General features: G+C 73.6%; 43 protein-coding genes (1 of these 43 running past the window's edge). 33 read left to right on the top strand and 10 right to left on the bottom strand.

Annotation, left to right across the window (positions count from 1 at the left end):
• The first annotated feature begins 189 nt into the window (after nt 1–189).
• The 6 genes from ACZ7RU_RS33670 (at nt 190) to rny (ending at nt 6,134) form a co-directional block, all read left to right on the top strand.
• Entirely contained in the window at nt 190–774 is a 585-nt protein-coding gene (locus tag ACZ7RU_RS33670) for a GNAT family N-acetyltransferase (RefSeq protein WP_470344782.1), read from the top strand.
• On the top strand, nt 771–965 hold the full coding sequence (locus ACZ7RU_RS33665) for a DUF3046 domain-containing protein (protein ID WP_470344781.1): 195 nt from the start codon (nt 771–773) through the stop codon (nt 963–965). The genes ACZ7RU_RS33670 and ACZ7RU_RS33665 overlap by 4 nt, the downstream gene beginning before the upstream one ends.
• A 36-nt stretch (nt 966–1,001) precedes the next feature.
• A complete protein-coding gene (locus ACZ7RU_RS33660) occupies nt 1,002–2,231 on the top strand; it encodes an AI-2E family transporter (RefSeq protein WP_470344780.1) in 1,230 nt (409 codons plus the stop codon).
• Between the two features lie 195 nt (nt 2,232–2,426).
• Entirely contained in the window at nt 2,427–3,551 is a 1,125-nt protein-coding gene (recA, locus tag ACZ7RU_RS33655) for a recombinase RecA (RefSeq protein ID WP_470344779.1), read from the top strand.
• A gap of 4 nt (nt 3,552–3,555) precedes the next feature.
• Nucleotides 3,556–4,566, top strand: a complete 1,011-nt coding sequence (recX, locus tag ACZ7RU_RS33650; protein WP_470344778.1) for a recombination regulator RecX — start codon at nt 3,556–3,558, stop codon at nt 4,564–4,566.
• A 131-nt stretch (nt 4,567–4,697) separates the two neighbouring features.
• Nucleotides 4,698–6,134 (top strand): ribonuclease Y, encoded by a 1,437-nt coding sequence (gene rny / locus ACZ7RU_RS33645; protein WP_470344777.1) that lies wholly within the window; start codon nt 4,698–4,700, stop codon nt 6,132–6,134.
• A gap of 26 nt (nt 6,135–6,160) precedes the next feature.
• On the opposite strand, the gene ACZ7RU_RS33640 is transcribed toward rny, so the two are convergent.
• From ACZ7RU_RS33640 to ACZ7RU_RS33620, 5 genes are all read right to left on the bottom strand, one after another.
• Nucleotides 6,161–7,888, bottom strand: a complete 1,728-nt coding sequence (locus ACZ7RU_RS33640) for an FAD-dependent monooxygenase (protein WP_470344776.1) — start codon at nt 7,886–7,888, stop codon at nt 6,161–6,163.
• A 122-nt stretch (nt 7,889–8,010) separates the two neighbouring features.
• Nucleotides 8,011–8,859 carry an amino acid ABC transporter permease gene (locus ACZ7RU_RS33635; protein WP_470344775.1) on the bottom strand — a complete coding sequence of 283 codons (849 nt, stop codon included), beginning with the start codon at nt 8,857–8,859 and terminating at the stop codon, nt 8,011–8,013.
• Complete coding sequence (locus tag ACZ7RU_RS33630; RefSeq protein WP_470344774.1) at nt 8,856–9,506, bottom strand: amino acid ABC transporter permease; 651 nt, start codon at nt 9,504–9,506, stop codon at nt 8,856–8,858. Before ACZ7RU_RS33630 ends, ACZ7RU_RS33635 begins: the two co-directional genes overlap by 4 nt.
• Nucleotides 9,507–9,559: 53 nt before the next feature.
• Nucleotides 9,560–10,465 (bottom strand): glutamate ABC transporter substrate-binding protein, encoded by a 906-nt coding sequence (locus ACZ7RU_RS33625; RefSeq protein WP_470344773.1) that lies wholly within the window; start codon nt 10,463–10,465, stop codon nt 9,560–9,562.
• A 115-nt stretch (nt 10,466–10,580) separates the two neighbouring features.
• Nucleotides 10,581–11,354: an amino acid ABC transporter ATP-binding protein gene (locus ACZ7RU_RS33620; protein ID WP_470344772.1), complete on the bottom strand. Its 774-nt coding sequence runs from the start codon at nt 11,352–11,354 to the stop codon at nt 10,581–10,583.
• A gap of 391 nt (nt 11,355–11,745) precedes the next feature.
• On the opposite strand from ACZ7RU_RS33620, the gene ACZ7RU_RS33615 reads away from it, so the two are divergent.
• Both ACZ7RU_RS33615 and ACZ7RU_RS33610 read left to right on the top strand, forming a co-directional pair.
• Nucleotides 11,746–12,549, top strand: a complete 804-nt coding sequence (locus ACZ7RU_RS33615) for a response regulator transcription factor (protein ID WP_470344771.1) — start codon at nt 11,746–11,748, stop codon at nt 12,547–12,549.
• Nucleotides 12,550–12,555: 6 nt separating this feature from the next.
• The gene (locus tag ACZ7RU_RS33610) at nt 12,556–13,980 is read left to right on the top strand and encodes a sensor histidine kinase (RefSeq protein WP_470344770.1); all 1,425 of its coding nucleotides are present in this window, start codon (nt 12,556–12,558) and stop codon (nt 13,978–13,980) included.
• A gap of 57 nt (nt 13,981–14,037) precedes the next feature.
• Here ACZ7RU_RS33610 and ACZ7RU_RS33605 read toward each other — a convergent pair whose 3' ends face one another.
• Nucleotides 14,038–15,057 carry a TAXI family TRAP transporter solute-binding subunit gene (locus tag ACZ7RU_RS33605; RefSeq protein WP_470344769.1) on the bottom strand — a complete coding sequence of 340 codons (1,020 nt, stop codon included), beginning with the start codon at nt 15,055–15,057 and terminating at the stop codon, nt 14,038–14,040.
• Nucleotides 15,058–15,152: 95 nt separating this feature from the next.
• On the opposite strand from ACZ7RU_RS33605, the gene miaB reads away from it, so the two are divergent.
• Nucleotides 15,153–16,655 carry a tRNA (N6-isopentenyl adenosine(37)-C2)-methylthiotransferase MiaB gene (gene miaB / locus ACZ7RU_RS33600; RefSeq protein ID WP_470344768.1) on the top strand — a complete coding sequence of 501 codons (1,503 nt, stop codon included), beginning with the start codon at nt 15,153–15,155 and terminating at the stop codon, nt 16,653–16,655.
• 77 nt (nt 16,656–16,732) lie between these two features.
• On the top strand, nt 16,733–17,431 hold the full coding sequence (locus ACZ7RU_RS33595; RefSeq protein ID WP_470344767.1) for a class III extradiol dioxygenase subunit B-like domain-containing protein: 699 nt from the start codon (nt 16,733–16,735) through the stop codon (nt 17,429–17,431).
• A gap of 206 nt (nt 17,432–17,637) precedes the next feature.
• On the opposite strand, the gene ACZ7RU_RS33590 is transcribed toward ACZ7RU_RS33595, so the two are convergent.
• Nucleotides 17,638–17,886, bottom strand: coding sequence for an antitoxin (locus tag ACZ7RU_RS33590; protein ID WP_470344766.1), 249 nt, complete (start codon nt 17,884–17,886; stop codon nt 17,638–17,640).
• Between the two features lie 179 nt (nt 17,887–18,065).
• Between ACZ7RU_RS33590 and miaA the strand changes: the two genes are divergently transcribed.
• The 5 genes from miaA to hflX all read left to right on the top strand — a co-directional run bounded on the left by miaA (nt 18,066) and on the right by hflX (nt 24,893).
• Complete coding sequence (gene miaA, locus ACZ7RU_RS33585; protein WP_470344765.1) at nt 18,066–19,010, top strand: tRNA (adenosine(37)-N6)-dimethylallyltransferase MiaA; 945 nt, start codon at nt 18,066–18,068, stop codon at nt 19,008–19,010.
• 227 nt (nt 19,011–19,237) lie between these two features.
• Entirely contained in the window at nt 19,238–19,750 is a 513-nt protein-coding gene (locus ACZ7RU_RS33580) for a hypothetical protein (protein ID WP_470344764.1), read from the top strand.
• Nucleotides 19,751–19,834: 84 nt separating this feature from the next.
• On the top strand, nt 19,835–20,740 hold the full coding sequence (gene dapF / locus ACZ7RU_RS33575; RefSeq protein WP_470344763.1) for a diaminopimelate epimerase: 906 nt from the start codon (nt 19,835–19,837) through the stop codon (nt 20,738–20,740).
• Nucleotides 20,741–20,951: 211 nt separating this feature from the next.
• Nucleotides 20,952–23,183, top strand: a complete 2,232-nt coding sequence (locus ACZ7RU_RS33570) for a RelA/SpoT family protein (RefSeq protein WP_470344762.1) — start codon at nt 20,952–20,954, stop codon at nt 23,181–23,183.
• A gap of 207 nt (nt 23,184–23,390) precedes the next feature.
• Nucleotides 23,391–24,893 carry a GTPase HflX gene (gene hflX, locus ACZ7RU_RS33565; protein WP_470344761.1) on the top strand — a complete coding sequence of 501 codons (1,503 nt, stop codon included), beginning with the start codon at nt 23,391–23,393 and terminating at the stop codon, nt 24,891–24,893.
• Nucleotides 24,894–24,966: 73 nt separating this feature from the next.
• Here the strand turns inward: hflX and ACZ7RU_RS33560 are convergent, their stop codons facing one another.
• Together ACZ7RU_RS33560 and ACZ7RU_RS33555 are read right to left on the bottom strand one after the other, a co-directional pair.
• The gene (locus ACZ7RU_RS33560; RefSeq protein ID WP_470344760.1) at nt 24,967–26,085 is read right to left on the bottom strand and encodes a trypsin-like serine peptidase; all 1,119 of its coding nucleotides are present in this window, start codon (nt 26,083–26,085) and stop codon (nt 24,967–24,969) included.
• A gap of 93 nt (nt 26,086–26,178) precedes the next feature.
• A complete protein-coding gene (locus ACZ7RU_RS33555) occupies nt 26,179–27,372 on the bottom strand; it encodes a trypsin-like serine peptidase (protein ID WP_470344759.1) in 1,194 nt (397 codons plus the stop codon).
• Between the two features lie 371 nt (nt 27,373–27,743).
• On the opposite strand from ACZ7RU_RS33555, the gene ACZ7RU_RS33550 reads away from it, so the two are divergent.
• The 5 genes from ACZ7RU_RS33550 to ACZ7RU_RS33530 are packed head-to-tail and all read left to right on the top strand — an operon-like array spanning nt 27,744 to nt 35,678.
• The gene (locus ACZ7RU_RS33550; protein WP_470344758.1) at nt 27,744–29,657 is read left to right on the top strand and encodes an IucA/IucC family protein; all 1,914 of its coding nucleotides are present in this window, start codon (nt 27,744–27,746) and stop codon (nt 29,655–29,657) included.
• Nucleotides 29,658–29,695: 38 nt separating this feature from the next.
• Entirely contained in the window at nt 29,696–30,280 is a 585-nt protein-coding gene (locus ACZ7RU_RS33545; RefSeq protein ID WP_470344787.1) for a GNAT family N-acetyltransferase, read from the top strand.
• 9 nt (nt 30,281–30,289) lie between these two features.
• A complete protein-coding gene (locus tag ACZ7RU_RS33540; RefSeq protein WP_470344757.1) occupies nt 30,290–31,741 on the top strand; it encodes a lysine N(6)-hydroxylase/L-ornithine N(5)-oxygenase family protein in 1,452 nt (483 codons plus the stop codon).
• A complete protein-coding gene (locus ACZ7RU_RS33535; protein WP_470344756.1) occupies nt 31,719–33,542 on the top strand; it encodes an IucA/IucC family protein in 1,824 nt (607 codons plus the stop codon). The genes ACZ7RU_RS33540 and ACZ7RU_RS33535 overlap by 23 nt, the downstream gene beginning before the upstream one ends.
• A gap of 12 nt (nt 33,543–33,554) precedes the next feature.
• On the top strand, nt 33,555–35,678 hold the full coding sequence (locus ACZ7RU_RS33530; protein ID WP_470344755.1) for an ATP-dependent DNA helicase: 2,124 nt from the start codon (nt 33,555–33,557) through the stop codon (nt 35,676–35,678).
• 87 nt (nt 35,679–35,765) lie between these two features.
• Here the strand turns inward: ACZ7RU_RS33530 and lexA are convergent, their stop codons facing one another.
• Nucleotides 35,766–36,428 (bottom strand): transcriptional repressor LexA, encoded by a 663-nt coding sequence (gene lexA, locus ACZ7RU_RS33525; protein WP_464336859.1) that lies wholly within the window; start codon nt 36,426–36,428, stop codon nt 35,766–35,768.
• A 562-nt stretch (nt 36,429–36,990) separates the two neighbouring features.
• Between lexA and nrdR the strand changes: the two genes are divergently transcribed.
• From nrdR to ACZ7RU_RS33460, 13 genes are all read left to right on the top strand, one after another.
• Nucleotides 36,991–37,491 (top strand): transcriptional regulator NrdR, encoded by a 501-nt coding sequence (nrdR, locus tag ACZ7RU_RS33520; protein ID WP_470344754.1) that lies wholly within the window; start codon nt 36,991–36,993, stop codon nt 37,489–37,491.
• A gap of 207 nt (nt 37,492–37,698) precedes the next feature.
• Nucleotides 37,699–40,587, top strand: a complete 2,889-nt coding sequence (locus ACZ7RU_RS33515; protein WP_470344753.1) for a vitamin B12-dependent ribonucleotide reductase — start codon at nt 37,699–37,701, stop codon at nt 40,585–40,587.
• 194 nt (nt 40,588–40,781) lie between these two features.
• The gene (locus ACZ7RU_RS33510; RefSeq protein WP_470344752.1) at nt 40,782–41,543 is read left to right on the top strand and encodes an SDR family oxidoreductase; all 762 of its coding nucleotides are present in this window, start codon (nt 40,782–40,784) and stop codon (nt 41,541–41,543) included.
• 58 nt (nt 41,544–41,601) lie between these two features.
• The gene (locus ACZ7RU_RS33505) at nt 41,602–41,838 is read left to right on the top strand and encodes an RNA polymerase subunit sigma-70 (protein ID WP_387759491.1); all 237 of its coding nucleotides are present in this window, start codon (nt 41,602–41,604) and stop codon (nt 41,836–41,838) included.
• 2 nt (nt 41,839–41,840) lie between these two features.
• On the top strand, nt 41,841–42,407 hold the full coding sequence (locus ACZ7RU_RS33500; RefSeq protein ID WP_470344751.1) for a Clp protease N-terminal domain-containing protein: 567 nt from the start codon (nt 41,841–41,843) through the stop codon (nt 42,405–42,407).
• 274 nt (nt 42,408–42,681) lie between these two features.
• Entirely contained in the window at nt 42,682–44,523 is a 1,842-nt protein-coding gene (locus tag ACZ7RU_RS33495) for a sensor histidine kinase (protein ID WP_470344750.1), read from the top strand.
• Nucleotides 44,523–44,957 carry a roadblock/LC7 domain-containing protein gene (locus tag ACZ7RU_RS33490; protein WP_470344749.1) on the top strand — a complete coding sequence of 145 codons (435 nt, stop codon included), beginning with the start codon at nt 44,523–44,525 and terminating at the stop codon, nt 44,955–44,957. Before ACZ7RU_RS33495 ends, ACZ7RU_RS33490 begins: the two co-directional genes overlap by 1 nt.
• Nucleotides 44,954–45,322 (top strand): DUF742 domain-containing protein, encoded by a 369-nt coding sequence (locus tag ACZ7RU_RS33485; protein WP_470344748.1) that lies wholly within the window; start codon nt 44,954–44,956, stop codon nt 45,320–45,322. The genes ACZ7RU_RS33490 and ACZ7RU_RS33485 overlap by 4 nt, the downstream gene beginning before the upstream one ends.
• A complete protein-coding gene (locus ACZ7RU_RS33480) occupies nt 45,303–46,058 on the top strand; it encodes a GTP-binding protein (protein ID WP_470344747.1) in 756 nt (251 codons plus the stop codon). The genes ACZ7RU_RS33485 and ACZ7RU_RS33480 overlap by 20 nt, the downstream gene beginning before the upstream one ends.
• Nucleotides 46,055–47,299 carry a cytochrome P450 gene (locus ACZ7RU_RS33475; RefSeq protein WP_470344746.1) on the top strand — a complete coding sequence of 415 codons (1,245 nt, stop codon included), beginning with the start codon at nt 46,055–46,057 and terminating at the stop codon, nt 47,297–47,299. Before ACZ7RU_RS33480 ends, ACZ7RU_RS33475 begins: the two co-directional genes overlap by 4 nt.
• A gap of 94 nt (nt 47,300–47,393) precedes the next feature.
• Nucleotides 47,394–48,608 (top strand): cytochrome P450 family protein, encoded by a 1,215-nt coding sequence (locus tag ACZ7RU_RS33470; RefSeq protein ID WP_470344745.1) that lies wholly within the window; start codon nt 47,394–47,396, stop codon nt 48,606–48,608.
• A gap of 283 nt (nt 48,609–48,891) precedes the next feature.
• Nucleotides 48,892–50,280: an ABC transporter substrate-binding protein gene (locus ACZ7RU_RS33465; RefSeq protein ID WP_470344744.1), complete on the top strand. Its 1,389-nt coding sequence runs from the start codon at nt 48,892–48,894 to the stop codon at nt 50,278–50,280.
• 155 nt (nt 50,281–50,435) lie between these two features.
• On the top strand, nt 50,436–51,220 hold the 5' portion of the coding sequence (locus ACZ7RU_RS33460) for a carbohydrate ABC transporter permease (protein WP_470344743.1). 298 nt of this gene lie beyond the right edge of the window; the window shows 785 of its 1,083 coding nt (coding positions 1–785); its start codon is at nt 50,436–50,438; its stop codon lies off the right edge, out of view.

Raw genomic sequence — 51,220 nt, 5'->3', positions numbered from 1 at the left:
AGCCGTACGCGGCGGCCGCGCCCCGGCAGTTCGGCTGCCGGGACGGGACGGGGCGGGGCGGGCGGTCGAGGAACCGGACCTGAGCGGGTGTGAGCGCCCGCGGGGTGGTGGTGGGGGGCCCGCCGGGTGGTGGTGGGGGGTGGGGAAATGGGGGTGACGGGGTGGTGGGGTGGGGGTGAGGATCGTGGGATGAGCGATGGGGGCGTGTTCCTGGCGACCGGGCGGTTGGTGCTGCGGCGTTTCACGGTGGGGGACGTGGAGCGGCTCGTGGAGTTGGACGGGGATCCGGAGGTGATGCGGTACCTGACCGGGGGGAAGCCGAGTGCGCGGGAGTGGGTCGAGGGGGAGTTGGTGCCGCTGTACCTGGAGCACTACCGGCGGTACGGGGATCTGGGCTGGTGGGCGGCGGAGGAGCGGGTGGGCGGGGCGTTCCTGGGGTGGTTCGAGTTCCGGCCTACGCGGGAGGGGGAGAGGGGGGAGGTGGAGCTCGGGTACCGGTTGCGGCGGGCCGCGTGGGGGCGTGGGTATGCGACGGAGGGGGCGCGGGCGCTGGTGCGGCGTGGGTTCGTGGAGGCGGGGGTGGAGCGGGTGGTGGCGTACACGATGGCGGTGAACGCGGGCTCGCGGCGGGTGATGGAGAAGAGCGGGTTGTCGTACGTCCGGACGTTCCACGAGGACTACCCGGAGATGATCGCGGGCAGTGAGCACGGCGAGGTCGAGTACGCGGTGACGGCCGGGGAGTGGCGGGCCCGGTCCGGGATACTTGGGGCATGAGGCTGACGGAGTTCTGGCGACGGATGTACGCGCACTTCGGGGAGTCGTACGCGGAGTCGTTCGCGACCGATCACGTGATGAGCGAGTTGGGCGGGCGGACGGTGCGGCAGGCGCTGGAGTCGGGCTGGGAGGCCAAGGACGTCTGGCGCGTGGTCTGTGAGACCCAGGGGGTCTCCGGGGTGCTGCGCTGAGTGCCGCCTTCCGGGGGCATGGGACAGACTGTTCGGGTGACAAGTAGCGCGGAACAGAAGAATTCGGACGAGCGGGATGCCGACGGCGCGCCGGCGGGCGGGGGGCTGTGGGGCGGCGGGATGCCGCGCTGGCTGCCGCGGGCGATGGTGCTGTTCCTGGTGCTGGTGGGGGCCTTCCAGCTCGCCGACTGGGCGTTCCGGCAGCTGATCGACCTGTTCGTGATGCTGCTGGTGTCGTTCTTCCTGTCGTTGGCGCTGGAGCCGGCCGTGGACCGGATGGCGGCCCGGGGGGTGCGCCGGGGGGTCGGGACCTTCCTGGTGTTCGTGGGGGTCCTGGTCGCGGTGGTGGGCTTCCTCGCCGCGCTGGGCACGCTGCTGGTCGACCAGGTGGCGAAGATCGCCGGTGACCTGCCCCACCTGGTCGACAATCTGATCGGCTGGATCAACCGGACCTTCCACCAGGACCTCTCGCTGGGCGAGTTGCAGAATCGGTTGCTCAAGGATTCCGGCACCATCGAGAACTACGTCCAGACGGCCGCCGACAATGCCTGGGGCGTCTCATCGACCCTGATCGGCGGGCTCTTCAAGGCCTTCACGGTCGGGCTGTTCACCTTCTACTTCACCGCCGAGGGTCCGCGGGTGCGCCGGACGGTCTGTTCGATGCTGCCGCCCGCCAAGCAGGGCGAGGTGCTGCGGGCCTGGGAGATCGCGCTCGCCAAGACCGGCGGGTACCTCTACTCCCGGGCGCTGCTCGCGGTGGTGTCGTCCGTCGGGCACTGGGTGATGTTCGAGCTGCTGGGCCTGCCGTACGCGGCGGCGCTGGCGGTCTGGGTGGGCGTCATGTCGCAGTTCGTGCCGACCCTCGGGACCTACCTGGCCGGGGCGCTGCCGGTGCTGGTGGCGCTGACGGTGCAGCCGGTGGACGCGCTCTGGGTGCTGGGCTTCGTGGTGGTGTACCAGCAGATCGAGAACTACCTGCTGCAACCGCGGATCACCGCGCGGACGGTGGACGTGCACCCGGCGCTGGCCTTCGGCTCGGTGATCGCGGGCGCGGCGCTGCTCGGTGCGGTGGGCGCGGTGATCGCGATCCCGGCGGCGGCGACGCTCCAGGGCTTCGTGGGGACGTACGTGCGGCGGTACGAGGTGGCCACCGACCCGCGGATCGACCGGGGCGAGCAGCGGCGGGCCCGCCGGGAGCTGCGCCGGGAGGCGGCCCGGCGGCTGCGCCGGATGGTCGGCGGGGACGGGGGAGGGCGCGGGAAGTGACCCGGGGTGCCGCTCCCGGGTGTTTCCCGGGGGCCGCACCGTGCGGACGTGCGACGCTTGAATCGAACAGATGTTCTTTGTACTCTCCGGCCAAGAGTTTTCCACAGGCTGAGCCCGGTCGGGCTCGTTTGTCAGTGGGACGCGCTAGCGTCGAGGACGATGAAGCGCACAGCACAGAACCCGAGGGAAAAAGCCATGGCAGGTACGGACCGCGAGAAGGCACTAGAGACCGCTCTCGCCCAGATCGAGCGGCAGTTCGGCAAGGGCTCGGTGATGCGCCTCGGCGAGAAGGCCAACGAGCCGGTCGAGGTGATCTCCACCGGGTCCACCGCCCTGGACGTCGCCCTCGGAGTCGGTGGCATCCCGCGCGGCCGGGTGGTCGAGATCTACGGCCCCGAGTCCTCCGGTAAGACCACCCTGACCCTGCACCTGGCCGCCAACGCCCAGAAGGCCGGCGGCACGGTCGCGTTCGTCGACGCCGAGCACGCGCTCGACCCGGAGTACGCCAAGAAGCTCGGCGTGGACACCGACGCCCTGCTGGTCAGCCAGCCGGACACCGGCGAGCAGGCGCTGGAGATCACCGACATGCTGATCCGCTCCGGCGCGATCGACCTGGTGATCATCGACTCGGTCGCGGCGCTCGTCCCGCGCGCCGAGATCGAGGGCGAGATGGGCGACTCGCACGTCGGTCTGCAGGCCCGACTGATGAGCCAGGCGCTGCGCAAGATCGCCGGTGCGCTGAACCAGTCGAACACCACCGCGATCTTCATCAACCAGCTGCGAGAGAAGATCGGCGTGATGTTCGGTTCGCCGGAGACCACGACCGGTGGCCGGGCGCTGAAGTTCTACGCCTCGGTCCGGCTCGACATCCGTCGGATCGAGACCCTGAAGGACGGCACCGAGGCGGTCGGCAACCGCACCCGCGTCAAGGTGGTCAAGAACAAGGTCGCCGCGCCGTTCAAGCAGGCCGAGTTCGACATCCTCTACGGCGTGGGCATCAGCCGCGAGGGCGGCCTGATCGACATGGGCGTGGAGCACGGCTTCATCCGCAAGTCGGGCGCCTGGTACACCTACGAGGGCGACCAGCTCGGCCAGGGCAAGGAGAACGCCCGCAACTTCCTGCGGGACAACCCGCAGCTCGCCGACGAGATCGAGCGGAAGATCAAGGGCAAGCTCGGCATCGGACCGAAGGTGGAGGAGCCGGCCGAGAGCGGCGCCGAGGCCGTGGCCGCCGCCGCCGACGGTGTCGCCGCCAAGCCGATCACCGCGACCGCCACCAAGACGGCCGCGGCGAAGAAGACGACGGCGGCCAAGGCCTGAGCCGTTGACGCAGTACGACACGGTGGGCGGCGGCCCGGCGGGCCCGGAGGACGACGACTACGGGCCGCCGGACTGGTTCGCCGCGGTGGCCGAGGAGCCCGAGCCGGACCCGGTGGCCGAGCGGCCCCGGGGGACGCGCTCCCGGCGCGGCCGCCGGTCCACCACGCAGTGGGCATCCGGCCCCGAGCCGGAGTTCGACCTGGCTCCGGCCCGGGCGGTGCGCGGCGCGGCGCCCGGGCCGGAGCCGGCGGAGACCTCGATCGAGGAACTCGGTCTGGTCTCGGCCTCAGAACTGCCCACCGGCCGTCGTCGGCGCCGCTCGGCCGTGGCGGCCGAGGACTTCGAGACGGCCGGGCCCGCTTCGACACCGGCGGAGGTGGAGAGCGGCCGAACCGGGGAAGGGCCGGCCGGTCACGGAGGTGCGGCCGCCTCGGACTCCCGTCGCGGCACGCGTCGGGGCCGTTCCGCCGGGCCGTCCGGGGAGGAGGGCTCCGCCCGTACCTCCCGGAGGCAGGCCGAGGAGTCGGCCGATCCGGAGAGCCGCGCCCGGGACATCTGCCTGCGGCTGCTGACCGGTGCCGCCAAGACCCGCAAGCAGCTCGCCGACGCCCTGCGCAAGCGGGAGATCCCGGACGAGGTCGCCGACGAGGTGCTCACCCGGCTCGAAGAGGTCGGGCTGATCGACGACGCGGCCTTCGCCGCCGCCTGGGTGGAGTCCCGGCACGCCGTCCGGGGCCTGTCCCGGCGGGCGCTGGCCCAGGAACTGCGCACCAAGGGCGTCGCCGCCGACCTGGTCGAGCAGGCCGTCGCCCAACTCGACCACGACGACGAGACGGACGCGGCCCGGGCGCTGGTCGAGCGCAAGCTGAGGTCCACCCGGGGGCTGGACACCCAGGTGCGCACCCGGCGGCTGGTCGGGATGCTGGCCCGGCGCGGCTACTCCGAGGGGCTGGCGTTCCGGGTGGTGCGCAGCGCGCTGGAGGAGGAGCGGAGTGAACCGTCGGGTCGGGAGTAGTGGCCGTTCTGTAGGCGTTTTGGGGTGAACCAGGTCAACTCTTGACCGTTTCGTGACCTCCACCTAGCCTCGCCTTCAGTGCCCGGGACGCCTGCGGACGCGGCCCGCGCGGCGACGGGGGAGTGGCGGCAATGGGGATCTCGGCGGGTACCGGCTTGAGCGGCTCGCTGGTCGCCGGATCGGCCGCGTTACTCCTGCTGCTGCTCCTGGCGGTCGCCGGGCTGGTCATCGGACGGCTCCGGGCGGCCCGGCGCGGCGCGCTGGCCGAGGAGCAGGCCGCCCGGCAGCGGGCCGAACTGGCCCGCCGCGAGGAGGACTTGGCCGAGGGGCTGCGCAGGCTACGCCGCCGGGAGGACGAACTGGCCGAGCACTCGGCCGAGTTGGAGCAATCCCGGAGCGAGGCCGAGGCGCTGGTCGCCCGTCGGCTGACGGCGCTGGAGCGGGCCGCGGGGCTCTCCGCCGAGCAGGCGCGCGCCGAACTCCTGCGGGAGGCCGAGGAGTCGGCCCGGCGGGAGGCCGCGGTCACCGTCCGGGAGATCGAGCGCGAGGCCAGGGAGGAGAGCGAGCGCCGGGCCCGGGACATCGTCGCCGGGGCGATCCAGCGGCTGGCGACGGAGCAGACCGCGGAGAGCGCCGTCACCGTCCTGCGGCTGCCGAACGAGGACATGAAGGGACGGATCATCGGCCGCGAGGGCCGCAACATCCGCGCCTTCGAGGCGGTCACCGGTGTGAACCTGATCGTCGACGACACCCCCGGGTCGGTGCAGCTGTCCTGCTTCGACCCGGTCCGCCGGGAGACCGCCCGGCTCACCCTGGAGCAGTTGGTCGAGGACGGCCGGATCCACCCGACCCGGATCGAGCAGCTGTACGAGCGCAGCCGCGAGGAGGTCGGGCAGCGCTGCGTCCGGGCCGGTGAGGACGCGCTGCTGGAGGCCCGGGTCGCCGGGATGCACCCCGAACTCGTCCGCACCCTGGGCTCGTTGCGCTACCGGGCGTCGTACGGGCAGAACGTGCTCGGGCACCTGCTGGAGTCCGCGCACCTGGCCGGGATGATGGCCGCCGAGCTCGGGGTGGACCCTGAGCCGGTGCGGCGCGCGGCGCTGCTGCACGACATCGGCAAGGCGCTCAGCCACGAGTCCGAGGGCAGCCACGCCGCGGTCGGCGCGGAGCTCGCCCGGCGGTACGGCGAGTCCCCCGAGGTGGTGCACGCGATCGCCGCCCACCACGACGAGGTGGAGCCCCGCACCGTGACGGCCGTCCTGACCCAGGCCGCCGACGGCTGCTCGGGTGGCCGGCCGGGCGCGCGCAAGGAGTCGCTGGAGCTGTACGTCCGGCGGCTGGCGCGGCTGGAGGAGATCGCGCGCTCGCACGAGGGCGTGGCGGAGGTGTACGCGATGCAGGCCGGCCGGGAGGTCCGGGTGATGGTCCGTCCGGACGCGGTGGACGACCTCGGCGCGGAGCTGATCGCCCGTGAGGTGGCCCGCCAGGTCTCCACCGAGCTGACCTACCCGGGCCGGATCCGGGTGACGGTGGTCCGCGAGAGCCGGGCCACGGCGGTGGCCGGGTAGGGCGCGCGGCTGGTCAGGGCATCCGGCTAGGAGACGCCCTGGCTCGGGGTGTCCACCTGCTGGGGTGCGGGCCGCTCGGCCGGGTCGGGAGCCGGGGTGAGCGTGGCCGGGCCGCCGCGGGCGTGGTCGGCGAGGGCGAGCAGGTCCTCGGCGACGGCGCCCTGGGTGGCGCCGACCAGGTGGCCGTCCGGGCGGATCAGCAGGACGGTGTGCGGCCCGGCGCCCGGGTAGTCCTCGGTGACCAGCACCTCGGCGGGGACGGGCAGTGCGGCGGCGACCTCGGCGAGGCGGGGCATCAGCCCGGCGCCGAGCCAGTGCTCGGAGGACCAGACGGCGGTGCCGGGAGCGACCAGCAGCAGCAGGAACGTGGTGCCGAGCCGGGCGTGCAGGTGGTCGGGGGTGCCGTCGTCGGCGAGCACCGGCAGGTCGGGGACGAGCACGCCGGGGGCGGTGGCGGGCAGCAGTTCGCTGAGCGAGGTGGTGCCGCGCGCGCCGCGCTGCACCGGGACCCGGCCGGGCACGCCGGAGGGCGCCGCCGGGTAGGCGGGGGCGCCGCCGAAGCGGCCGGTGCCGAGCTGGCCGTCGGCGAGCAGCGGGGCGTGCTTGCGGAAGCCGCCGACCAGCAGCGAGCGCCGGGTCTGCTGCCAGCCGCGCAGCGGGCGCAGCAGCGGCATGGACTGGTCGACCGCGCGCAGCCGGGCGCCGACCGCCCCGCGCCGTTCGGCCTCGTAGCCGTCCAGCAGCGAGCCGCCGGGCTGCGGCCCGCCGGAGTGGAGGTGCCAGGCGAGGGCCAGCCGCCAGGCGAGGTTGTCGGCGTCGCGCAGCCCGTCCGTGAGGTTCTGCATGCCGAGCGCGCCGTGCAGGTGGGCGGCGTCGCCGGCCAGGAAGCAGCGGCCGACCCGGAAGCGGGCGGCGAGCCGTTGCTGGGCGGTGTGGTCGGCGGCGGCCAGCAGTTCGAAGCGGGGCAGCTCGCCGCACCAGCCGGTGAGGGTGGAGGTGACCCGGGTGAGGAGGGTGTCGCCGGTGACGATGCCGGGCCAGGTGGCGTGCGGGTCGACCGTCTCGGTGGCGGCGGGCCGGCCGGGGGGCAGCCGCCAGTCGAGCCGCCAGACGCCGTCCGGCAGCGGACGGGCGGAGGCCTCGCGGTCCCCCCGCCACGGCGGCTCGCGGTGCAGCCGGGCGCCGTCGAAGGGCAGGTCGACCCGGACGGTGGCGATGGCGTTGCGGTCGACCGCCGGGCGGCCGGGGAAACGGATCTTCAGGAGCCTGCGGACGATGGATCTGGCGCCGTCGCAGCCGACCAGGTGGCTGCCGCGCCACCAGGTGGTGGAGCCGTCCTGGGTGCCCATGGTGCGGACGCTGACGCCGTCCCGGTCCTGCTCCAGCTCGGCGACCCGGCTGAGCGGGACGAGCCTGATCAGCGGGGTGCCGGTCAGGGCGTCCCGCAGCCCGCGCTGGAGGCGGTGCTGGGGCAGGTGGAAGGTGGGGGAGTCGGTGAGGTCGATCCGCAGCACCTCCTGGCGGCGGCGCCAGATGGCGAAGGAGTCCCACAGCGCGGAGTCCGAGACGGCCCGCGGGTAGCCGATCCGGGTCAGGAAGGCGGCGGTGTCGGCGCCGAGCACCAGGCTGCGCGGGCCCTCGGGGCAGAGCCCGGAGCCCTCGTCCAGGACGATGGTGGGCACCTCGTGCCGGGCGAGGGCGAGGGCCAGGGCCAGACCGACCGGTCCGGCCCCGACCACGATCACCGGGTCCATGAGGGAACCTCCGGGCACGAACCGGCCGATCGGCCGGCGTCAGTTACCGCTGCCGCATATGCCGCGTGGATTCTCCCGGGAGGTGTCACGAAGAGCAATGCAACAGTTCGCCTGCGTGTCCGTCAAGCAGAAGCTGAAGTGCGCCGGTTCGCGCCGCGACGGCCACGTGCTTCGATCCAGCGTGCGAGCGCGGTCAACAAGAGGCACATCGCGATGTAGATCGGGCCGATCACCAGCACCACGGGGATGTAGGGGAAGCCCGCGGCGTTGAGCGGCTGGCTGGCGATCTTCTTTCCGACGAACAGCAGCTCGTGGTAGGTGATGATGAAGCCGAGCGAGGTGTCCTTGAGGGTGACGACCAGCTGGCCGATCATCGAGGGCAGCATCGAGCGGACGGCCTGCGGCACCAGGATCGACATCATCACCTGGGTCTTGCGCATGCCGAGCCCGTAGGCCGCCTCGCCCTGGCCGCGCGGGACGGCGTTGACGCCGCTGCGGATGATCTCGGCCTGGACCGCCCCGTTGTAGAGGGTGAGGCCGAGCACCAGCGCCCACATCGGCTGCTGGGCGAAGAACGCGTAGTAGAGCCCGACGATCAGGATCAGCAGCGGCATCGCCCGGAAGAACTGGGTGAAGGCCGTGCAGGCCCAGCGGACCGGCCGGTGGTCGGAGAGCTGGCCGGCCGCCAGCAGCGAGCCCAGGGCGAGCGAGAACAGCGCGGCCAGCCCGAAGGCCTCCAGGGTGGAGACCAGGCCGTCCAGGAGCTGCTGCTGGACGAAGGTGTACTGGAAGGGGTCCCAGAGGCCGGCGTCGAACTGGCCGTTGTCGGCGAGCGCGCTGATCCCGTACCAGACGAGACCGGCGACGCCGATCAGGGAGAGGACGCCGAACGCGCGGTACCGGGTGCGGGCCTTCGGGCCGGGGGTGTCGTAGAGGACGCTCGCGGACGCCTGGCGCTGGAAAATGCTCATCGGGCCACCGCCAGTCGGGATTCCAGGAAGCGGAAGAACGCGGCGACCGCCGCGCTGATCAGCAGGTAGGCGCAGGCCACCCAGAAGAAGATGGCGAAGATCGAGTATCCGCGCTCGGAGAAGGTCTGCTGGGCGCTGTACAGCTCGGAGACGCTGAACGCGCCGGCGATCGCCGAGTTCCTGGGCAGGGCGATGAACACGCTGCTCATCGGGCCCAGGACGGTCCGGCCGGCCTGCGGCAGGACGACCAGGGTGAGGGTCTGGCCGAACGTCATGCCGAGGCTGCGGGCGGCCTCCGCCTGGCCGAGCGGCACGGTGTTGATGCCGGAGCGGATCACCTCGCAGACGAACGAGGCGGTGTACCCGCCGAGCGCCAGCACCGCGAACACCAGGTGGCTGAAGTGCACGCCCAGCGGCGGCAGGCCGAAGGTGACGGCGAAGAACAGCAGGGTCAGCGGGGTGTTGCGGAAGAGCGTCACCCAGGTGGTGCCGAAGGCGCGCAGGACCGGCACCGGGGAGACCCGGAAGGCCGCCAGCAGGGTGCCCAGCAGCAGGGCGAGCAGAGCGCTGAGCGCGCTCACCTCGATCGTCTGTAGGAAGCCGTCGCGGAACAACGCGAAGTTGTCTTCCTCGAACAGGAACCCCATCCGGCGGCCCTCCTCTCAGTTCATGGTCGGGAAACCGACGTACGGCGGGCGGATCAGTAGCGCTCGAGGGCCGGGACGTCCGGGGCCGGGGAGCCGGAGGCGCCCAGGGTCGCGTCGTAGGCCTTCTTCCAGTCGCCGTTGTCCTCGTGGGCCTTGAGGGCGTCGCTGATCGCGTCGCGCAGCGCCTTGTCGTCCTTGTTGAGGCCGACGCCGTAGTTCTCCTTGGTGAACGGCTTGCCGACCACCTTGAGCTTGGGGGCGTACTTGGAGGCGTAGCCCTTGAGGATCGCGTCGTCGGTGGTGACCGCGTCGACCTCGCCCGACATCAGCTTCTCGACGCAGGCCGAGTAGGTGTCGAACTGGGTGATCTTCGCGTTGTACGGCTGGATGTTCTTGATCGAGGTCGAGCCGGTGGCGGTGCAGACGTTCTTGCCGCCGGTGCTCTCCGCGCCGGTGATCGAGCTGTTGTCGGCCTTCACCAGGAGGTCCTGGCCGGCGATGTAGTACGGGCCGGCGAAGGAGACGGACTTCTTGCGCTCGTCGTTGATGCTGTAGGTGCCGACGTAGAAGTCGATCTGGCCCTTGGCGATGGCCGGCTCGCGCTGCGAGGAGACCAGGGTCTGCCACTTGATCTGCTGCGGGGTGAAGCCGAGGTCGGCGGCGATCATCTTGGCGATCTCGATGTCGAAGCCGCTGCGGTCGCCGCTGGCGACGTCCTCCCAGCCGAGGTTCGGCTGGTCGGCCTTGGCGCCGATGATCAGCTGGCCGCGCTTCTTGGCCTCGGCGAGGACCGGGGAGTCGACCTTGACGTCGGTCTTGACCGTGTAGGTCGGCAGCGCCGGGGCGTTGCCGCCGCTGCTCGCGGCGGTGGCGCCGGGGGTGCCGTCCTTGCCACAGGCGGCGGTGGCGGTGAGCGCGACGGCACAGAGCGCGACGGCGAGGGTGCGGGACGTCCTCATGAGGGTCCTCCTGGGGGTGGGCCGCGGTGTCAACCGGGCTCTGGAGTCTGGAAGGCGTGCACGGACAGGGCCGGCCGGCACCGTTGCCGGCGGCGGCCCCGCTGGTCTCGAAGCGTCAGTGGTGGAGGATCTTCGAGAGGAAGTCCTTGGCGCGGTCGGAGCGCGGCGCCGTGAAGAAGGCGTCCGGGGTGTTCTGCTCGACGATCTTCCCGTCGGCCATGAACAGCACCCGGTTGGCGGCGGAGCGGGCGAAGCCCATCTCGTGGGTGACCACGACCATCGTCATGCCGTCCGCGGCCAGCTGGCGCATGACCTCCAGCACCTCGTTGACCATCTCCGGGTCCAGCGCCGAGGTGGGCTCGTCGAAGAGCATCACCTTGGGCTTCATCGCCAGCGCCCGGGCGATCGCCACGCGCTGCTGCTGGCCGCCGGAGAGCTGGGCCGGGAACTTGTCCGCCTGCGCGCCGACGCCGACCCGCTCCAGCAGCTCCCGGGCGGTCTTCTCGGCCTGCGGGCGGGGCACCTTGCGCACCTTCACCTGGCCGATGACCACGTTCTCCAGCACGGTCTTGTGCGCGAACAGGTTGAAGCTCTGGAACACCATGCCGACCTCGGCGCGCAGCCGGGCCAGTTCCTTGCCCTCGTCGGGCAGCGGCCGGCCGTCGATGGTGATCGTGCCGGAGTCGATCGTCTCCAGCCGGTTGATCGTCCGGCAGAGCGTCGACTTGCCCGACCCGGACGGGCCGATCAGCACGACCACCTCGCCCTGGGCGATCCGGAGGTCGATGTCCTGCAGGACGTGCAGCGCGCCGTAGTGCTTGTTGACGTTGCTCAGCACGACCAGTGGGGCGGCTGCGGGGGTGGAGTCCTCGACAGGGCTCTCGGTCATCGCGCCTGCTCCCTCTGTCGTCGAATCAAGCCTGCCCGAGAAGTCTCAACTCCCTTGGGAGGCAATGGTGGTACGAATCCGGGAGCCGCGGCCGGCGGAGCCGCAGCCCCCGGTGGGCCGACCATAGGAGCCGCGACCGCGTGCCGTCAGCCGATCTGAGCGGAACTTGAGGATCACGAAACGGCCACACGGTGCCTACGTGCTGTTCGCGCGGGCGCCGACGGGGCATGTCACAGCGGGGATCCGCGCCGGTGCTCCCCGTCCCCCAGGAGCCCGGAGCGCGGTCGAGCCTGGCGCCGGGCCGCTCCCTGGCTCATACTGCGCAGGACCGGGACCTGACCGATCGGCCCGGTGATCACCGGTGATCAGGTGGGGGAAGGAGGAGAACAGGATGCGACTGCTACTCGTCGAGGACGACGAACGCGTGGCCGCCGCGCTGGTCGCGGTGCTGGGTCGGCACGGCTTCCAGGTCCGGCACGCCCGCAGCGGGCACGAGGCGCTGGACGCCCTGGTGCCGGACGGCAACGAGCCCTACCGCGTGGTGCTGCTCGACCTCGGGCTGCCCGACCGCGACGGCTTCGAGGTGTGCAGCCGGATCAGGGCCGGCAGCGGCGTTCCGGTGATCATGGTCACCGCCCGCGCCGACGTCCGCTCCCGGATCCACGGCCTCAACCTGGGTGCCGACGACTACGTCACCAAGCCGTACGACATGGGCGAGCTGCTCGCCCGCATCCACGCCGTGGCCCGCCGCGGCGCCGCCCCCTCCGCGGTGGCGGTGCCCGCGCCCGACACCGTGCCGCAGCAGCGCGGCCCGCTGGAGTCCCGCGGCATCCGGATCGACCGGGAGCGCCGCCGGGTCAGCGTGGACGGCCGCGACGTGCCGCTCACCCGCAAGGAGTTCGACCTGCTCGCGCTGCTCGCCCAGAGCCCGGGCGTGGTCTACCGGCGCGAGCAGATCTTCAGCGAGGTCTGGCGCAGCGGCTGGGAGGGCAACGGGCGCACCCTGGAGGTGCACATCGGGTCGCTGCGCAACAAGCTGGCGCTGCCCGGCCTGGTCGAGGCCGTGCGCGGGGTCGGCTACCGGCTGATCCCCGACCGTCCGGCCCCCGCCGCGACCGAACCGGCCCCGTCCGCCGCCGCCTCGCCCGCCGCCGCCTCGCCCGCCGCCGCCTCGCCCGCCCCCGCGGAGCACTGACCGCACGTGCGCACCCGCCTGCTCGGCATCCTGATCGCCCTCATGCTCTGCGTTCTGGCAGCCCTGGGGCTGCCGCTCGCGGCGGCGGTCGCGGCGGCCGAGCAGACCAAGGTGGTCGTCGACCGGCTCGACGACGCCGCCCGACTCGCCCAGGACCTGCCCACCTCCGGCGCCGCCGACTCCGCCCGCAAGGGCGACCCGGAACCAGCCCCGGGCGACCTCAGCCGGCAGCGCGCGATCGACGCCGAGGTCCGCCGCTACCACGACCTGTACGGCGTGCGCCTGGGCATCTTCCAGCGCGACGGCCAGGCGATCGCCGCCGCCCCGGACGACTGGCGGGTGCCGTCCGGCGGGTGGGGCGCCCAGGCCTTCCAGGAGGCGCTGGACGGCCGGCGCAGCCACAACCCGCCGCAGGTCTGGCCGTGGACGCCGGACCGGACGATCACCGTCGCCGCCCCCGTGGTGCGCGACGGCGACGTGGTCGCGGTGGTGCTGAGCGAGTCCCCGACCGAGGCGCTGCGCGCCCGGATGCTGCGCAAGTGGCTGGTGATCGGCGCGGGCGAGGCCGCCGCGATGATCGTCGCCGTGCTGCTCGCCGTCCGCCTCACCGAGTGGGTGCTGCGCCCGGTGCGCACCCTGGACCGGGCCACCCACGACATCGCCACCGGCCGGATGGCCGCCCGGGTCGCCCCCGGCGGCGGGCCGCCAGAACTCCAGCGGCTGGCCCGCTCGTTCAACGAGATGGCGGACCACGTGGTGCTCGCCATGGACCAGCAGAAGGCCTTCGTCGCGGACGCCTCGCACCAGCTGCGCAACCCGCTGTCGGCGCTGCTGCTGCGGGTCGAGGTGCTCGGCCTGGAACTGCCCGAGGGCCACGAGGAGGAGCTCAGCGGCGTCCGGGAGGAGGGCGTCCGGCTGGCCCGGGTGCTGGACGACCTGCTCGGGCTGGCCACCGCCGAGCACGCCCGCCCCGAACCCGAGCGCACCGACCTCGCCGAGCTCACCCTGGCCCGGGTGGACGCCTGGCGGCCGGTGGCCGAGCAGCGCGGCATCACGCTGCGCTGGGACGGCCCGGCACTGGCGATCGGCATGGCCGACCCGATCGGCTTCGGCTCGGCCCTGGACGCCGTGCTGGACAACGCGCTCAAGTTCGGCCCGTCCGGCAGCGAGGTGCGGCTGCGGGTCGCGGTGTGCCGGGACGAGGTCGCGGTGACCGTCACGGACGCCGGGCCCGGTCTCACCGAGGACGAGCTGTCCCGGGCCGGGGACCGGTTCTGGCGCAGCCCGCGGCACCAGAACGTGGACGGTTCGGGGCTGGGGCTGTCCATCGCCCGCACCCTGCTGGCGGCCGGCGGCGGCTCGCTCGGCTTCGCGCCGGTCAAGCCGACCGGGCTCGCGGTGACGCTGGCGGTGCCGCGGCCGGAGAAGTAGCCGCCGGTACGTGTGCGCCCCGGCGCCGGCCCGCGGCCGCGGGTTCAGGGACCGGCCCTACGGCTTCACCGAGCGGTAGTAGCGCGCCGCGCCGGTGTGCAGCGGGAGCGGGTCGGTGTAGACGGCGGTGCGCAGGTCGACCAGCTGGGCGGCGTGCACCTGGGCGCCGATCTGGTCCCGGCTGTCGATCACCGCGCGGGTCATGCCCTCGACCAGGCGCGGATCCGCGTCGTCCCGGGTGATCAGCAGGTTGGGCACGGCCACCGTGGCGACGGCGTCCTTGGGCTCGGCGTTCGGATAGGTGCCCTTGGGCATGGTGGCCGCCCGGTAGGCGTCGGTGCCGCCGCCCTCGGCCAGGTGCAGGGCCTCGGAGAGGTCGCTCAGCGGCACGATCCGGATCCGGACGTGCTCGGAGAGGTCGGTGAGCGCGCTGGTGGGCAGGCCGCCGGACCAGAAGAACGCGTCCAGCCTGCCCGCCCGCAGGTCGTCGGCGGCCTCGCCGATCCCCTTCGGCACCGGGACGATGTCGTGGTCCGGGTCCAGCCCGGCGGCGGACAGCAGCCGCTTGGTCACCAGGTTCACACCGGACTGCGGGAGCCCGACGCCGACCTTCAGGCCCTTGAGGTCGGCGGTGCGGCGCACCGGTGAGGCGGCCGGGACGACCAGTTGCAGGTAGTCGTCGTACAGCCGGGCGATCGCCCGCAGCTTCTCCTTGCCGGCGCCGTGGTGGTCGGCGACCGCGTCGGCGGTCGCTATCGCGAAGGTGTCCCGGCCGTCGATCACCCGGGCGAGGTTGTCGATCGAGCCCTCGGAGTTGTCCAGGACCAGCCGCACGCCCGGCATCGCCCGGGAGACGTGGCCCTGGAGCAGCTGCCCGTACCGGTCGTAGACGCCGCGCGGCACCCCGGTGGCGAAGCGGACCTCGCCGCGCGGGTACCCGGGCGAGCGGCCCGCCGACAGCCACCAGCCGCCGAAACCGGCCACCAGCAGTACCACCACCAGCACCGTCCGCCACAACGGGCTGCGGGCCGCGGTACGGACGGCGGCGCCGAGACGGGACGGGGTGGTGGGGGCCATGGCAGGGATACTGCCAGGCGCTCCGGCCGAACGGGAGTGGAACGGGGGGTGGAAGCCCGGGAAAAGCGCTTCGCCGCTGCCCGTACCCTGGTCTGGTGAGCGGTGAGAGCGGATTGAAGAGCTACAAGGTCGTCACGCACGGCTGTCAGATGAACGTCCACGACTCCGAGCGGCTGTCCGGCCTGCTGGAGGACGCGGGGTACGTCAAGGCCGGGCCCGAGGGCGACCCGGACCTGGTGGTGTTCAACACCTGTGCGGTGCGCGAGAACGCCGACAACAAGCTGTACGGCAACCTCGGCCAGCTCGCGCCGGTCAAGACCCGCCACAAGGGCATGCAGATCGCCGTCGGCGGCTGCCTGGCCCAGAAGGACCGGGAGACCATCGTCAAGCGCGCCCCCTGGGTCGACGTGGTCTTCGGCACCCACAACATCGGCCACCTGCCGGCGCTGCTGGAGCGGGCCGCGGTCGAGCGCGAGGCCCAGGTCGAGATCCTGGAGTCGCTGGAGACCTTCCCCTCCACCCTGCCGACCCGCCGCGAGTCCGCCTACGCCGCCTGGGTCGCCATCTCGGTCGGCTGCAACAACACCTGCACCTTCTGCATCGTCCCCGCGCTGCGCGGCAAGGAGGAGGACCGCCGCCCCGGCGACGTCCTCGCCGAGATCGAGGCGCTGGTGGACGAGGGCGTCATCGAGGTGACCCTGCTCGGCCAGAACGTCAACGCCTACGGCTCCGACCTGGGCGACCGCGAGGCCTTCTCCAAGCTGCTGCGCGCGGCCGGCCAGGTCGAGGGCCTGGAGCGGATCCGCTTCACCTCGCCGCACCCGCGGGACTTCACCGACGACGTGATCGCCGCGATGGCCGAGACCCCGAGCGTGATGCACCAGCTGCACATGCCGCTGCAGTCCGGCTCGGACCGCGTGCTCAAGGCGATGCGCCGCTCCTACCGGCAGGAGCGTTTCCTCGGGATCATCCGCAAGGTCCGCGAGGCGATGCCGGACGCGGCCATCTCCACCGACATCATCGTCGGCTTCCCCGGCGAGACCGAGGAGGACTTCGAGGAGACGATGCACGTCGTCCGCGAGGCCCGCTTCACCAACGCCTTCACCTTCCAGTACTCCAAGCGCCCCGGCACCCCCGCCGCGGAGATGGCGGACCAGGTGCCGAAGGCGGTCGTGCAGGCCCGCTACGACCGGCTGATCGCCCTCCAGGAGGAGATCTCCTGGGAGGAGAACAAGAAGCAGGTCGGCCGGACCCTGGAGATCCTGGTCGCCGAGGGCGAGGGCAAGAAGGACGACCGGACCCAGCGGCTCTCCGGGCGCGCGCCCGACAACCGGCTGGTGCACTTCAGCAAGCCGGAGGAGCCGGTGCGGCCGGGCGACATGGTGACCGTCGAGATCACCTACGCCGCCCCGCACCACCTGCTCGCCGAGGGCCCGGCGCTCGCGGTGCGCCGCACCCGGGCCGGCGACGCCTGGGAGAAGCGCCAGGCCGCGGCCGCCGCCAAGCCGGCCGGCGTGATGCTCGGCCTGCCGAAGATCGGCGCCCCGGCGGAGCTGCCGCTGGCCGCGCCGGCGGGCGGGGCCTGCTGCGGGGACTGACGCCACGGTCCGAACGGCCCGGCCGGAGCTGCCCAGCTCCCGCCGGGCCGTTCGGCTTCCCGGCTAGAGTGATCCACATGCTGGTAGCCGCCGCCGTGTGCCCCTGTCCGCCGCTGCTCGTCCCCGAGGTCGCCGCCGGGGCCGCGCCCGAGCTGGACGGCCTGCGCGCGGCCTGCGACGAGGCGCTGGCGGCGCTGGTCGCGGCCGGGCCGCAGCTGGTCGTGGCGGTCGGCACCGGGCCGGCGGCCGAGGTGTGGACCGAGGGCGGGGCCGGCTCGTTCCACCGCTACGGGGTGCCGCTGGTCGCCAAGCTGCCCGGCGGCCGGGTCGAGGGGCCGGAGCTGGCCCCCTCGCTGACCGTCGGCGCCTGGCTGCTGGAGCGCGCCGGGGTGACCCTGCCGACGCACGCCTGCGCGGTGCCCGCCGACGCCCCCGCCGACCGGATGCTCGGCCTCGGCCAGGGCCTGGCCGGTCTGGCCGACCGGGTCGCCCTGCTGGTGCTCGGCGACGGCAGCGCCTGCCGCACGGTGAAGGCGCCCGGCTACCTGGACGAGCGGGCCGAGGGCTACGACACCGCCCTGGCCGCCGCCCTGGGCACGGCCGACCTGCCCGCCCTGGCCGCGCTGGACCCGGGCCTGGCCGCCGAGCTCAAGGCCGACGGCCGGGCGCCCTGGCAGGTGCTGGCCGGCGCCGCGGAGGGCGCCGGCCTCACCGGACGGCTGGGCTACCAGGACGCGCCGTACGGGGTCGGGTACTTCGTGGCGTCCTGGTCCTAAGGCGTGTCTGACAATTCCCGCCGGGTGCGCGACGCCGGGGCACGCACCTCGCCGCGTTGTCGTCGGTCACCAATGGCCCCCAGCCTTCGGCCGGGAGGTGCCCCCACCGCAGTGGCTCCCTCCTCCGCCTTGCGATGCACGCACCCCAACGCCGCGCCCTGATCCGACGCGAATTGTCAGACACGCCTTAGCGCCTCGGCAGGGGCTCAGGACCGCGGGGGCGGCTGTCCCTCGTCGCCCGGCTTCGGCTTGTGGGCGAAGTCGTCGACCGCGTCCTTGGCCTTGCCGGTGCCGTGCTCGATCTTGTCGCTGTACTTGCCCTTGGTCGCCCTGTCGATCGCGCCGCCGGCCTTGTCCACGACCTTCTCGATCTGGTCGCTGTGCTTTCCGGCGAACTCGCCGGCCTTGTCCTTGAGCTCCTCGGCCTTGCCCTTGAGGTTGTCCATCAGACCCATGGCGATCTCCTTCGTCCGCTGTCCTCCGGACAACGACCGTGCCCCGCGAAGCGTTCGCAAACCGGACCGAATCGGGGAAATGGCCGGAAATGTCCGGGAAACAGTCATATCGTCGCGCAGTCGCGGGCGGGTGGCAGCCCCGTCCGCGGGCGCGCGGCGGTTTTTGCGAGACTGGAGCGGTGAGCAGCTCCCGTACCCCGCGCGTCATCTCGATCGTCGGCGCGACCGCCGCCGGCAAGTCCGACCTGGCCGTCGCCATCGCCCGCAGTCTCGACGGCGAGGTGATCAACACCGACTCGATGCAGCTGTACCGGGGCATGGACATCGGCACCGCCAAGCTCACCATGGCCGAGCGCGGGGGAGTGCCGCACCACCTGCTGGACATCTGGGACGTCACCGAGGCCGCCAGCGTCGCCGAGTACCAGCGGCTGGCCCGGGCCGAGATCGACCGGCTGCTCGCCGCGGGCCGCCCGCCCGTCCTGGTCGGCGGCTCCGGGCTGTACGTCCGGGCGGCGATCGACGAGATGGAGTTCCCGGGCACCGACCCGGCGGTGCGGGCCCGGCTGGAAGCCGAGCTGGAGCAGGCCGGCCCGGACGCGCTGCACCGGCGGCTGGCCGAGCTGGACCCGGCCGCCGCCGCGGCGATCCTCACCGGCAACGGCCGGCGGATCGTCCGCGCCCTGGAGGTCATCGAGATCACCGGGCAGCCGTTCACCGCCAACCTGCCGAGCAACACCGCCGTCTACGAGGCGGTGCAGATCGGCGTCGCCGTGCCGCGCCCCGAACTGGACGAGCGGATCGCGCTGCGGGTCGACCGGATGTGGGAGGCCGGACTGCCGGACGAGGTGCGGGAACTGGAGAAGGCCGGGCTGCGGGAGGGGCGGACCGCCTCCCGGGCGCTCGGCTACCAGCAGCTGCTCGCCCACTTCGCCGGCGAGTGCACCGAGGAGGAGGCGCGCGCCGAGACCGTCCGGGCCACCAAGCGCTTCGCCCGCCGTCAGGAGTCCTGGTTCCGCCGCGACGACCGGATCAACTGGCTCTCCCGGCCTGCCGGAACCGACCCCGTCGAGCTGCTGGAACGGTCCCTCGAACTGATCGGCCGTCAGGGAGTTCCGGCCGCGTAGGAAGGGTTTCCGGCCATTGTGGCGGTGCACCTGCGCGCGCAGGCGACCGTGCAGGACGAACCGGCGGTCACGGCCCGATCACGTGATGGCCACGGATCACCCGTCGACCCCGGTCAGGCCCGGAACGCCTCCCTGGACATGCCATCATCGATGCCGTAGGGGTCGGCCGGACGGGCCGACCGTGCCGGCCGCGAGTCCGCTCGTGTCGAACTGTCAGGGGAGGCCGTGTGTCGACGGGTACCGGCCCCGAATCCGGCCAGAGCGGAAGCGTCACCGCCCCGGCCGAGGAGTTCGACGAGTCGACGATGGGCGACCTCCCCGTGCTGACCGGTCTGGAGGCGCCGACCTCCTACGCGGTCGCGGTGCCCGCCCTGGACACCCGCACCCCGCCCGCCGGCGCGGTGCACGAACGGGAGATCCGCCCGCTGCGCCGGCTGCGGTGGTGGCAGACGCTGCCGATCGCCCTGCTGGGCACCCTCGGCTCGCTGATGTTCGCCTTCCCGCTCGCCTTCGGTTCGGCCGGGGCGCGCGCCACCATGGTCGGGATGCTCGGGCTGCTGTTCACCGCCGCCTCGGTCGGCTGGGGCGCGATGGCCGCCCGGCACGCCGGCTACAAGTGGCCGGGGCTGCCGCGCCGGGGCTCCGGGAAGCGGGCCGGCTGGAAGGCGATCGTGGTCTACACCCTGATCGCGGTGGCCGCCTGCGCCCTCGCGGTCTGGCGGGTCGCCTACCTGCGCTGAGAGCCTCCCCGCGGTGAACGCCTTCCCGCGGTGAACGCCTCCCTGCGCTGAGCGGGCGGATCGCCGCTCAGTACCATCGGAGGGGTGAGCGCATCCTCTCCCCGGCAGGGCGGCATCGCCTTCTTCAAGGGGCACGGCACCCAGAACGACTTCGTCATCGTCCCGGACCCGGACGGCGCGCTGGAGATCGGTCCCGAGACCGTCGCCGCGCTGTGCGACCGGCGGGCCGGCGTCGGCGGGGACGGGCTGCTGCGCGTGGTGCGCGCCGCCGCCGACCCGGCCGCCGCGGGGATGGCCGACCGGGCCGAGTGGTTCATGGACTACCGCAACTCGGACGGCAGCGTCGCCGAGATGTGCGGCAACGGGCTGCGGGTCTTCGCCCGCTTCCTGGTCGAGGCCGGCCTGGCCGAGCCCGGCGAACTGGCCGTCGCCACCCGCTCCGGGGTGCTCGCCGCGAAGGTCGCCGAGGCCGCCGAGGACGGCACGCCCGGCGACGTCACCATCGACATGGGCCGGGCCCGGCTGCCCGGGCCGGACGGCATCGAGGTCGCGGTCGGCGAGCGGCGCTGGCCGGCCCTGAACGTCAACATGGGCAACCCGCACGCGGTGGCCTTCGTGGAGAGCCTGGACCACGCCGGCGGCCTGTTCACCGCGCCGTTGACCAGCCCCGCGAGCGCCTACCCGGAGGGCGTCAACGTCGAGTTCGTGGTGGACCGCGGGCCGCGGCACGTCGCGATGCGGGTGCACGAGCGCGGCTCGGGCGAGACCCGCTCCTGCGGCACCGGCGCCTGCGCGGTGGCGGTGGCGGCCATCCGCCGGGACGGCGCCGACCCGGCGGTCACCGGCGAGGCGGCCTCGTACACCGTGGACGTGCTGGGCGGCCGCCTGGTCATCACCGAGCACCCGGACGGCCGGGTGGAGATGACCGGTCCGGCGGTGATCGTGGCCGAGGGGCGGCTGGACGGGCGCTGGTGGGACTCGGTGCGCTGAGGCCGGACGGGCACGGGCGGCCCGGTTTGCCCAATTCGTGCGGTGACGAATCCCCCCGATCGGGTGATAGCGGTCGCGGACGGGAATCAGGGCGTCGCGGAACGTGCTCTGCTCGGTAGCATGGACCACCGGGTCGATCACCCCTGGGGAGGGGTAGCAAGATCACCCCCTCAGGAGGGGCGGCGCCCGGTGACCGTTGCCGGAGGTGCCGATGACCATCGAAGCCGGGCAGTCCCTGACGGGGCAGCCGACGACCGTGCGGCAGGGCGGGGCCAGGCGGCCCCTCGGGGAGCTCGGCCGGGCCGCCCTCGGCCGGGCCGGGCGGGCCGCGTTACTCGCCACCGGCCGGCCGCCCGTGCCGGACGCCCTGGAGCCGCTCGTCCGGGTCCACCGCCGGCACCACCCGCAGGCCGACCTCGGCCTGCTCGCCCGGGCGTACCGGCTCGCCGAGGCCAGCCACCGCGGTCAGAAGCGCAAGAGCGGCGAGCCGTACATCACCCACCCGCTGGCCGTCACCATGATCCTGGCCCAACTCGGCGCCGGGACGACGACCCTGGTCGCCTCGCTGCTCCACGACACGGTCGAGGACACCGAGTTGACGCTGGAGCAGGTGGGCGCCGGGTTCGGGCCCGAAGTCGCCTACCTGGTCGACGGGGTGACGAAACTGGAGAAGGTCGACTTCGGCGCCGCCGCCGAGGCCGAGACCTTCCGCAAGATGCTGGTCGCCACCGGGGACGACGTCCGGGTGATGGTGATCAAGCTGGCCGACCGGCTGCACAACATGCGCACCATCCGGCACATGAAGCCGGCCAGCCAGGTGCGGATCGCCAAGGTCACCCGCGACGTGCTGATCCCGCTGGCCGAACGGCTCGGCATCCAGGTGCTCAAGGCGGAGCTGGAGGACATCGTCTTCGCCACCCTGCACCCCGAGGAGCACGCCCGCACCCGCGCCCTGATGGCCGGTCACGAGGGCGAGCCGGACGCCCTGCTGGAGCCCTTCGCCCGGCAGCTGGCCCGCCAGCTGGCCGAGGCCGGGGTGCCCGCCGAGGTGACCGTCAGGCCGCGGCACTGCGTCTCGCTGCACCGGGTGCTGCTCCGGCGGGCCGCCGTGCCCGGGCCGGACGGGCGGCCGCAGGGGCCGCGGCCGGCCGACTTCGGGCGCCTGCTGGTGGTGGTCGAGGAGAACGCCGACTGCTACGCCGTGCTCGGCGAGCTGCACACCTGCTGGACGCCGCTGCCCGGGGAGTTCAAGGACTTCGTGGCCGCGCCCAAGTTCAACCTCTACCAGTCGCTGCACACCGCCGTGGCGCTCAGCGGCGGCGCGGTGGTCGAGGTGCTGGTCCGCACCCGGCGGATGCACGAGGTGGCCGAGACCGGGGTGGTCGCGCTCGGCGACCCGTCCCCGGCCGGCGCCGTGCAGGAGGCCGACGAGCTGGACCGCACCGACCCGGCCCGCCCGGGCTGGCTCAGCCGGCTGCTGGAGTGGCAGCAGGAGACGCCCGACCCGGACGCCTTCTGGTCCACGCTCACCGCCGACCTGGCCGGCGACCGCGAGATCACCGTGGTGACGGAGGGTGGCGAAACGCTTCAGCTGAGGGCCGGCGCCACCTGCGTGGACGCGGCCTACCTGCTCGGCGAGGAGACCGGCCACCGCTGCATCGGCGCGCGGGTCAACGGGCGGCTCACCGCGCTGTCCACGGTGCTGGAGGACGGCGACCAGATCGCCGTGCTCACCGAGAACCTCCCGGCCGGCGGCGGGCAGCCCTCCGGCCCCGCCCCCGAGTGGCTGGCGCACGCCCGCACCCCGGCCGCCCGGCTGGCCATCGAGCGCTGGCTGGCCGACCACCCGGCCCGGCAGCCGGTAGTCCGCACCGGCCCGGCCGGCGGCCAGCCCGCCCCGCCCGGGCGCCCGGCCGCCGCGCGGCGGGTGGCCCCGGTCGCGGTGGCCGGACGGCCCGGGGCGCCGGTCCGGCTGGCGCGCTGCTGCACCCCGGTGCCGCCGGACGAGGTGACCGGCTACCCGATCCGCGGCGGCGCGGTCGCGGTGCACCGCACCGGCTGTCCGGCCGGGGAGCGGATGCGCGCGGACGGGCGGGCCGAGCTGGAGGTCCGCTGGCAGTCGGAGGGCGCGCCGGCGGCCGGGCACCGGGCCACCCTGCGGGCGGAGGCGCTGAACCGCCCCCGGCTGCTCGCCGACCTCACCGCGGCGATCTCCGCCGCCGGCGTCGGCATCGTCTCGGCCGAGGTCGAGCCGCCGCAGGAGTCCCGGGTCCGGCACACCTACACCGTGGAACTGCCCGAGCCGTCCGCGCTGCCGGGGCTGATGCGGGCGATGCTCAGGGTCTCCGGGGTGTACGACGTGAGCCGCCCGCACGCCCCGGAGGGCGGCCGGGAGCCGGGGGACCGGCCGCCCGGCCCGGTGCCCCGGGGGAAATGGGGATGACCGGCCCGCGCACGGCGTGCGACCATCATGGGGAATTCACGGCCGGTCCACGGCGTTCTCCGGGCACAGGCCCGGGGCGGAACCCGGGGACCTGAGGGGTAGCTCACCCCGCCCGGACGGTAGCCGGGGCGGCAGCTGGGCAGACTCCGTACGGGACCGCCACCGGCGGCCCCCGAAGCCACCCGTACCAGCGAGCCAAAGGACAGAATGACCTCCACGTTCGACACCCGCGACCACGCCGACGCTCCGCGCCGCCTCGACGGTCTGCGGGCGGAAGCCCTCATGGACGAGGACCTCGCGGCCATCGACGAGGACCTCGGCCACCACTACGACGGCGACCAGTACGACCGCAGCGAGCGAGCCGCCCTGCGCCGGGTCGCCGGCCTCTCCACCGAACTCGAAGACGTCACCGAGGTCGAGTACCGCCAGCTCCGCCTGGAGCGCGTGGTGCTCGTCGGCGTCTGGACCGACGGCACGCTGGAGGAGGCGGAGAACTCGATGGCCGAGCTCGCCGCGCTCGCCGAGACGGCCGGCTCCCAGGTGCTGGACGGCGTGATCCAGCGCCGTGACAAGCCCGACGCGGCCACCTACATCGGCTCCGGGAAGGCCAAGGAGCTGCGCGACATCGTCGCCGCCACCGGTGCCGACACCGTGGTCTGCGACGGTGAGCTCACCCCCGGCCAGCTGATCCACCTGGAGGACGTGGTCAAGGTCAAGGTCGTCGACCGGACGGCCCTGATCCTGGACATCTTCGCCCAGCACGCCAAGTCCCGGGAGGGCAAGGCGCAGGTCTCGCTCGCGCAGATGCAGTACATGCTGCCGCGCCTGCGCGGCTGGGGTCAGTCGCTGTCCCGGCAGATGGGTGGCGGTGGTTCCGGCTCCTCGGGCGGCGGCATGGCCACCCGTGGTCCCGGTGAGACCAAGATCGAGACCGACCGGCGCCGGATCCGCGAGAAGATGGCGAAGCTCCGCAGGGAGATCGCCGACATGAAGAAGGGCCGCGACACCAAGCGCCAGGAGCGCAAGCGCCACCAGGTGCCGTCCGTGGCCATCGCCGGGTACACCAACGCCGGCAAGTCCTCCCTGCTCAACCGGCTCACCGGCGCGGGCGTGCTGGTGGAGAACGCCCTGTTCGCCACCCTGGACCCGACGGTCCGCCGGGCCGAGACCCCGAGCGGCCGGCTCTACACGCTGGCCGACACCGTCGGCTTCGTCCGGCACCTGCCGCACCACCTGGTCGAGGCCTTCCGCTCGACCATGGAGGAGGTCGCCGACGCCGACCTCATCCTGCACGTGGTGGACGGCTCGCACCCCGAGCCGGAGACGCAGCTGGCCGCCGTCCGCGAGGTCATCGTCTCGGTCGACGCGCAGAACGTGCCGGAGATCGTGGTGATCAACAAGGCGGACGCCGCCGATCCGCACGTCCTCCAGCGCCTACTGCGCCGCGAGCCGCACGCCATCGTGGTGTCGGCCCGCAGCGGTGCGGGCATCGACGAGCTGCTGCAGCTCATCGACGACGAACTGCCGCGTCCGGCGGTCGAGGTGCGGGCCCTGGTGCCCTACACCCAGGGCGCGCTGGTCTCCCGGGTGCACGCCGAGGGCGAGCTGCTCTCCACCGAGCACACCGGCGAGGGCACCCTGCTGCACGCCAAGGTGCCGGCCGAACTGGCCGCCGAGCTGGAGTACTTCGCGGTGGCCCTGCAGGGCTGAGCCGCAGCGCACGGAAGGGGCCCCGGGACGAAACGCCGTCCCGGGGCCCCTTCGCCGTCCTCCTCCGCGGCGGCTACCTGACGTTCTTGGCGAAGTAGTCGAAGGCCTGCTTCGCCTGGTCCTGCAGGGCGGGCCCGGCCTGGTAGCCGGCCGGGTCGCGGTCGCCGAGGGCGCCGACGCTGATCAGGTTGGGCTTGCCGTCCCTGGTGACGAACCAGCCGCCGCCGCTGGAACCGGCCGTCATGGTGCAGCCGATCAGGTACATCGGCGGGCGGTTCCGGTCGAAGGAGAGCCGCCCGGGCGCGACCGGGGAGTCGCAGTGCGCGAGTCGCAGTCCGTCGAACGGCCGCTCGGCCGGGTAGCCGTAGGCGGCGGCCGCGGTGATCAGGTCGCGCGGGGCGTTGAACCAGATCGGCACCGAGCCGCCGACCGTCTCCTCCAGGGACCTTCCGGAGCCGTCCTCGCCGCGCACCCGCAGGACGCCGTAGTCGTACTGGTGGTGGGCGCCGACGCCGCCCTCCTGGAGCCAGGTCGGCGAGACCAGCGCGCGCACCGCCGTCCACCGGCCGTACGGGGCGGCGCGCTGGTCGGGGTTCGGCTTGCCGTGGACCAGCCCGCCGTCCCGGTTGAAGCCGGGCACGAAGACCAGGTTCCTCAGCCAGCCGCCGCCCTTGCCGTCGTGCAGGCAGTGCGCGGCGGTGTAGACCAGGTTGCTGCGGCCCGGGTTGACCGGGTCGGAGACCACGGTGGCGGAGCAGGCCGCGTCGCCCTGCGGCGTGGCCATGAAGAGCCTGCCGACCACCGAGCCGACCGGGCCGTACGGGTGCGGCTGCGGCTCGGCCCGCACGGCGGCGGGCGCGGCGTCCCGCTCGACGCCGTCCGCCGCGGGGGAGGTCAGGGAGTACTCCGGGGTGGGCCGGCCCCTGGCGGCGTCCATCCGGGCCGCCGGCCAGGAGCCGGGCGGCGCGTCGTTGGCGAAGGCGCTGTCGGCGACGTAACGGGCCCAGTCCTCCACCTTCCAGCCGGTCAGGTCGCCCAGGCTGGTGGGCGCGGACCGGGGCAGGGCGAGGGGCGCGGTGGCGGGCCGGGCGGGGCCGTCCGGCCCGCACCCGGCCGCCCCCAGCGCGAGGGCGGCGAGCAGCGCGGCGCCGGCCGTCGCGGCCCGGCGACCCCGGCTGGTGGTTTTCGGCATGCGGGTTCGTCCCCCCGTGCTGTGCTGGTGGTTCCGTACCGTCCCCCGGTGGCGGCTGCCTCCTCGGAACGGCTGCTGGTCGCGGAGGTCCGGCTACTTCTTGGAGATCCAGTCCAGCGCCTGCCGGGCGACCGCCTCCAGGTACGGGCCGCTCAGCGAGGTGTGCTCCGGGGTGCCGATCGAGGTGTTGCTGACCAGGGCGGTCCTGCCGTCGGGCATGGTGGCGAACCAGCCGCCGCCGCTGGCGCCCTGGGTCATGTCGCAGCCGATGGTCAGCATGGTCGGGCGCTTGGCGTCGAAGGAGAGCCGGGTCGGCTTGCCGCCGTCGCACCGGTACAGCTCCTGGCCGTCGAACGGCTTGACCAGCGGGTAGCCGACGGCCGAGACCCGGAGCCGGTCGCGCGGCGCGTCGAACCAGACCGGGACGGCCGAACCGACCGTCTCCTCCAGGGACTTGCCGGTGTCGTTCTGGTTGTGCACGCGCATGACCGCGAAGTCGTACTGGTTGGCGGCGTCGCCGCTGCCGCCGCCCTCGACCATCCACTGCGGCGAGGTGGTGACCTGGTCGGCCCACCAGGTGCCGAGCGGGGCCAGCTCGGACAGCGGGGCCCGCTTGCCGCCGCTGGAGGCGCCCGAGTTGTTGTAGGCGGGCACGAAGACCAGGTCCTTGAAGAAGCCGCCGCCCTTGCCCTCGTGCACGCAGTGTCCGGCCGTCCAGACCAGGTTGCTCCTGCCCGGGTGCTGCGGGTCGCTGATCACCGTCGCCGAGCAGTTGCCGCGGCCGCCCTTGGCGGAGAAGAACACCTTGCCGGAGGGCTGCTTGGTGTACGGGCGGGGCATCGCTGCGGCCTTGACCAGCGGGGGCTCGGGATCGGTCACGCCGTCGTCGGTGGACGGCCCGGGGGTGACGGGGGCGGGCTTGGCGGCGGGCGGCGCCGGGTCGGCGGGCTTGGAGTCGCCCATCTTGTCCGGGTCCCAGAAGTCCTTCACCACCGGGTTGTTGAAGACGTGCTTGGACGCCCACTTGTCCCAGTCCTCGTACTTCCACTTCTTCAGGTCGTCCCAGCTCCTGGGCAGCCCCTCCAGCAGGCTGGTCGGCAGCCCGGACGGGAGGGTGATCCCGCCGATCGCGCCGCCCGAGCCCGCAGCCGGGGCCGCCGCGGAGGAGGGCGGCGGCGCGGGGCTGGTCCCGCCGCCGCCCGTCGGGCCGTCCGGCCCGCAGGCGCTCACGGCGAGCAGGGCGCCCGCGGCCAGGGCGGCCAGGGCTGACCGGTGGATCGATGGCATCTGTGCGCTTCCCCCTGTGCTCGGTCGGTCGGTGCTGGGCGGTGCCGGGCGGTGCCGGGTCGCCGGGTGGTGCGGGCGGCCGGGCGGCACCGAGGCCGGTGGCTCCGCACCCGGGTGGCGCGTGCCCGGCCGGTGCGCGGTGCGGCGTTCCGCCGCCCTGGAGTCTTCCATCGCGGACGAGGACGGCCATGCCCGCCCCCCGGGTTGCGGTGCGGGCCGGAGGTCACCGATCCGTGATCCCGGCCCGGCCGGTCCGCCGCCTCAGCAGGGCATTCGGTCCCAGATGTGGACAATCGCCGATTCTCACCCGGACGAGTGAGCCGTCCTTGTGATCACCCGTCAGGGATAGGTAACCCTTACCTGACGCGACGGTGCGAGCGCCCGCCGATCCCCTCCACCACAGAGCGCGTCCGCACCCCCACGCGCCCCAAGGAGCAGCCTTGAGCACCGCCGCCCTCACCGGAGCCCCGCCCGTACCGCCGCCCACCGCGGAACCGGCCCACGGCCACGACCTGCTGCTGCACCCCGACCCGGCCATCGCCGCCGAACAGGCCGGACTGGAGGCCCTGTTGCGCTGCTGGACGCGGGAGACCGGAGCCCGACCCGGCCCGGACGGCCGGCTGCGGATCGCCGTCCTCGGCGGGGCCGCCCGGCTCACCGCCCCGGTCCGCTACTGGTCGCCCGGAGGCTGGCACCGCTTCGGGCCCGCCACCCTCGCGGCCGGCGAAGGCACCGCCGAGGCCCCGGTGGACGCCGTCACCGCCGCCGCGCTGCTCGCCGCCGCGGCCGCCGAACGGCCCGACCCCGGCCAGGTCGCCGACCTGGCCGGCCGGGTCGCCGACTCGGTCGTGCGCACCGCCGAGATCCTCGCCCACCGCCGCACCGCCGCCACCCCCGGCGGGCCGGAGCGCTCGCACTTCCTCGCCGCCGAGCAGTCCCTGCTGCTCGGCCACCCGCTGCACCCCACGCCGAAGAGCCGCGACGGCCTCGGCCCGGCCCAGAGCGCCGCCTACTCGCCCGAACTGCACGGCTCCTTCCAACTGCACTGGTTCGCCGTGGACCGCGAGCTGCTCGCGGCCGGCTCCGCCGTCGCCGAGAGCGCCGAGCAGCTCACCGCCGGCCTGCTCGACGGCGGCACGGCGCTGCCGCCAGGCACCGCCGCCCTCCCGCTGCACCCCTGGCAGGCCCGCGAACTCGCCCACCGCCCGGCCGTCGCCGCCCTGCTCGCCGACGGGCTGCTGCACGACCTCGGCCCGGCCGGCGAACCCTGGTACCCCACCTCCTCGGTGCGCACCGTCTACCGGCCCGGCACGCCGTGGATGCTCAAGCTGTCGCTCGGCCTGCGGATCACCAACTCCCGCCGGGAGAACCTGCGCAAGGAACTGCACCGCGGCCTGGAGATGCACCGGCTGCTGGAGAGCGGGCTGGCCGCCGAGTGGCGGGCCGCCCACCCCGGCTTCGACATCGTCCGCGACCCGGCCTGGATCGGCGTCGACCACCCCGGCCTCGGCGACCCGGGCGGCCTGGACACCGTGCTGCGCGCCCAGCCCTTCGCACCCACCGACCGCGCCCTGTGCGTCGCCGGGCTGGTCGCCGAACAGCCGGTGGGCACCGGCGACACCGTGCCCTCCCGGCTCGGCGACATCCTGCGGACGCTCGCCGCGCGCTGCGCCCGCCCGCTGCCGACGGTGGCCGCCGAATGGTTCCTGCGTTACCTCGACGCGGTCGTGCTGCCCATCCTCTGGCTGGACGGCCGGGGCGGCATCGCCCTGGAGGCGCACCAGCAGAACAGCCTGGTGCTGCTGGACGCCGAGGGCTGGCCGTGCGGCGGCCGCTACCGCGACAACCAGGGCTACTACTACCGGGAGAGCGCCACCGGGAGGCTCGCCGCCCGGCTGCCCGGGCTCGGCGCCGACAGCGACACCTTCCTGCCGGACGAGGTGATCGACCACCACTTCGCCTACTACCTCGGGATCAACCACGTGCTCGGCCTGATCGGCGCCTTCGGCTCCCAGCGGCTCGCCGACGAGACGGTGCTGCTGGCCGCGCTGCGCCGGTTCCTGGCCGGCCCGCGGGCCACCGCCACCGGCTCGGCGCTGCCCGCGCTGCTGCTGGACGCGCCCACGCTGCCCTGCAAGGCCAACCTGCTCACCCGGATCAACGGCATGGACGAGCTGGTCGGCCCGGTCGCCAGCCAGTCCGTGTACGTGGACATCCCTAACCCGGTGGCGGGGTGCCCGAGCGAGCGGTGGGGGTCCCCCCGGCCGGAGGCTGGGGGAGCGTGAACCGGAAGGACGCGCGCCCGGGCGAACGCGGCGACGCGATGCCGGACGACCTGCCGGGGTGGGGCACCGTCCCCACCCCGGCAGGCGGGTTCCGGCTCGCCCCGGTCCGGCTGCCCGCCGACCTGGCCCTGCTCGCCGGGTGGATGAACGACCCCGAGGTCGACGCCTTCTGGGAGCTCGCCGGGCCGCCGGAGGCCACCGAGCGGCACGTCCGGGCCCAACTGGACGGCGACGGCCGCAGCATCCCGTGCCTCGGGCTGCTCGACGGCGAGCCGATGAGCTACTGGGAGGTCTACCGCGCCGACCTCGACCCGCTCGCCGCGCACTACCCGGCCCGGCCGTACGACACCGGCGTGCACCTGCTGCTCGGCCCCGCCGCCAGCCGCGGCCGCGGGCTGGGCGCCGTCCTCCTGGCCGCCCTCGCAGAATTGATTCTCCGCCGGATTCCGCGCTGCGAGCGGGTGGTGGCCGAACCGGACGTCCGCAACCGGCGGTCCGTCCGGGCCTTCGAGCGGGCCGGGTTCCGGGCCGCCGCCGAACTCGACCTGCCCGGCAAACGCGCCGCCCTGATGGTCCGCGACCGGGCCGAGGGGCCCGCCGCGCAGGCCCAACTCCCCGCCTAGGACACCCCTGTGGACACCTCGACACTCCCCGCGTACGACCTGCTCGGCGTCGGCATCGGCCCGTTCAACCTCTCGCTCGCCGCGCTCGCCGAGCCCGTCCCCGGCCTGCGCACGCTCTTCTGCGACCAGCGCCCGGAGTTCCGCTGGCACCACGGCATGCTGGTGGACGGGGCCCGGATGCAGGTGCCGTTCCTCGCCGACCTGGTCTCCCTGGTCGACCCGACCAGCCCGTGGTCCTTCCTCAACTACCTGCGCGAGCAGGACCGGCTGTTCCCGTTCTACTTCGCCGAGCGCTTCCAGCTGCCGCGCCGCGAGTACGACCACTACTGCCGCTGGGCCGCCGAACGGCTGGCCAACTGCCGCTTCGGCACCGAGGTCACCGCCCTGCGCTGGGACGCGCCCTGGTACCGCGTCGAGCTGACCGACACCGCGACCGGCCGGCGCTCCGAGGCCAGGGCCCGCAACCTCGCCCTCGGGGTCGGCACCCGGCCGGTGCTGCCGGAGGCCTTCGCCGCGCTGGCCGGCCACCCGCGGGCCTTCCACTCCGCCGAGTACCTGGACCGCCGCGCCGACCTGGCCGGCGCCCGGGACATCACCGTGGTCGGCAGCGGACAGTCCGGCGCCGAGGTCTTCCTCGACCTGCTCCGGCGCCACGAGGGCGACGGCGTCCGGCTGCGCTGGCTCACCCGGACCAGGGCGCTCGCCCCAATGGAGTACTCCAAGCTCGGCCTGGAGCACTTCACCCCCGACTACACCCGCTACTTCCACGGCCTGCCCGCCCCCGTCCGGGACGCGCTGGTCACCGCCCAGTGGCAGCTGCACAAGGCCGCCAGCGCCGAGACCCTCGCCGAGATCCACGACCACCTCTACGAGCGCACCATCGGCCGCCCGATCGACACCGCCCCGGTCGAGATCACCCCCGGCACCGCCGTCGACGCGGCCCGCCCCGGCCCCTGCGGCGGCCTCGAACTGCACTGCCGGCACACCGACTCCGGCGCCGAGCACCTGCTGCGCACCGACGCCGTGGTGCTCGCCACCGGCTACCGGGCGGCCCGGCCGGCCGCGCTCGAACCGCTCGCCGGACTGATCGACTGGGACGAGGCCGGGCGCTACCGGGTCGACCTGGACCACCGGGTCGCCACCCGGCCCGAGCTCACCGGCGGGCTGTACGTCCAGAACGCCGAACTGCACACCCACGGCGTCGGCACCCCCGACCTCGGGCTCGGCGCCCACCGGGCCGCCGTGATCCTCAACGCCGTCACCGGGCGCACCGTCCACCGGCTGCCCGACCGCACCGCCTGGACCGGCTTCGCGCCGCCCGCCCCGGCACCTGCCGCCTCCGCGCCCGTCCCCGCCGCCGCTGCTCCCGCTGCTCCCGTCCCCGCTCCCGCGACCCCCGACCGGACCCCCGTCGTCCCCCGCCCCCAGGAGTTGACCCGTGCCGCAACCGTCGGCCGCTGAACCGCCGCTCCACCTGCCCCCGCACCTCACCGCCGGGCACTGGCAGCGGGCCGGCCGCGCCCTGCTGGCCAAGATGCTGGGCGAGTTCGCCTACGAGGAGCTGCTCCGGCCCGTCCCCGGCGACGCGCCCGGCGAGTACCGGCTGGAGCTGCCCGAGGCCGAGTACCGCTTCACCGCCCGGCGCGGCGCCTACGACAGCTGGCAGGTCGACCCGGAGTCCGTCCGCTGCGACCGCCCCGACGGCCTGGACCCGCTGCGCTTCCTCCCGTACGCCCGGCAGACCCTCGGCATGCGCGGCGAGACCACCGGCCACCTGATCCGCGAGCTCTGCGCCACGCTGACCGCCGACGCCCGCCAGCTCGCCACCGCGCTGACCGCCGCCGAACTCGCCGACCTCGACCACACCGCGCTGGAGGGCCGGCAGACCGGCCACCCCTGGATCGTCCCCAACAAGGGCCGGATCGGCTTCTCCGCCGCCGACGCCGCCCGCTGGGCCCCGGAGGCCCGCAGCCCGCGCCCGCTGCCCTGGATCGCGGTGCACCGCCGGCTCGCCGAGTACCGCGGGGTGCCCGGCCTGGAACGGCCCGAGCAGCTCTACGCCCGCGAGCTGGACGACGTGGACGCGCTGCGCGCCGCGCTCGGGCCGGGCGCCGAGGACTACCTGCTGCTGCCCGTCCACCCCTGGCAGTGGGAGGAGACGATCCTGCCGCTGTTCGCCCCCTGGATCGCCTCCGGCGAGATCGTCCCGCTGCCCTCGGACGGCGACCCACGGCTGCCCCAGCAGTCCATCCGCTCCTTCTTCAACACCGCCCATCCCGAGCGCTGCACCGTCAAGCTGCCGCTGTCCATCCTCAACACCCTGGTCTGGCGCGGCCTGCCGGTCGAGCGCACGCTGGCCGCGCCCACCGTCACCGCCTGGCTGCTCGGGCTGCGCGACGCCGACCCGTACCTGCGCGACGAGTGCCGGGTCGTCCTGCTCGGCGAGATCGCCTCCGTCACCGTCGACCACCCGCTCTACCGCGAGCTGCCCGAGGCGCCCTACCAGTACAAGGAGCTGCTCGGCGCGATCTGGCGCCAGCCGCTCGGCCCCTTCCTGGACGGCGGCGAGCGGGCCCGCACCCTGGCCGCGCTGCTGCAGACCGGCTCCGACGGGCGGGCGCTCGCCGCCGAGCTGATCGACCGCTCCGGCCTCCTCCCCGGGGACTGGACCGCCCGGCTGTTCGCCGCGATGATGCCGCCGCTGCTGCACTTCCTCTACCGCTACGGCCTCGTCTTCTCCCCGCACGGCGAGAACGCCATCGTGGTCTTCGACCCGTCCGACGTACCGGTCCGGCTCGCGGTCAAGGACTTCGTGGACGACGTCAACCTCAGCGCCCAGAGCCTGCCCGAGCTGCACGGCCTGCCCCCCGAGGTGGCCGAGGTGCTGCTGCGGGAGAGCCCGCAGGGGCTCTGCCAGTTCATCCACTCCGGGCTGTTCATCGGCGTCTTCCGCTACCTCGCCCCGCTGCTGGAGGCGCAGACCGGGCTGCCCGAGACCGAGTTCTGGGCCCTGCTGCGGGCCGAGGTGCTCCGCTACCAGGGCCGCTTCCCCGAGCTGCGCGAGCGCTTCGAGCTGTTCGACCTGTTCCGCCCCCGGATCGACCGGCTCTGCCTCAACCGCAACCGGCTGCTGCTGGACGGCTACCAGGACCGCCCGCACCGCCCGCACGCCGCCCGGTACGGCACCGTGCCGAACGCGCTGGTCGCCGTGGACGTGCGACAGCCCGGCCAACGGGACCGGATTGTCACCCCCGCCCCGTAGGGTGGGAGGGTCATGACGAACGACTCCGAATCCCACGACTCCGAATCCCAGCGGGCGGCGGACCTCGGCGACGAGGCCGAGGAAGCCGTCGCCGTCCCGCGCTCGCGGATCCCCGAGCTGCTGCACGCCGCGGTGGCGGCCGTCGGCGGCGTGGAGCGCCCCGGTCAGGCCCGGATGGCCGAGGCCGTCGCCGACGCCGTCGACCACGGCGAGCACCTGCTCGTCCAGGCCGGCACCGGCACCGGCAAGTCCCTGGCCTACCTGGTGCCCGCGCTCGCCCACGGCGACCGCGTGGTGGTCGCCACCGCCACCCTGGCACTGCAGCGCCAGCTGGTGGAGCGGGACTTGCCGCGCACCGTCGAGGCGCTGCACCCGGTGCTGCGCCGCCGCCCGCTGTTCGCGATGCTCAAGGGCCGCTCCAACTACCTGTGCCTGCACCGGGCCAACGAGGGCACCCCGAGCGACGAGGGCGAGGGCCTGTTCGACCCGGTGGACGCGCTCGGCGGGCCCACCGGGAAGCTCGGGCAGGACGTGCTGCGGCTGCGCGACTGGGCCGACGAGACCGACACCGGGGACCGCGACGACCTCAGCCCCGGCGTCTCCGACAAGGCCTGGGCCCAGCTCTCGGTCACCTCCAAGGAGTGCCTGGGCGCCACCCGCTGCCCGTACGGGCAGGAGTGCTTCGCGGAGAAGGCGCGGGAGCGGGCCAAGCTGGCGGACGTCGTGGTCACCAACCACGCGATGCTCGCGATCGACGCGATCGAGGGCGCGCCGGTGCTGCCCGAGCACGGGCTGCTGATCGTCGACGAGGCGCACGAGCTGGTCAACCGGGTCACCGGCGCGGCCACCGCGGAGCTGACCGTCGGGGCGGTCAACCGGGCCGTGAAGCGGGCCGCGCGGCTGGCCAACGAGAAGGCGGTGGACGCGCTCCAGGCCGCCGCCGAGAACTACCACGGCCTGATGGAGACGGCCCAGCCCGGCCGGGTCGAGGAGCTGCCCGAGTACCTGGCGTACGCGGTCACCGCGATCCGGGACGCCTCCCGCCAGGTGATCACCTCGCTGGGCGAGACCAGGGACAAGGGGCTCAGCGACGAGGACGCCGTCCGCAAGCAGGCGATGGCCTCGGCCGAGGCGCTGCACGAGACGGCCGACCGGCTGCTGGAGGACTCCGAGTACGACGTGGTCTGGATCGAGCGCAGCGACCGCTACGGGCTGGGCGCCGCCTCGCTGCGGGTCGCCCCGCTGAGCGTCTCCGGGCTGCTGCGCGAGGGGCTGTACAAGGAGCGCTCGGTCGTCCTCACCTCGGCCACGCTCAAGCTCGGCGGGGACTTCAACGGCGTCGCCGCCTCGGTCGGCCTGCCCTCCGAGGCGCGGCTGCCGGACGTCCGCACCGCCGGGGACAACCCCGAACCGGGCTTCGGGGAGGACGCCGTCCCGCACTGGCGCGGGATCGACGTCGGCTCGCCGTTCAAGTACCCCAAGCAGGGCATCCTGTACGTCGCCAAGCACCTGGCCGACCCCGGGCGCGACCCCGAACGGCCGGACATGCTGGACGAGTTGGCCGAGCTGATCGGCGCGGCCGGCGGGCGGACGCTGGGCCTGTTCTCCTCGATGCGCGGTGCCCAGACGGCCGCCGAGGCGATGCGCGAGCGGCTGGACCACCGCGTCCTGCTCCAGGGCGAGGACACCCTGGGCGAGCTGATCCGGGAGTTCGCCTCGGACGCGACCACCTGTCTGTTCGGCACGCTCTCGCTCTGGCAGGGCGTGGACGTGCCCGGCTCGGCGTGCCAGCTGGTCGTGATGGACCGGATCCCGTTCCCCCGGCCGGACGACCCGTTGATGAGCGCCCGCCAGAAGGACGTCGAACAGCGCGGCGGGAACGGCTTCATGGCCGTCGCGGCGACGCACGCGGCGCTGCTGATGGCCCAGGGTGCGGGCCGGCTGGTGCGCGCGGCCGAGGACCGGGGCGTGGTCGCGGTGCTGGACCCGCGGGTGGAGACGAAGCGGTACGGGGGCTTCTTCCGGTCCTCGATGCCGGAGTTCTGGTACACCACGGACCGCAACCAGGTGCGCCGCTCGCTGGCGGCGATCGACGCCTCGGCGGTGCCGGTGCGACCGGTGGTGAAGCGGGGCTGAGAGCGGCCCCCGGGAACGCCGGAGGGGCTCCTCGCGAATCGCGATGAGCCCCTCCCCGGTGTGTGCGGCGGCCGGCCGCCGGGGCGCTCAGAGCCGGCGCAGGACCGCGACGACCTTGCCCAGGATGGTCGCGTTGTCGCCGTTGATCGGCTCGTACGCCGGGTTGTGCGGCAGCAGCCAGATCCGGCCGTCCTCGCGCTTGAGCCGCTTGACGGTGGCCTCGCCGTCGATCATCGCGGCCACGATGTCGCCGTTCTCGGCGACCGGCTGGCGGCGCACGGTGACCCAGTCGCCGTCGCAGATGGCCGCCTCGATCATCGAGTCGCCGCGCACGGTGAGCGCGAACAGCTCGCCCTCGCCGACCAGCTGGCGGGGCAGCGGGAAGACGTCCTCGACCGTCTGCTCGGCCAGGATCGGCCCGCCGGCGGCGATCCGGCCGACCAGCGGGACGTAGGAGGTGGACGGGCGGCCGGCCGTCTCGGCGGTGTTGGGACGGGCCACCTCGACGCCGCGGACCTCGTAGGCGCGCGGGCGGTGCGGGTCCCGGCGCAGGAAGCCCTTGCGCTCCAGGGCCATCAGCTGGTGGGCGACCGAGGAGGTGCTGGACAGGCCGACGGCCTGGCCGATCTCGCGCATGGACGGCGGGTAGCCGCGCCGCTGGACGGAATCCCGGATGACCTCGATCACCCGGCGCTGGCGCTCGGTGAGGCCCGCCTCGTCGGTGCGGATGCCGGGGGGGCGGCCGGGCATGGCGCGGGCGGGGGAGGGGTGGGCGTCGTCCACGGTGGCGGAGTGTTCGATCGGCTGGTCGGGAACGCGGGGCGCGCCGGAAAGGGCCGCGCCGGGGAGACGGTGGTCTTCGCTACGGTCCATGCTGATGTCCAGACCCTGCTGATTCGTGGTGCGCTGCCCCACCTTGAACTGGGAGTGTTCCTGCACCGGGATGGTGTTGCTTTCGATCGTGTTCACGGCGGCCCCTCTCGACGGCTGTCCTCTCCCCTTTTCCAGCCCAACGCGCCTCCTATCGAAAGGTTGCGCCAAACACACGTTCGAGTGAATTATTCGGGAGTTGACTGACTCGATCAAGGCTTTGTTGTACATCGAGTAAATGTTCGAGCAGAACTCGACCCCGGCAGTCTAATCGGCGCCGACACGCCAAGGCGTTCACCTCCCCGTGAGACCTAGATGTAGTGGCTACAGTCCTCTCCGTGCCCAGTACTAGTGGTCGGTCGGCATGATCAGCTTGCCGAGGCCGGGGGCGCATCGCATAGACTCAACCGGTCCGAACGTTCTGCCAGGGAGGGATCCCGAGGTGCACTGCCCCTTCTGCCGGCACTCCGACAGCCGCGTTGTCGACAGCCGGACCACCGAGGACGGCAGCTGTATCCGCCGTCGCCGGCAGTGCCCGGACTGCGGCCGCCGCTTCACCACGGTGGAGACGGCCGCACTGATGGTCATCAAGCGCAGCGGCGTCACGGAGCCGTTCTCCCGGCAGAAGGTCATCACCGGCGTCCGCAAGGCCTGCCAGGGCCGCCCGGTCACCGAGGACGCGCTGGCCCAGCTCGGCCAGCGGGTCGAGGAGTGCGTGCGCGCCAGCGGCAACGCCGAGCTGACCACCCACGACGTGGGGCTGGCCATACTCGGTCCGCTCAAGGAGCTCGACGTGGTCGCGTACCTGCGCTTCGCCTCCGTGTACCAGGCGTACGACGGACTGGAAGACTTCGAGGCCGCCATCGCGGAACTCCGCGCCGAACGGCCCCGCACCCCCGAGGCGGACGACACCCGCGTGTCCGTCTCCACCGCCGCGCCCTAGAGGGCACCGGCGCCGGCCCCCCGACGGGCCCCACCGCACCACCACGGCCCCACGGGGCCCACGCGTGCCCGAAAAATGGGCACAGAACACTACAAACCGTGCGTGAGCAGGCGAGGTCTCCGCCTGCCCGCACACCGGAAGAACGAACCAGCAGTGCCCGGACTTTTCGGGGCACTTCGGGCGTTTGCCCAGGAGGAGGAGCGAGAAGTGACAGACACCACGAGCGGTTCCGCACGCGGGTCGAAGTCCGAGAAGGCCGGGGCCAAGGGCACCAAGGCCCCGAAGGGCGGTCTCCGGATGGAGCGCATCTACACCACTCCTGGCGTGCACCCGTACGACGAGGTCCGCTGGGAGCGGCGCGACGTCGTCATGACCAACTGGCGTGACGGCTCGATCAACTTCGAGCAGCGCGGCGTCGAGTTCCCCGACTTCTGGTCGGTCAACGCCGTCAACATCGTCACGTCCAAGTACTTCCGCGGCGCCGTCGGCACCCCGCAGCGCGAGTGGAGCCTGAAGCAGATCATCGACCGCGTGGTGCTCACCTACCGCGCCGCCGGCGAGAAGCACGGCTACTTCGCCGGCCAGGACGACGCCGAGATCTTCGAGCACGAGCTGACCCACGCCCTCCTCCACCAGGTGTTCAGCTTCAACTCGCCGGTCTGGTTCAACGTCGGCACCAAGCAGCCCCAGCAGGTCAGCGCCTGCTTCATCCTGTCCGTCGACGACTCCATGGAGTCGATCCTCGACTGGTACAAGGAAGAGGGCATGATCTTCAAGGGCGGCTCCGGCGCCGGCCTCAACCTCTCCCGGATCCGCTCCTCCAAGGAGCTGCTCTCCTCCGGCGGCAACGCCTCCGGGCCGGTCTCCTTCATGCGCGGCGCCGACGCCTCGGCCGGCACCATCAAGTCCGGTGGCGCCACCCGCCGCGCGGCCAAGATGGTCGTGCTCGACGTGGACCACCCGGACGTCGAGGCCTTCATCGAGACCAAGGTGAAGGAGGAGGAGAAGATCCGCGCCCTGCGCGACGCGGGCTTCGACATGGACCTCGGCGGGGACGACATCGCCTCCGTCCAGTACCAGAACGCCAACAACTCGGTCCGCGTCAACGACGAATTCATGACCGCCGTCGAGAACGGCACCGAATTCGGCCTGCGCGCCCGGATGACCGGCGAGGTCATCGAGACCGTCGACGCGAAGAAGCTGTTCCGCAAGATGGCCGAGGCCGCCTGGGCCTGCGCCGACCCCGGGATCCAGTACGACACCACGATCAACCACTGGCACACCTGCCCGGAGTCCGGCCGCATCAACGCGTCCAACCCCTGCTCCGAGTACATGCACCTGGACAACTCCAGCTGCAACCTGGCCTCGCTGAACCTGATGAAGTTCCTGCGCGACGACGACTCGTTCGACGCCGCCACCTTCGCCAAGGTCGTCGAGCTGGTCATCACCGCGATGGACATCTCCATCTGCTTCGCGGACTTCCCCACCGAGAAGATCGGCGAGACCACCCGCGCCTACCGCCAGCTCGGCATCGGCTACGCCAACCTCGGCGCCCTGCTGATGGCCACCGGCCACGCCTACGACAGCGAGGGCGGCCGCGCCCTGGCCGGCGCCATCACCTCGCTGATGACCGGCACCGCCTACCGCCGCGGCGCCGAACTCGCCGGTGTGGTCGGCCCGTACGACGGCTACGCCCGCAACGCGACCGCCCACCGGCAGGTCATGAAGCAGCACTCGGACGCCTCGCTGGACGCCGTCTCGGTCGACGACCTGGACTCCCCGGTCTGGCAGGCCGCCAACAGGACCTGGCAGGACGTGCTGCGCATCGGCGCGCAGAACGGCTTCCGCAACGCCCAGGCCTCGGTGCTGGCCCCGACCGGCACCATCGGCCTGATGATGGACTGCGACACCACCGGCGTCGAGCCCGACCTGGCCCTGGTCAAGTTCAAGAAGCTGGTCGGCGGCGGCTCGATGCAGATCGTCAACGGCACCGTCCCGCGCGCCCTCAAGCGCCTCGGCTACCAGGACGAGCAGATCGAGGCGGTCGTCGCCCACATCGCCGAGCACGGCAACGTGGTGGACGCCCCCGGCCTGAAGCCCGAGCACTACGAGGTGTTCGACTGCGCGATGGGCGAGCGCTCCATCTCCCCGATGGGGCACGTGCGGATGATGGCCGCGATCCAGCCCTGGATCTCCGGCGCCATCTCCAAGACCGTGAACATGCCGGCCGCCGCGACCGTCGAGGACGTCGAGGAGATCTACTTCGAGGCGTGGAAGATGGGCGTCAAGGCGCTCGCCATCTACCGCGAGAACTCGAAGGTCGGCCAGCCGCTCTCGGCCAAGAAGAAGGACTCCGAGACCGCCAAGGCCGAGGAGGCCCCGGCCGCCGCGGTCGAGAAGGTCGTCGAGTACCGCCCGGTCCGCAAGCGGCTGCCCAAGGGCCGTCCGGGCATCACCACCTCCTTCACGGTCGGTGGCGCCGAGGGCTACATGACCGCCAACTCCTACCCGGACGACGGTCTGGGCGAGGTCTTCCTGAAGATGTCCAAGCAGGGCTCGACCCTCGCGGGCATGATGGACGCCTTCTCCATCGCCGTCTCCGTCGGCCTCCAGTACGGCGTGCCGCTGGAGACGTACGTCTCGAAGTTCACCAACATGCGCTTCGAGCCGGCCGGCCTGACCGACGACCCGGACGTGCGGATGGCGCAGTCGATCGTCGACTACATCTTCCGCCGCCTGGCGCTCGACTTCCTGCCGTTCGAGACCCGCTCGGCGCTCGGCATCCACTCCGTCGAGGAGCGCCAGCGCCACCTGGAGACGGGCTCGTACGAGCCGCTGGAGGCCGAGGAGGAGCTGGTGGACACCGAGTCGCTCGCCCAGTCCGCCCCCGTCGCGGCCAAGCCCGTCCAGCCGGCCCCGGCCGTGGAGGCGCCCAAGCCGGCCGCGAAGCAGGCCCACAACTCCACGGAGCTGATGGAGATCCAGCTCGGCCTCAACGCCGACGCCCCGCTCTGCTTCTCCTGCGGCACCAAGATGCGCCGCGCCGGCAGCTGCTACCTCTGCGAGGGCTGCGGCTCCACCAGCGGCTGCAGCTGACCACGCCCGACCCCGGCGGTGGCCTCCCGAGGTGACCGCCTGAGGTGACCTCCCGAGGTGGCCTCCTGAAGCGGGGCGAGGACCTTCCCGGTCCTCGCCCCGCTTCTTCGTGTTCCCGGGGCTGCCGATGTCACGTCCGGGGGTGGCGTCCGGTCCGTAGGGGATGACGGGTTCTTCCGAGAAGGAGTGGTGCGGTGACGGGGACGGTGCTGGTGACCGGGGCGACGGGGACGCTCGGGCGGGAGGTGGTGCGGCTGCTGGCGGCGCGGGGGGTCGCGGTGCGGGGGTTGAGCCGGCGGGCGCGGGACGGGGGTGACGGGGTCGAGTGGGTGGTCGGGGACCTGGTGAGCGGGGCCGGGATCGCGGAGGCGATGGCCGGGGTCGAGGTGGTGCTGGACTGCGCGACCACGCAGCGGAAGGCGGACGTGGCGGCGGTGCGGACGCTGGTGGCGCGGGCGCGGGAGGCGGGGGTCCGGCACCTGGTGTACGTGTCGATCGTCGGGATCGACCGGGTGCCGCTCGCGTACTACCGGACGAAGCTCGCCTGTGAGCGGGTGGTGCGGGAGTCGGGGCTGGGCTGGACGGTGCTGCGGGCGACGCAGTTCCACGACCTGGTGCTGAAGGTCTTCGACGCCTCGGTGAAGCTGCCGGTGGTCCCGGTGTTCGGCGGGGCGCGGTTCCAGCCGGTGGACGTCCGGGAGGTGGCGGCGGTGGTCGCGGACCTGGTGGGGGAGGAGCCGGCCGGGTTCGCGCCGGAGGTGGGCGGCCCGCGGGTGTGGACGTACCGGGAACTGGCCGAGGCGTACCTGCGGGCGGCGGGCAGGCGGCGGGTGCTGCTGCCGCTGCGGCTGCCGGGGGCGGTCGGCCGGGGGCTGCGGGCGGGCGGGAACCTGACGCCGGAGCGGGCGGTCGGCACGGGGACCTTCGAGGAGGCTTTGGAGCGGCGGTTCGGGTGAGCCCCGCGACTGTCAACCAGGGTTGACATTCCCGGGGGTGTCAACCAGAGTTGACGTCATGAGCGAGAGCGGAGAACTCGCGGCCGCCGCGAGCAGTCGTGACCCCGCCGTGGGGCTCCGGGCGGTCCGCGCCCTGCGCGATCTGGCCGATCGCCTGGAGTCCCTGCAGGTGGGCAACGCCCGGTCGCAGGGCTGGTCCTGGCAGGACATCGCGGTCTGCCTCGGGGTGACCAGGCAGGCGGTCCACAAGAAGTACGCGAAGCGCGGTACCCGCGGCGACCAGGACGGAGGCTGAGGATGTTCGAGCGTTTCACCCATGCGGCGCGGCAGGTGGTGGTCGCGGCCCAGCAGGAGGCGAGGGAGCTGCGGCACGGCTACGTCGGGACGGAGCACCTGCTGCTCGCCGTCCTGGGCCGGACGGACGACCCGGCCGCCGCCGTGCTGACCGGGGCCGGGCTCGACCGGGAGGCGGCGCGGCAGGCGGTGCGGCGCCTGTCGGGGGAGGGGGACCAGACCCAGGCGCTGGCCTCGATCGGGGTCGACCTGGACGCGGTGCGGGAGGCGGTCGAGTCGGTCTTCGGCGAGGGCGCGCTGGACGCCCGGCCCGAGGAGGAGCCGAAGCGCCGGGGCTGGTTCCGCTCCGGCGGCGGCACGGGCGGGCGCACCCCGTTCGACGCCCGGGCGAAGAAGGTGCTGGAGCTGTCCCTGCGCGAGTCGCTGCGGCTGAAGTCGGGGGAGATCGCGGTGGGCCACCTGCTGCTCGGGCTGCTCCGTGAGGGGGAGGGCCTCGGGGCGCGGGTGATCGCCGACCACGGGCTGGACTTCCAGGCCGTACGGCGGGCGGTGGAGGCGGAACTGGCCTGAGCCCCGGCGCTCGTCGGGCCCGCGGTGGGGTGTCGTCGGCGGCGCCGAGTGGTGTGGGTGGAGTGAAAGCAGGAGATTGGCCGTCAACTGGCCGCTTGAGGCCTATGTCTGAATCGATATGATCGGCCGAAAGCGTGAACCGATCAGACGCCCGGAGACGTTTCGTCACGTCGCCGGGCGGTCTGGTATGCGCCCGACCAGCTGTCGGCGGCCGCAACCGTCGCCGACCCGCCGCCCGCGCCGCCGCCCGCCGACGTTGCCGAGGACCGCACCGATGAGAGAAGCCACCAGCCCCGACGGCCGACCGCGCCGACGGCCCGCGCCGCGCACCGTCGCCCTGACCGCGGCGGCCGTGCTGCTGGCGCTGGTCGCCGCGCCGGTCGGCATCGTCCGGGCGTTCGGCGCGCACCAGCCGCTCACCGCCCTCGCGGTGGCCGCCGTCACGGTGCTCTGGCTGATCGCCGTCGGCCTCGCGGCGACCGGCGTCGAGCGCACCCGTGTACTGACCGAGGACCTGGCCGCGCAGCACGAGGAGACCCGGGCCGCGCTGGTCGCCGCGGGCACGGCCCGGCAGGCCGAGACGGCCGCCGCCGACCGCGCCGCCGCCGCGCTCGCCGAGCGGGACGCCGCCCGCGCCGAGCGGGCCCGCGCCGAGGCGGACGTCACCGCCGCGCACGCCGAACTGGCCCGGCTGCGGGCCGAACTCGACGCCGAGCGGGCCGGGGCGGAGACCGAACGGGCCCGGGCCGAGGCCGAGCGCGCCGAGCTGGCCGGGATCACCGAGGAAGTGCTGCCCGAGCTGGTGACGAAGCTGCGGGCCGGCGCGGCCGTGGACAGTGCGCTGGCCGCCCACCGCAAGCACCCCCAGTACGCGCTGCTGCGCGCGGTCGGCGAGGAGATCGGCCGCGGCGAGCGGCTGCGGGCCGCCGCGCTCGCGGTCTGCGCGACCGCCGCCGGCCGGGTCCAGGCGCTGGCCACGAGCATGCACGCCGAACTGCGCGAGATGCAGCACCGGCACGACGAGGAGGTCCTCGGCGACCTGCTGAGCCTGGACCACTCGACCGCCCAGGCGGGCCGGATGGCCGACAGCATCGCGGTGCTCACCGGCGCCCGCTCGGGCCGCCGCTGGGCCAAGCCGATCGCGGTGGAGTCGGTGCTGCGCGGCGCGCTCGGCCGGATCGGCGCCTACCAGCGGGTGCGGCTGCACAACGCCAGCACCGCCGCAGTCGCCGGGTACGCGGCCGAGGGCGTGATGCACGCGCTGGCCGAACTGCTGGACAACGCCACCAACTTCTCCGCCCCGCCGGCCGAGGTGCACGTCTACGTCGAGGAGGTGTCCGCCGGCCTGGCGGTCACCGTCGAGGACAGCGGGCTGGGCCTGAGCGAGAGCTGGCTGCGCCGGGCCGAGCGGGCCGTCTGCGCCGAGCCGCTGGACCTCACCACGCTCTCCGCCGGTACCCGGCTGGGGCTGGCGGTGGTCGGCGTGCTGGCGCGCAAGCACGGGCTGCAGATCTCCTTCCGGCCGTCGGCGCGCGGCGGCACCGGAGTGGTGATGCTGATCCCGCAGCAGCTGGTCACGCACGCACCGGCCGCCACCTCGGCGCCCGTCCAGGCGTCCGTCCCGGCGCAGGCGCCGCCGCCGGAGACCACGCGCCCCGCGCTCACCTCGGCGCGCCCCGCGCCCGCCTCGCTGCCTCCGGCGCTCGCCGCGCCGCGGACCCCCGTCGGGCAGCGGACCTCCGAGGGGCAGCGGACCGCCGCCGGAACGCCGACCGCGCCCGCGCTGCCGTCCGCGCCCGCCCGGATGACCGACAGCGGCCTGCCGCAGCGCCGCCGGGGGCAGACGCTGACCACCACCACCCCCGCGACGGACCGGACCGCGAAGCCCGTCCGTGGCGACGCGGCGGGCGCGGCCGCCCGGTTCGGCGCGTTCCGCCGGGCCGCAGCCCTCCCCGCGGCGGCCGAGCAGTCCCCCACCGGGGCGACGGCCACGAACCCCGTCGCGGCGCCGACCGCGGACCCCACCGGGGTACGGACCACGGACCCCGCCGGGGCGCCGGCCGCGGAAACCGACACCATGCCCGACGCTTCCCCCGTCACCGAGAAGGACACCTGATGAGCAGTGCCACCGACCGTGACCTCGACTGGCTGTTGGAGAACCTGCTGGCGGCGACCCCCGGCGCCCGGCACGCCCTGGTTCTCTCCGCCGACGGCCTCAAGCTCTGCCACACCGCCGGACTGAGCACCGACCAGGCCGACCAGCTGGCCGCCATCGCCTCCGGCCTCCAGAGCCTGGCGCACGGCGCCTCCATCGAGTTCGGCGACGGCAGCGGCGGCGTGCGGCAGTCGATGACCGAGTTCCACGGCGGCATCCTGTGCATCGTGGCGGCCGGCGAGGGCGCGCACCTGGCGGTCGTCACGGACGACGACGCGGACGTCGGCGTGGTCGGCCACAACATGCACGGCCTGATCGAGCAGATCGGGGTCCACCTCAGCGCGCCCGCCCGGGGCGCGGAAGGCGAGGCCGCTCAAGAGAGCGCGACCATATGAGCGGGACGCCGCCGGTGCCGGGCCGGGACGACGACCCGGACCGCCTCTACACCATCACCCGGGGCCGCAGCCGTGCTCCGGAGAACGCCTTCGACCTGGTCACCCTGATCGTCGCCGAGCGGCAGCCGGCGCCCGGGATGCAGTCGGAGCACGCCCGGATCCTGCGGATGTGCGAGGCCCCGACCGCCGTCGTGGAGGTGGCGGCGGAGCTGGCGCTGCCCGTCTCGGTGGTGAAGATCCTGCTCGGAGACCTGCTGGAGTCCGGGGCGGTCACCGCCCGCCACCCCCGGTTCGCGCCGAACAAGGCCAGGCTGCCCGACCTCGACACGCTGAAGCAGGTGCTGCATGGCCTCCGACAGCTCTGACCTCCGGCCCGCCGGTGCGCGCACCCCGCTGCGGGCGACCGCCGACAACGCGCTGAAGATCGTTGTCGTCGGCGGCTTCGGCGTGGGCAAGACCACCCTGGTCGGCTCGGTCAGCGAGATCCGCCCGCTGAACACCGAAGAGGTGATGACCAAGGCGGGCGAGGGCATCGACCCGGCCGGCACCTGGGGCAAGCGCTCCACCACGGTCGCCTTCGACTTCGGCCGGATCACCCTCTCCGCGCGCCAGGTGCTGTACCTGTTCGGCGCGCCCGGGCAGGAGCGCTTCTGGTTCCTCTGGGACCGGCTGTTCAGCGGCGCCCTGGGCGCGGTCGTCCTGGTGGACACCCGGCGGCTGGAGGAGTCCTGGTACGCGATCGACCGGCTGGAGCACCACGGCACGCCGTTCATCGTGGCCCGCAACAACTTCGGCGAGCCCAGCCACACCCTGGAGCAGGTCCGCGAGGCGCTGGACCTGCCGGCCGAGGTGCCGCTGGTGGACTGCGACGCGCGCGACCGGGAGTCCGGCAAGCGGGTGCTGATCGCCCTGGTCCACCACCTGGCCGCCCTGGCCGGGGCCGACGAGGCCGCCCTGAGCGACGGGCCCGTCCCGGCCGACGGGGGCGTCCCGACCGGCGGGCTCGTCCCGGCTGACGGCGGTGTCCTGGCCGGAGGGCCCACCCCGGCCGAGGAGCCCGCCCCGGCCCGCACCGCGATCTACGAGGAGAGCACCCCGTGACCGAGCCCGCCGCCACCCCGCCCCCGGGCTGCCCGGCGCACGCCGGCGCCACGCCGCTGTACGGGCCGCGCTTCCAGACCGACCCGTCCCAGCTCTACCGCGAGCTGCGCGCCGCGCACGGCCCGGTCGCCCCCGTCGAGCTGGCCGGCGGCGTGCCCGCCTGGCTGGTCATCGGCTACCGCGAGCTCCAGCAGGTGACCGGCCAGCCGCAGCTGTTCGGCCGCGACTCCAGCCGTTGGCACGCCTGGGCGACGCTGCCCGCGGACTGGCCGCTGAAGCCGATGATGGCGCCCGTCCCCTCGGTCCTCTACGCCGAGGGCGAGGAGCACGTACGGCGCTCGCGCGCGGTCACCGACGCGCTGGCCGGGATCGACCCGTACGAGCTGCGCAAGCACGCCGAGGAGATCGCCGACCGGCTGATCGACGAGTTCGCCGGGCGCGGCGAGGCCGACCTGGTCGCCGAGTACGCGCACCGGATGCCGCTGCTGGTGCTCTGCCGGGTGCTCGGCCTGGACGAGGAGCAGGCGCCGCAGCTGATCGCGGCGCTGCTGGCGATGCTGGACGGCGGTCCGGACGCGCCGGCCGGCGCCCAGCGGCTGCTGGAGCTGATGCTCGCGCTGGTCGAGGAGAAGGCCGAGTACCCGGGCGCCGACGTCGCCTCGCGGATGCTGGCGCACCCGGCCGGGCTGACCCACGACGAGGTGATGCGCGACCTGCGGGTGCTGCTGATCGCCGGCCACCAGCCGAGCTCGTACTGGATCTCCAACGCGCTGCGGCTGATGCTCACCGACGAGCGGTTCGCCGCCTCGCTGGCCGGCGGCCGGCGCAGCATCAGCCAGGCGCTGAACGAGGCGCTCTGGGAGGACACCCCGACCCAGATCTTCGCCGGCCGCTGGGCGGTCCGCGACACCCAGCTGGGCGGCCAGCGGATCGGCGAGGGCGACCTGGTGCTGCTCGGTTTCGCCGGGGCCAACGCCGACCCGGCGGTCCGGCAGGCGGACGGCCGGCCGGCGGAGGGGAACCGGGCGCACATGAGCTACTCGTACGGCGAGCACGGCTGCCCGTTCCCGGCCCAGGAGGCGGCCGAGGTGATCGCCACCACCGCGATCGAGGTGCTGCTCGACCGGCTGCCGGACCTGCGGCTGGCGGTGGCCGAGCACGCGCTGGTGTGGCGGCCGTCGGCCTGGGTGCGGGGGCTGGTGGCGCTGCCGGTCTCGTTCACCCCGGGCCACCCGGCCTGACCGGTCGGCGCCCGGCCCGATCCACCGGTACTCGACCGATCGGCCGGCGCCCGGCCCGATCCACCAACGCCCGTCGTTCGAAAGAGAGTTGTCGATGACCGCTGCCCCGGCCCGAATCGTCCTCGACCCGCTGGCCCGCGACAACGCGGCCGAGGGCGCGCTGCTGCGGGCCGCCGGCCCGGTGGTGCCGGTCGAGCTGCCCGGCGGGGTCGCCGCCTGGGCGGTGACCCGGCACGCGGCCGCGCGCGACCTGTTGACGGACGCCCGGCTGGTGAAGGACGCCGCGCACTGGGCGGCCTACCAGCGCGGCGAGGTGCCGAGGACCTGGCCGCTGATCGGCCTGGCGGTGCCCGGCCCGAGCATGGTGACCACCGACGGCGCCGAGCACCGCCGGCTGCGGGCACTGGTCGCGCAGGCCTTCACCTCGCGCCGGGTGGAGCTGATGCGCCCGCGCGTCGAGGAGATCACCCACGCGCTGCTGGACGGCCTCGCGGCGGGCGAGCCGGTGGTCGACCTCAAGACCGCCTTCGCCTTCCCGCTGCCGATGACGGTGATCTGCTCGCTGCTGGGCGTGCCGGAGTCGGACCACGGCCTGCTGCGCGACCTGTACGAGCGGTTCTTCGGCATCAAGCCGAACCCGGAGGGCATCCAGGCGACCGTCGCCGGACTGAACGCCTTCGTCAACGGCCTGGTGGCGCAACGCCGTTCGGCGCCGGGCGAGGACCTGGCGAGCGTGCTGCTGGCGGCCGACACCGAGGGCGGGGCGCTGACCGACGCGGAGGCGGCGGCCACCCTGCGGGTGATCATCGCGGCCGGCCACGAGACCACGGTGAACCTGATCGGCAACGCGGTGCGGGCCCTGCTGGCCCACCCGGACCAGCTGGAGCTGGTGCGCTCGGGCCAGGTGTCCTGGGACGCGGTGGTGGAGGAGTCGCTCCGCTGGACGCCGCCGACCAGCAACTTTCTGTTCCGCTTCACCGCGGAGCCCGTCCCGGTCGGCGAGGTGGTGATCCCGGCCGGCGAGGCGGTGCTGGTCTCGTACAACGCGATCGGCCGCGACCCGCTCCAGCACGGGGTGACTGCCGAGGTCTTCGACATCACCCGGGACCCGACCCGCCACCTGTCCTTCGGCCACGGCCCGCACGTCTGCCCGGGCTCGCCGCTGGCCCGACTGGAGGCGGGGATCGCGCTGCCCGCGCTGTTCGAGCGCTTCCCGGGGCTGTCGCTCGCGGTGCCGGACGGCGAGCTGCGGCCGAGCCCCTCGCTGGTGGTGAACAGTCTGCTGGAGCTGCCGATCCGACTCTTCTGACGTCACGTCGGATCATCGGGCCCCGGCCGGGTTTCCGGTCGGGGCCTTCGACTTCTGGTGACGGCGTTCCGGGAAGTGCCTGGTCGCGGGTCACGGTCGGGACACCGGCTTGTGAAGGTCGAACGTGGACCTTGGCGAGGGGCGGCGGCTGCGTTAACGTCTTCGATCAGTCCGGCCGCCGTTCGTCCGTGATCCCGTCCGCGATCCCCACAGGCCCATCTCCGGTACAGCGCAATGTCGTTCAGCCCAACGTCGGCAGCATGCCTTGGCGAGGAGAACCGCATTGACCCTCAACCCGACCGCGCCGCGTCAGAGTTCCCGCCGCCGTCTGGCCGCCGTGCCCGCCCTGGTGGCGGCGCTGGCCCTGACCGCGGCCTGCTCCAACAGCTCCGGCGGATCGGGCGGCGGCGGAGGCGGATCGGCCGCGTCGCTGTCCGGTGACTGCGCCAAGTACCAGCCGTACGCCGGACATTCCGGCACCACCGTGACGATGTTCGCCTCGATCCTGAACCCGGAGTCGGACAATCTGGAGAAGTCCTGGGCCGAGTTCACCAAGTGCACCGGGATCAGGATCAGCTACGAGGGGTCGAACGACTTCGAGTCCCAACTGCCGGTCCGGGTCTCCGGCGGCAACGCCCCGGACTTCGCGATCATCCCGCAGCCGGGCCTGCTGGCGCAGATGGTGAAGAGCGGCAAGGTGGTGAAGCCGCCCGCCCAGACCGTCACCAACCAGGACCGGTGGAGCCCGATCTGGAAGACCTACGGCTCGGTCAACGGCACCTTCTACGCGGCCCCGATGAGCGCCAACATGAAGTCCCTGGTCTGGTACTCGCCGAAGGCCTTCAAGGAGGCCGGCTACGAGGTGCCCAAGACCTGGGCCGACCTGATGGCGCTCAGCGACAGGATCGCCAAGGCGGGCGGCGCCAAGCCGTGGTGCGGCGGCATCGCCTCCGGGACGGCCACCGGCTGGCCGGCCACCGACTGGCTGGAGGAGGTGGTGCTGGGCTCGTACGGCGGCGAGCTGTACGACCAGTGGGTCGGCCACCAGGTGAAGTTCTCCGACCAGAGGATCACCACCGCGATGAAGACGGTCGCCGACTGGATGCAGAACCCGGCCTGGGTCAACGCGGGCTTCGGCGACGTGAAGTCCATCGCCACCACCACCTTCCAGGAGGCGGGCACACCGATCCTGAGCGGCAAGTGCCAGCTGCTCCAGCAGGCCTCGTTCTACGAGGCGCAGTGGCCCAAGGGCACCAAGGTCGGCCCGGACGGGGACGTCTTCGCCTTCCGCCTGCCCGCGGTCAACCCGTCGATCGCCAATCCGGTCGAGGGCGGCGGCGAGTTCCTGGCGGCCTTCTCCAGCCGGCCCGAGGTGCAGGCGGTGCAGAACTACCTGTCCAGCTCGGACTGGGCGAGCAGCCGGGTGAAGACCGCGAGCGGCTGGGTCTCGGCCAACCAGGGCGTGGACAAGAGCCTCTACACCGACCCGATCGACAAGCTGTCGGCCGAGGCACTGACCGACCCGGCGGCGACCTTCCGCTTCGACGGCTCCGACCTGATGCCTGCCGCCGTGGGCGCCGGGCAGGAGTGGAAGTCGCTGACCGCCTGGTTCGCCGAGGGGCAGTCGATCCAGAAGACCGCCGCCGACATCGACGCCGCCTGGCCGCAGTAGCCGACGCGCCGGGCCGCTTCCGAGGCGCCGGGCCGAACCAGGCGCCGCGCCGGGCCGCTTCCGGCGTGTCACAGGGCCACCTGTCGAGGGCGGTGCGGGGCCACCCACCCGCACCGCCCGCCCCCTTCCCACCACGACCGAAGGGACGCGCAGCCGTGTCCGTACCCGGATTCCCTTCACCCGTCCTCCCTCCGTCCTCGCTTCCCTCGCCCGTCGTCGAGACAGCTGCCGACGGGCTGGTCACCGAGAGACTCGCGGCCGGCGCCTGGACCGACGCGGCGGTCAAGTTCGGCAACACCTTCGGGGCCGTCGCGGGCTTCCTGGGCATCCTGCTGGTGGTCCTCCTGGTCGCCGGCCGGGCCCGGGGCCGGCTGGCCCGTCCGCTGGCGGTCGCGGTCTTCCTCGGCCCGGCGGTGCTGCTGCTGGCCGTCGGCCTGGTGGTGCCGCTGGTCCGCACGGTCTACCTCAGCCTCCAGAACGACGACGGCACCCGGTTCGTCGGCGGGGAGAACTTCGGCTGGGCCTTCACCTCCGACTCGGTGCAGAAGGTGCTGGTCAACACGCTGCTCTGGCTGGTGGTCGCGCCGCTGGTGGCGACCGGGCTGGGGCTGGTGCTGGCGCTGCTGGTGGACCGGATGCGCGGCCAGTCGGTGTTCAAGTCGCTGATCTTCATGCCGATGGCGATCTCGCTGGTCGGCGCGTCGATCATCTTCAAGTTCGTCTACGAGTCGCGCGGGCCGGGCCAGCCGCAGATCGGCCTGCTCAGCCAGCTCGCCGTCGCGGTGGGCTGGGACGATCCGCCGAACTGGCTGCTCTCGCAGCCGCTGAACACCTTCCTGCTGATGGCGGTGATGGTCTGGGTGCAGACCGGCTTCGCGATGGTGGTGCTGTCGGCGGCGATCAAGGCGATCCCGGACGAGGTCGTGGAGGCGGCCCGGCT

Source organism: Kitasatospora sp. NPDC114501 (genome assembly GCF_055633695.1).
The sequence above is the reverse complement of the archived record's forward strand: the minus strand, read 5'-3'. Positions and strand labels throughout refer to the sequence as shown.

Coding starts and splice junctions, on each gene's coding strand:
- hflX (WP_470344761.1), top strand. CDS start 23,391: ATGACCTCCACGTTCGACACCCGCGACCACGCCGACGCTCCGCGCCGC.
- lexA (WP_464336859.1), bottom strand. CDS start 36,428: ATGCCCGGCCGCCCCCCCGGCATCCGCACCGACGAGGCGGGCCTCACC.
- ACZ7RU_RS33615 (WP_470344771.1), top strand. CDS start 11,746: ATGCGACTGCTACTCGTCGAGGACGACGAACGCGTGGCCGCCGCGCTG.
- ACZ7RU_RS33665 (WP_470344781.1), top strand. CDS start 771: ATGAGGCTGACGGAGTTCTGGCGACGGATGTACGCGCACTTCGGGGAG.
- ACZ7RU_RS33470 (WP_470344745.1), top strand. CDS start 47,394: ATGACCGCTGCCCCGGCCCGAATCGTCCTCGACCCGCTGGCCCGCGAC.
- ACZ7RU_RS33570 (WP_470344762.1), top strand. CDS start 20,952: ATGACCATCGAAGCCGGGCAGTCCCTGACGGGGCAGCCGACGACCGTG.
- rny (WP_470344777.1), top strand. CDS start 4,698: ATGGGGATCTCGGCGGGTACCGGCTTGAGCGGCTCGCTGGTCGCCGGA.
- ACZ7RU_RS33625 (WP_470344773.1), bottom strand. CDS start 10,465: ATGAGGACGTCCCGCACCCTCGCCGTCGCGCTCTGTGCCGTCGCGCTC.
- recA (WP_470344779.1), top strand. CDS start 2,427: ATGGCAGGTACGGACCGCGAGAAGGCACTAGAGACCGCTCTCGCCCAG.
- ACZ7RU_RS33590 (WP_470344766.1), bottom strand. CDS start 17,886: ATGGGTCTGATGGACAACCTCAAGGGCAAGGCCGAGGAGCTCAAGGAC.
- ACZ7RU_RS33605 (WP_470344769.1), bottom strand. CDS start 15,057: ATGGCCCCCACCACCCCGTCCCGTCTCGGCGCCGCCGTCCGTACCGCG.
- ACZ7RU_RS33630 (WP_470344774.1), bottom strand. CDS start 9,506: ATGGGGTTCCTGTTCGAGGAAGACAACTTCGCGTTGTTCCGCGACGGC.
- ACZ7RU_RS33480 (WP_470344747.1), top strand. CDS start 45,303: ATGGCCTCCGACAGCTCTGACCTCCGGCCCGCCGGTGCGCGCACCCCG.
- ACZ7RU_RS33555 (WP_470344759.1), bottom strand. CDS start 27,372: ATGCCATCGATCCACCGGTCAGCCCTGGCCGCCCTGGCCGCGGGCGCC.
- ACZ7RU_RS33490 (WP_470344749.1), top strand. CDS start 44,523: ATGAGCAGTGCCACCGACCGTGACCTCGACTGGCTGTTGGAGAACCTG.
- ACZ7RU_RS33595 (WP_470344767.1), top strand. CDS start 16,733: ATGCTGGTAGCCGCCGCCGTGTGCCCCTGTCCGCCGCTGCTCGTCCCC.
- ACZ7RU_RS33545 (WP_470344787.1), top strand. CDS start 29,696: ATGCCGGACGACCTGCCGGGGTGGGGCACCGTCCCCACCCCGGCAGGC.
- ACZ7RU_RS33505 (WP_387759491.1), top strand. CDS start 41,602: ATGAGCGAGAGCGGAGAACTCGCGGCCGCCGCGAGCAGTCGTGACCCC.
- ACZ7RU_RS33500 (WP_470344751.1), top strand. CDS start 41,841: ATGTTCGAGCGTTTCACCCATGCGGCGCGGCAGGTGGTGGTCGCGGCC.
- ACZ7RU_RS33530 (WP_470344755.1), top strand. CDS start 33,555: ATGACGAACGACTCCGAATCCCACGACTCCGAATCCCAGCGGGCGGCG.
- ACZ7RU_RS33560 (WP_470344760.1), bottom strand. CDS start 26,085: ATGCCGAAAACCACCAGCCGGGGTCGCCGGGCCGCGACGGCCGGCGCC.
- ACZ7RU_RS33495 (WP_470344750.1), top strand. CDS start 42,682: ATGAGAGAAGCCACCAGCCCCGACGGCCGACCGCGCCGACGGCCCGCG.
- ACZ7RU_RS33640 (WP_470344776.1), bottom strand. CDS start 7,888: ATGGACCCGGTGATCGTGGTCGGGGCCGGACCGGTCGGTCTGGCCCTG.
- ACZ7RU_RS33635 (WP_470344775.1), bottom strand. CDS start 8,859: ATGAGCATTTTCCAGCGCCAGGCGTCCGCGAGCGTCCTCTACGACACC.
- ACZ7RU_RS33485 (WP_470344748.1), top strand. CDS start 44,954: ATGAGCGGGACGCCGCCGGTGCCGGGCCGGGACGACGACCCGGACCGC.
- ACZ7RU_RS33620 (WP_470344772.1), bottom strand. CDS start 11,354: ATGACCGAGAGCCCTGTCGAGGACTCCACCCCCGCAGCCGCCCCACTG.
- ACZ7RU_RS33670 (WP_470344782.1), top strand. CDS start 190: ATGAGCGATGGGGGCGTGTTCCTGGCGACCGGGCGGTTGGTGCTGCGG.